This is a genomic window from Devosia aquimaris, assembly GCF_020169335.1.
Taxonomy (GTDB): Bacteria; Pseudomonadota; Alphaproteobacteria; order Rhizobiales; family Devosiaceae; genus Devosia; species Devosia aquimaris.
This window is the reverse complement of record NZ_JAIEZN010000001.1, coordinates 279,892-327,325: the sequence shown is the minus strand read 5'-3', so window position 1 is coordinate 327,325 and position 47,434 is coordinate 279,892. Positions and strand designations below refer to the sequence as shown.

The following is a 47,434-nucleotide window of genomic DNA, read 5'->3' as shown; positions in this document are numbered from 1 at the left end:
CGGGAGCAGGGGGTCGAGTGTTCGAATCACTCTACTCCGACCAATCAACCCCGGCGTCTTCGGACGTCGGGGTTTTTCGTGGCAGAAGCATTGCCCGGCGGGTTCGATGATCGGGCAGTCAGGCTGTCCACGACGCTGGCCAATATCAGGCCATGATCCGCGCCTTTGCCCGCACCCTGCTTGTCTGGCGCCGCACAAAACCCAGGGCGCTCATCGCCTCGCGGCGTCGCTGGCCGCGAACGCGGCCCCTGTCGCGCGCCCTATAAACGTCCACGGCGCAAGTTAATCAGTCCTTCAAGCCTCCACCGATAGGATCGGGCTCGTCCCGGGAGGATGCAAATGCCAAAGTTTGTTTCCCTGCTCATCGATCGCGCTCACGAACGCTATCTTGGCTTTGCCTTGTGGTCGGCAACGCTGATCCTCGTTCTCCTCGCCGGCGGCGCCCTGTGTACCGAATTTGTCGCCCACACCATGCGCGCCGAGGCAGAGCGCCTGCTCGAGCCACGGGCCCGCCTGCAGCACAATATTGTCACCACGCAGGCCGCAATGGCGGCGCAGCTGGTGGACGAGCCCTGCTCACCGGAATTTCACACGGCCCTGCGGGACATTGCCTTCCTGCCTGATGGTCTGAACGAATTTCTCTATGTTCCGAACGGCGTGGTCAAATGCTCCGTTTCGAGCAACCTGCGGCCCTTTGATCTGGGCGTGCCTGATGCGCGTGACGACCGGACCGGCGCCGCGATCTGGTATGATCGCCCCCTGGGGTTTCTGGGGCGGCATGCCGCCCAGGGCACGATCATTGCCATTGACGATTTCGGCCTGGTGGTCCCGGCACAACCGGCAGAGACCCCGATGCGGGATTGGGTGCAGTTTGAAGCGGTGGATCGGGCTGGCGCGTCGGCGTTCCATCATCGCGATGGCCAGGCGGGGCTCTATGCCGCTGGCGGCACTCTGGGGATCCTGGGCAGCTACCTGCCGCTGCACGACGGCGCATTTTTTGCGACAAGCTGCCTGCCCGACGGCGAGGCTTGCGTGACAACGCGCGTCGCCCTTGCCGATTTCGTCGCGGCACACCTCCAGGTGCTGCTGCTCGGCGTCCTGGTCTGCGGCATGCTGGCGCTGGGAATCAGCGGGCAATTGCACAATCTGTTGCGGCGGTTCTGGAGCTTTGAGGCGCGCTTCCTGCGCAATTTCAACGCGCGGAACATCATCTGCACCTATCAGCCGGTGCTGTCGCTGGTGACAGGCAGCATTCACGGCTGCGAGGTGCTGGTGCGCTGGCGCGATGTCGATGGCTCGATCGTCTATCCCGACCAGTTCCTGCCCATTGTCGAAGCCCGCGGACTGGGCCGCCAGTTGACGCGCTTTGTCGCGAGCCGCGCCTATGACGAGCTCTCCAGCAGCGTGCCGGTCCAAATCAGGCTGCAGGTCAACTTCAACATCTTTCCCAGCGATCTCGATGCCGCCTGGATCCGCGACACGTTCAAGATGTTCGAGGCCTCCGAGTGCCGCTTCGATGCCGTTGTCGAGATCGTCGAAACCGACCAGCTGGAAATCGAACACGCCCGCCGCGAAATCGAGGCCCTGCGCCGGCACGGCATCAAGACGCATCTGGACGATTTCGGGACCGGCTATTCCAACATCGAGAACCTGGCCCGACTGCCCGTCGATGGCGTCAAGCTGGACCGTTCCTTTGCCATGGCTGCTGACGGCAGCCTCATGTTCCGGATGCTGGGCAATGCCATCGAGATGATCCACGCCGCCGGGCACAAGGTGACCGTGGAAGGGGTGGAAACCGAAGCGCGGCTGGCCATGATCAAGGCGACCGGACAGGTCGAGCTCGTGCAGGGCTATCTGATTTCGCGGCCAGTCGAGATTGCCCGCTTTGTGCAACTGCTGGTGACCCCCGCCAGAGCGGAGCAGAGACGGCCCTATCTGGTCGCCTAGGGGTCGGCGTCGGGCATTGCCCGGCTGAGCGACCGGGGATTATCCTGCAGTGCCAGCCGACCGGGGCTTGCTGGCCAGCCAGATGTGGTGGCGTTCGCCGCCCTTGCTGCCGCGAGAGCGCACGCGTTCTTCTTCCACCTTGAAGCCGGCGGCAACCAGCCGCTTGGTGAAGGGGGCGCTCGTGTGGGAGGACCAGACGGCGAGCACGCCCCCGGCGCGCAGTGCCCGCAGGGCGCGGCGCAGGCCGCGGGCGGTGTAGAGCCCGTCGTTGGAATCGCGCGTCAGCCCCTCGGGACCGTTGTCGACATCGAGAAGGATCGCGTCATAGCGATTCTCGTCATCGAGCAGACGTCCGACATCGGCTTCGCGGATAGTCAGGCGCGGGTCGCTGAGGCTCTCGCCGTGCACTTCGGCCATGGGACCACGCGCCCAGGCGACCACGGCCGGCACCAGTTCGGCCACGGTGATGCGGGCGTCAGGCGGCAGGATGGCCTGGGCGGCGCGGAGGGTAAAACCCATGCCCAGGCCGCCAATCAGCATATGCGGGCGCGGCTGGCTGGCGATGCGCGCCCAGCTCAGCGTGGCCAGGGCCTCTTCCGAGCCGCTCATGCGGGAGTTCATCAGCGAGGTGCTGCCCGCCATAATGGAATATTCGCTGCCGCGGCGCAGCAGGCGCAGATCGCCCTCGCCGCCGGGGACCTTGGCCGTATCGAGCAGGATCCAGGGATTGACCGCCATGATGCCTCGCAAAAAAGAAAGCCGGCCAGATGGCCGGCTTTCGCAATCGGATGAAAGCGCCGATCAGCGCTTGGAGATCAGCTTCCAGGCGCCGGTGACGGTCACGGCGGCCAGGGCCATCTTGAGAATGTCCCAGACGATGAAGGGCTGCACGGCCTTGGCGAAAGCGGAGCCCAGTACATTGGTCTGGTCGATCCAGCCGGCCTGGCCAGCCATCAGCGCGAGCCAGGCAAAGCCGAGCACGAACATCAGCGCATCGCCCACCAGCATGGCGGCGAACAGGGCCAGAGGCTTGCCCGAGGCGCCGCGGTCAGCGGCAAAGCCGGTGACGGCCGCCAGGACCAGGAAGCCGAGGAGGAAGCCGCCGGTCGGGCCGACGAGATAGGCAAGGCCGCCACCGGTGGCGAACACGGGCAGGCCCAGCGCGCCTTCAACCAGGTAGAGCGCGACAGTGGCAACGCCGATGCGCATGCCGAAGGCTGCGGCCAGGGCGGCAATGGCAAAGCCCTGCATGGTCACCGGAACGGGCCAGACGGGGACGTTGATCTTGGCGCACAGGGTAATCAGCAGCGTGCCGAGCACGACCGTTGCGATGTTGGACGCCAACTTGGCAACCGTGCCCTTGGGCTGGTAGAGGCCAAGAAGCGTGTTCGGCGTGGTCAAAGTCACAGCCATTTCATACCTTCCATGCTTAGGGGCGAACCGGTATCCCCGAGCGGAACACGGCGCAGTTCGCGTCTCAGCCTTCTTAATCCGCCGCCCAAGTGAGTGCAATGGCCGCAAGCCTCGCCTTCGACAGCCAATTTGATCCTCAGACCGGCCAGGCCGTCGCGGTGGCCGACGGCCTGGTGCGCATTACGGCGCCCAATGCCAGCGCCTATACCTTTACCGGAACGAACAGCTTTCTGATCGGACACGAGCGTCTGGCGCTGGTCGATCCAGGGCCGGTATCGGCCAGCCATATGGCCGCGCTGAGCCAGGCCATTGCCGGGCGTCCGGTCACGGCGATTCTGCTCACCCACACCCATCGCGACCATAGCGCTTCGGCGCGCCAGACCGCCGCGCTGTTCAATGCGCCAGTGTGGTTCGGCGGGCCGCACCGATTGTCACGTCCCCTGCGGCGCTTCGAGCGCAACCCGCTGGTGCGCTCCTGCGACTGGGATCTGGTGCCCGACCGGACGTTGGTCGATGGTGAAACCATCATGGCGGGCGATCTCGCCGTCACCGTTCATGCCACGCCGGGTCACTGCGCCAATCACCTGGCCTTTGCGCTGGGTGATGACCTGTTGAGCGGGGACCACGTCATGGGCTGGAACTCAACGCTGGTGGCGCCACCGGACGGCAGCATGGCCGATTATTTCGCCTCGCTCGACAAGGTCATCGCCCTGCCCCAGACCCGCTATGTGCCGGCCCATGGCGGGCCCATAGCCGATGGCCCGGCCTATGCCCGCGCCCTGCGCAAACACCGCCAGCTGCGCAATGAACAGGTGCTCGCCGCGGTACGGGGCGGCGCACGCACCCTTTCGGCCATCTTGGCGCAGATCTACCCGCCACAGAACCTGCTGGTGCGACGGGCCGCGATGATGACGATCTCGGCGCATGTGGAATATCTGGCCGCGCTTGGCCAGCTGTCCGTACAGCGGCGACTCTGGGGCACGCGCATCAGCCTTTAGGTCGCAGCAGGTTCGCTCGAATCGGTTGAGACCGGTGGCGCCTCATCGTCGCCCTCGTCGTCTTCGGCGGCGGGCGGGGCGATGCCGGCCGCATCGCGCAGTGCATTGGTCACCGCTTCGTCCAGCCCACGCAGGAAGCTTTCGATGCGCAGGCCATTGCTGCCAAAATCATGGGGCGCATTGAGCGATACCGAGCGCATGTCCACCGTGGCGCTGTCGTCATTGCCGCTTATGGCCAGCACGATCTCCTCGCGCCAGCCGGGCCAGGTCATGGTCTGGGCATTGATGCGGCCGGGCTGGCCGCTGCCACCCGGTGGCGTCATGCGCCGAATGGTCCAGCCATTGTCCTCGACCAGCTTCTGGGCGATCTCGAAAATCTGGGTCTGGCTCAGCCGATAGGTGCGGCTGACGACATTGGGGAAAATCACCTCGATCTGCCCGGCGGTCAGCAGGCGCGGCGGCGGCATGTCGGCCGTGCCGGCCTCAAAGATCAGCGGCAGGGCGTCGCGTCCTGTCGTGGCGATGTCGGTGGCCGGCGGATAATGCAGCGCCAGTTGCGCATACCAGAGATAGGGCGCCAGGCAGATCAGGCCCAGCACCAGCCCGATCAGGGCGCGGCTCCAGCCCTGGTCGCCGGTCTGCCACAGCCGGGCCAGCGCCATGATGGCCACGATGACGGCCAGCAGGGCCACGGCGCCGCCCAGGCCGATAATCACCAGGAAACGTTCGCCGCCGACCAGGCCAAAGCGATGCAGCAGGACCGAGATGACGACCAGAGGCACGGCGATGCCGCCAAGGCGGCGCGCCCAGATAGCCCATCGCGATGTCCGGATCAGTATGCGCACTCTGCCGCCGCCGCTGCCTTGGCCCCATATGATAGTGGCAAGGTATTGATTGAATTTGAAGATCGGAGACGTCCGATCACCCTGCCCATCACACTCCGGAACTGCCGCACATGGTGCGGATGGCCATCCATTCCTCCGGACTGAATGGCGGCGGCAGGTCCCGCGGCCGGTCGGCAGCCAGGGCGTCCAGGGCCGCCTTGCGTTCTTCGGTCAGCGGATGGGTGCTGAACAGGGCGAGCGCGCGGCTCAACGCATCGTCACCGCCGACGCGATCGAGCAGATTGGCTAGGCCGACCGGGTCAAAGCCCTGATGATAGGAGGCCTGGGCCGCAAACGCATCCGCCTGGCGTTCTGCCTCGCGGGAGAAGCGCGAATCGATCACCGTCGAGCCCAGGCCTGCGGCCACGGACACGCCGGTCATGTCGCCCAGGATGAAGCCGATCAGGGCGCCGGTGCCGGCCGAGGCCAGCAGCTGCTCCATGCCGTGGCGATAGGCGATATGGCCCACCTCATGGGCCAGCACGCCGGCAAACTCGTCCTGGCTCTCGGCCTGTTCGAGCAGGGCGGAAAAGACATAGATGCGCCCCCCGGGCATGGCGAAGGCATTGGCCACCGGGGCGTGGATAACGCGGATGTCGAGCGTGAAGGGGCTGTTGCTGCCTTCGAGCACTTTGGCGCCAAACCGGGCGAGTGCCATATTGGCGGTGCTCTCGGGCGCCGGATCGCACAGCGTGATGGGCGCGCCAAGGCTGGCCTCCATCTGCGTGGCGACCGTGCCTCCCAGGCCGCGCTCCCAATCGGGCGGCACCAGGGTGACGATGCGGCCGGCGAGCAGCGGCACGCCGTAGAGATAGGCCAGGATCACCGCCGCCAGCGCAGCAGTGGCCAGGGCGGCCAGGCCAATCTGCTGGCGCGTTTCGCGGCGCTGCCGCCGCTCCAGCACCGGCAGCCCGGCCTTCATGCGGGCAATGGCCGCCGTACCGCGCACCACCAGGCGTGCGCCCTCGGGCAGGCCCCTGCCCCGCAGGCGCAATTCGTCCGGTCGGCTGGACACCATGGTCAGCGCCTTGACCGGCCAGCGCGTGACCGGCACGCGGGCTTCGCCCTCCACCACCAGCAAATAGGAGACATCGCCTTCGGTCTCGTAGAGCAGGCCGACCTGGCGGACGCGTGCGGTGACACCATCGTAGTAGCGGGCGGGAATGGGCATCAATAGGCCCCCACATTGAGCGCGTCGGCCAGGCCTTCGCCGCCGAGCGATTTGTCCTCGGCGCGCGCGCCCACGGTATCGAGGCTGTCGATGTCGGTGATGCGGGCGCCATTGGCCACCAGCTTCCAGAATGCCAGACCCAGGAACAGTTCGCGGGACAGGTTGAGCCCGCCCAGGATCAGCAAATAGCCCAGCACGATCGCGATCAGCGTTTCCACACTGCCCTGCATGTGCTGGAGGAACAGCTGCAGGTTGAAGTCGCCATTGGCGAAGGCTTCGGGCGCGATGAAGCTGAGGACTACAAAGCCACCGGTGGCGAGCACGGTGCCGGCCACGATCAGCGCCAGGCCATAGCGCAGATACTGGTGCAGCAGGGAGCGGGCGCGGATGGTCACCGTCAGCGCGGCACTGCCCAGGCGGACGCAGGAGAACATGCGGCTCAGCTCCCGCGCCTGATAGCGCAATATCACAATGCCGATGAGCAGTAGCGCGATGCCGATGGGCAGATAGGCCCAAGGATTGGCGACGCCCGAAGGTGGAAAGGCCCCCATGGCGGCCCCGATGCCGGCGCCGATACCCGCGATCACCACGCCCAGCACATAGCTGATGTAGTATTGTCCGGCCAGCAGGCGCCAGGAGCCGGTGAAGCCGAATCGGCGGGTGCCGAACCAGCTGTGCACATAGCGGTAGCGCCACAGGCTCACCGCCATGAAGGGATAGGCCAGCCCGGCCGTTGCCAGCATCAGCAGCGACCAGCCGAAACGGCGCAACGCATAGGCCCAGGGATTGCCGGTCTGGTCACAGCGGATGCCGCGCCAGAGGGTCCGCGACAGGCGGAAATCGCGGGCGCGATAGATGGCGTAGCCGATCAGGAACCAGATGCCGACGGCCACCAGGCTATAGCCGACGATGGCCGCGTCGCTGGACTGGGTGGAGAGGTAGAAAAACAGACCATAGAGCGGGATGAACACCGCCAGCGCCATGAGGAAGCCGACCAGCAGCTGACTGGCCTGACCGGTATATTCCAGCGTATCGCCATCGATGACGGTGTTGGACCAGTAGAAGCGGCGCGTCCAGGTGGTCAGCCAGAAGCGGTAGAGCCCGATGGTGGGCAGCAGCAGCAGATAGCCGCGCAGCAGCAAGCCCACCAGTTCGCGCCGCGAACCGGTAAACACAACCGGTACCGGCCGCTCCGGCCCCCGCTGCATCACCATGCTGATATTCTCCCAAGCCTCAGTCGTTTTAGGCGAGGCAGGCAGGCTTGGGAAGCTGGGGGCCGATCAAACCTTTGGTCGGGCCTCAGGGATAAAGGCGCGCGCTGGTCCAGGGCTGGCCGGGTGTGGCGCGGGTGAAGCGCACGCGGTCATGCAGGCGGAACTCGCCATCCTTCCAGAACTCGATGCTGGCCGGCACGATGCGGAAGCCGGACCAATGCGCCGGCCGCGTCATCTCGCCATCACCCACCTTGGCGGTGAGCTCGGCCACTTCATCGATCAGCGTCTGGCGGCTGGCCAGCGGGCTCGACTGCTGGCTGGCGGCCGAGGCGATCTGGCTGCCCTTGGGGCGGCTGCCGAAGTATTTGTCGGCTTCGGCCGCGGTCAGCACCTCGACATCGCCGCGCATGCGCACCTGGCGGCGGAGCGACTTCCAGTGCATCACCATGGCAGCCTTGGGGTGGGCCAGAAGCTGGGCGCCCTTGTCACTGTTGAAATTGGTGAAGAAGCAGAAGCCCCTGGCATCGCGGGCATTGAGCAGCACCATGCGCACATCGGGCATGCCGTCGGCATCCACGCTGGCCAGCGCCATGGCGTGCGGATCATTCGATTCGGCTTCCTTGGCGAGCGCGAACCATTCCTCGAAGACGGCGAAGGGATCGAGTTCGGTCCTGTCGCTGTCGTCAAACAGGCGTTCTGTCAGGGTCTGCAGCATAGTGGTGACATCCCAATCGTCGCGAAAACTGGACAAGCCGGGGGGGCGTGGCCATATAGGACGGGAAACCGGGGCGAAGCAACGCCCGCATCAATGAATGGACCAAATGCGCGATCCCTATACCGTGCTTGGGGTGCCACGATCAGCCAGCGAGAAGGACATCAAGTCCGCCTATCGCAAACTGGCCAAGAAGTATCACCCTGACCAGAACCCAGAAGACCCGGCGGCGCACAGCAAGTTTGCTGAGGCGACGAACGCCTATGATCTGCTCAATGACGGGGCCAAGCGGGCCCAGTTCGACCGCGGCGAAATCGACGCCGACGGCAATCCCAAGTTTGCCGGCTTCCATCCGGGTGCCGGCGGACAGCGTGGCGGGCGCAGTACGCAGGGCGGCTTCACGGCCGAGGATATCCTGAAAGAATTCATGAGCGGCTTTGGCGGCCAACCGCGTGGCGGCGCCGGTCGCGCTGGTGCAGGCGGCCCGCAATGGGACCCCTTCACCGGCTCGGCCAGTGCGGGCGGTGGCGCGCGTGCGATGAAGGGCGAGGACGTGGTGGTCAATGCCACGGTGTCGCTCGAGGATGCGCACAAGGCCGCGTCCGTTCCCGTGCGCATGCCCAATGGCAAGGTGCTCTCGGTCAAGCTGCCCGAAAAGGTCGAGGAGGGTCAGCAGATCCGCCTCAAGGGCCAGGGATCGCCCGGCATGGGCGAGCCCGGCGACGCCCTGGTGACCGTGCGCTTCGAAAAGTCCAAGCAGTTCCGCCGCGACGGCGCCGATCTGCGCACCGATGTGCCGATCACGCTCTATGAGGCGGTGCTGGGCGCCAAGGTGCGCGTCCCGACGCTGGATGGTTCGGTCGAGCTCAACCTGCCGCCGGGGATCGACACCGGCAAGGCGCTGCGCCTCAAGGGCAAGGGTCTTTATGGCGATGGCGATCTCTACGCCAATCTCAAGGTCATCCTCCCGCCCGGCGGCGACGCCGACCTCGAGGCCCTGGCCCGCTTCATGCGCGACCAGAAGCCCTACAAGGTGCGCGACTAGCTAGCCGCGCGGCGCGGCGGCGCGCTCAAGGCGATCGTTGATGGCTTCGCCCAGCCCGTGTTCGGGCACGGGCGCCACGGCGATGGTCTTGCAGCCCGCCGCGTCGAGCTGGTGCAGCATGGCAAACAGGTTCCGCGCCGCCTCGCGCAGATCCCCGCTCGGCGACAGATTGGCCATGGGCCCGTCGAAGGCTTTGGCTTGGCCAAAGGCCAGATAGGCCTCGCCGGGGTGGGGCGTCGTGTTGAGGCGGATCTGCGCATCGGGCGCATAATGGCTCAGCAGCATGCCCGGCGCGGCAATGGCGGCGCCCTCTTCCACCACATCAATCGGCAGGCCGAGGCGTGCGGAAATCTCTTCCCGCGCCATGGCGCCGGCACGCAATTGCACGAGGCCATTGTCGGTCACGCGCAGGATGGTGGATTCCACGCCCGAATTGCAGGGCCCGCCATCGAGCACCGGCACGCGCCCGCCAAAGCCGGCAATCACCTGCTGGGCGGTGGTGGGCGAGAGCTTGCCCGAGGGATTAGCCGACGGGGCCGCCAGCGGGCGGCCGGCGGCACGGATCAGCGCCAGGGCCAGCGGATGATCGGGAATGCGGATGGCGACGCTGTCGAGCCCGGCCGTCGCCACATCGGCCAGCCCATTGCCGGGTCGGGCCGGCAGCACCAGGGTCAGCGGCGCCGGCCACAGCGCGGCGACGCGGCGCGCCAGCGGCGAAAACAGCGCCAGCGTCTCGGCCATGGCGAGATCGGCGCAATGGATGATCAGCGGATTGAAGCGCGGCCGGCCCTTGGTTTCATAGATCGAGAGCACGGCATCGGCATTGGTGGCGTCGGCCCCCAGGCCATAGACTGTCTCGGTGGCAAAGGCGCACAGATGGCCGGCGCGCAGCAGGGCGGCGGCGGCTTCCACCGAAATCGGTTCAGAACGGGTCTCGGAACTGGCCATGGGGTCCTTCTTGCGCATGGCGTTGTTTGACAACCTCCCCCCGGCGCGTCAAGACGAAGGGGCCGAGCCAATGGAGATCATGCCCGCGTGACCACACTGCTCATCAGCCAGCAGAACTATGCCGACCATGCCACGCCGCACGGGCATCCCGAGCGCGCCGACCGCATTGCGGCCGTGCTCGAGGCGCTGAGCCGGCCACGCTTTGATCGCCTGCTGCGCCGCGACGCCATCTCGGGCGATCTGACGCTGGCCGAGCTGGTGCATGGCCCCGGCTATCTCGGCCAGTTGCGCGATGCCCGACCGGCCGAGGGCATCGGCCAGCTCGACGCCGACACCTTCGTCTCGGCCAATTCCATGGCTGCGGCCGCCACCGGGCTGGGCGGCGCGCTCGACGCGCTCGATGCCGTGCTGCTGGGCGCGGCCGACAATGCCTTCTGCGCCATCCGTCCGCCGGGCCATCATGCCGAAGCCGCCACGCCCATGGGCTTTTGCCTGATCAACACCGTGGCCATCGTGGCGCGCGAAGCGCAGCGCAAATATGGCGCCGAGCGCGTCGCCATCATCGATTTCGACGTCCATCACGGCAATGGCACGCAGGATATATTCCAGGCCGACCCGAGCGTGTTCTATGCCTCGACCCACCAGATGCCGCTCTATCCCGGCACAGGCAAGGCCAGCGAAACCGGCGTGGGCAATATCAACAATACTCCGCTCGACCCCAATAGCGATGGCCAGTCCATGCGCGAGGCCTATCTGACGCGGGTGCTGCCGGCGCTGGTGGATTTCTCGCCCGACCTGATCCTGATCTCGGCCGGCTTTGACGCGCATGAGCGCGATCCCCTGGCGCAATTGCGCTGGCAATCATCGGACTATGGCTGGCTCACGGGGAAGTTGATGGATGTTGCGGACCGTTGCTGCGGCAACCGCATTGTCTCGCTGCTCGAAGGTGGCTATGACCTCAAGGGCCTGGCCGGGGGTGTTTCGCACCATGTGGCCATGCTGATGGACGGCGCCATCGGGCGCCTCGACGAATAGGAAATCTGCCATGGCCGAGATGGATGACGTCAAGACACTGAGCTTTGAGGCCGCGCTGCAGCAGCTCGAAGAAATCGTCGGCAAGCTGGAATCGGGCCGCGCCCCGCTGGCGGAATCGATCGCCATCTATGAGCGCGGCGAGGCCCTGAAGGCCCATTGCGAGTCCCTGCTCAAGGCCGCCGAAGCCCGCATCGAAAAGATCACCCTGTCGCGCGATGGCAAGGCCACCGGCACCGAGCCGCTGGACGCCTAGACCAGGTCATGGCTACGCCCAAATCGCTGCGCACCTTCCGCATTGTGCTCTGGACGCTGGTCGCCATCGTGGCCCTCGGCGCCACCGCGCTCTACCTGTTCCGCCCGCCGGCCCGGCCCCTGGGCATCACGGGCCAGGAATTCGCGCTCAACTCCACCAAGGGTGGCGCCTTCACGCAGGATGATCTGCGCGGCGTGCCGAGCCTGATCTTCTTCGGCTTCACCTATTGCCCCGATGTCTGCCCGACGACGCTGGCCGAGACCACGGCCATTCGCTCCGAACTGGGCCTGACGCCGGACCAGCTGCGCATCATCTTCGTCTCGGTCGACCCCGAGCGGGATACGCTCGACATGGTCAGGAGCTATGTCGAGGGCTTTGACCCCAGCATCATTGGCCTGGTCGGCAGCAGCCTTGAACAGACCGAAAATGCCAAGGCGGCCTTTGGTGTATTCTCCGAAAAGGTCGGCGACCCCGGCGATCCCTATTACACGGTCAACCACACGGCCCTGACGTTCCTGGTCAAGGCCGACGGCACCTTCCAGGGCACCATTTCCTATGAAGAGCCGATGGAGACCGCCCTCGCCAAGGTCAAGCGCCTGGTGCAGGGGTGAGCGAACGCATCAGGCTCGATCTGGCGCTGGAACAGCGCGGCCTCGCGCCCAGCCGTGCCCGGGCGCGCGACGCCATCCTGCGCGGCACAGTGACCGTCAATGGCACCGTCGCGCACAAGCAGAACCAGATGGTGGGCAAGGATGACGTGCTGGCGCTGAGCGATCCGGCCGCCAACTATGTCTCGCGTGCCGCGCTCAAGCTCGTCGCCGGGCTCGACGCCGCCGGCATCGACCCAGTGGGGCTGACCTGCATCGACGTCGGCGCCTCCACCGGGGGCTTTACCCAGGTGCTGATGGAGCGCGGCGCCCGCCGCATCTATGCCGTCGATGTGGGCCACGACCAGTTGCACCAGCGCCTCAAGGGCAGCGACCGCGTGGTCAGCATGGAAGGGGTCAATGCCCGCGACCTCACGCCTGAGATGATCCCCGAGCCGATTGACCTGCTCGTCTCCGACGTCAGCTTTGTCTCGGTCACCAAGGTGCTTGCGGCGCCGCTGGCGCTCTGCACCCCCTCCGCCCGGGCGGTGGTCTTGTTCAAGCCGCAGTTCGAGGTTGGCCGCAGCAATGTCGGCAAGGGCGGCATCGTCAGCAGCCCGGAGGCCATTGCCGTGGCGCTGGACGAGGTCATCGCCTTCATGGCCGCGCAGGGCTTTGCCCATCGGCTCTCGGTGACCTCGCCGATCGCCGGTGGCGACGGCAATGTGGAAACTGTTCTGGTGTTTGCCCGCGCCGCCTGAGCGCCAAGGCATTTGTGTTCTGCGTCCCAAAGGGCTAGCACGAGCACAGCGCGCCCGATATCCCGGCGCGACCAACCCCGGATTGATGATGACTGACGGCAATGACGACTATGTTTATGACGAAGCCACTGGCGAATGGCGTCCGGCTTCCGAGGTCACTGCCGCTGCCGAACCCTCTGTCGTCGTAGTCGATTCCGCCGGCACACCGCTCGCCGACGGCGACCAGGTGGTGCTGATCAAGGATCTCAAGGTCAAGGGCGCCGGCCAGACCATCAAGCAGGGCACGGTGATCAAGTCGATCCGCCTGACCGACAATCCCGAAGAAATCGACTGCCGCCACGACGCCATCAAGGGCCTGGTGCTGCGCACCGAATTCGTCCGCAAGCGCTAGCGCCTTCACCTCTCCCCCCGGGGGAGAGGTCGACCGTCCCCGGTCGGGCGAGGGGGCCCTACGCCTATCGGCGAGGCTACCCCCCAGATCGCTTCAAGTTCAGATCGACGCAGTTCTATCGCCCCCTCCCCCTTGAGGGGAGGGTTGGGGTGGGGGTGGTTCTGAGGGCCACCGACAGCCCCCCTCCCTCGGTCCCTCCCCTCAAACGGGAGGGAAGCAAAGGAACCGCAAATCCGCTGAACAGTGAAACGATCTAGTTCCGCTCAAAACCCACAGCGCCGTCGCGTCCGGTCTGGCCGCGATGGCGCAGGAAGTGATCGGCCAGCACCAGCGCCATCATGGCCTCGCCCACCGGCACGGCGCGAATGCCGACGCAGGGGTCGTGCCGGCCCTTGGTGATGATGTCGGCATCCTCGTTCGCCGTGGTCACCGTCTGGCGCGGCGTCAGGATCGACGAGGTCGGCTTGACCGCGAAGCGGCAGACAATGGGGTCGCCATTGGAAATGCCGCCCAGAATGCCGCCGGCATGGTTGGAGAGGAAATAGGGCTTGTCCGCCCCTGCCCGCATCTGGTCGGCATTCTCGACGCCGGTGAGGCTCGCCGATTCAAAGCCGGCGCCGATCTCCACCGCCTTGACGGCATTGATGCTCATCATCGCCGAGGCCAGGTCAGCGCTGAGCTTGCCATAGATCGGCGCGCCCCAGCCGGCGGGCACGCCTTCGGCCACCACCTCGATCACCGCACCCACCGAATTGCCATCCTTGCGGATGCCGTCCAGATAATCGGCCCAGAGCGCAGCCGCCGTGGCGTCGGCGCAGAAGAACGGGTTCTCACCCACCTGGTCCCAATCAAAATTGGCGTAGTCGATCTTGTGCGGACCGACCTGCACGAGGCTCGCCCGAATGGTGATGCCGGCCAGCACCTGGCGGGCCACGGCGCCGGCGGCGACGCGGGCAGCGGTTTCGCGCGCCGAGGTGCGCCCGCCGCCGCGATAGTCGCGGATGCCGTATTTCTGGTCATAGGTATAGTCGGCGTGGCCCGGACGGTACTTGTCGCGGATCTCCGAATAGTCCTTGGAGCGCTGGTCGGTGTTCTCGATCAACAGCGAAATGGGCGTGCCCGTGGTGCGCGGCCCATCGGTGCGCTCGTCCTCGAAGACGCCGGAGAGGATCTTGACCTCATCGGCTTCGCGGCGCTGCGTGGTATATTTGGACTGGCCCGGCTTGCGGCGATCGAGATCGCGCTGGATCATTTCAGGGATCAGCGTCAGTCCGGGCGGGCAGCCATCCACCACCACGCCCAGCGCCGGCCCATGGCTTTCGCCCCAGGTGGTGAAGCGAAACAGATGTCCAAATGTGTTGAATGACATGGCAGACCCCGGATGTTGCCGCCGTTCTAGGGGGCCATGCCGATGGGGTCAATCAATGTCGGCACACTCAATCATTGTCCCAGGTGCGGGTGGCTGAATACAGGCTCATGCGGTTGCCAACGAAATGGGCGATCGCGCCTTGCGGCGGCGGCCAGTTGAGCACTTCGGCGCGCCCCGTGCCCTCCACCAGATGCCGCAACACGCGCAGCACGCCGCCATGGGCCACCACCACCGTGTGCTGGGTCAGTTCCTGGGCGAAGTCGAGCAGGCGCTGGGCCACGTCCTCATAATTCTCGCCGCCTTCGGGGCGGAAATGCCAATAGCTGGCGTCGCGCTCGCCGGGGGCCAGCGCCATTTCGCGGTTGATCTCGGCATGCAGCCGGCCTTCGAGCTTGCCGAAGGAAATCTCGATCAGGCGCTTGTCATGGATTACCGGGGGCAGCGCCACATCGAATGCTGCGCGCATGCGGTCCATGGTCTCGGCCGCGCGACTGAGCGGGGAAGCAAACCAGCGCAGGCTGGTGGGGTCGACACCGTCGCGCTCGAGCAGTTCGCGCAGCAGCACGCCATTGGCATCGGCCTGGAGCTGGCCCGTGCGGTTGAGCGGAATATCCTTGCTGCCCTGGTAGCGCTGTTCGCGATTCCAGTCCGTTTCGCCATGTCGGGCGAAGTAGAAGTCCGGCCATTGCACGCTGGTCATAGTCTGTCCCGCTCTCCTGCGGCGCCCCTTATCCGTGCTCCGGTTGAAGGACCGCCGCGAAATAATCCCTGTCCGCCAGTCCTTTGGCTTTCACCCTGGCTGACGACACCGCCCGACCTGCAGCCTAGCGAATCCCTGCGGCTATAGTATCGGCGTGTGCGGCTGGCTGCTATGTAGCGCACGCAGGAAAGCGGTCAATGTCGCGCCTTGTCGCTGCTGGCCGGGGCCTGGCCCGCCCTTGCCTGTCGTCCGCCAACTGGCCATTGTCGCGTGCCGGAGTCGCCGGCCCCATTTTGACGTCCGGAACCGGTTCTGCCATGTCGCTGCCCGCCGCCACAATTGTTGCCCAGCTCTCCAGCCTGATTGGCGAGACCGCCGTGATCGGCGCGCCCGAGCAGATGGGCAATTACCTCAAGGAGCCGCGCAAGCGCTTCCACACGGGCGCCGCCGCCGTGGCCCTCCCCAACTCGGTGGCGCAGGTGCAGGCCATTCTCGCCTGGGCGCACGAGCATCGCGTCGGCATTATTCCCCAGGGCGGCAATACGGGTCTCGTCGGTGCGCAGGTGCCGCTGCGCGGGGACGAAGTGATCGTCAGCCTGGCGCGACTTGACCGCATCCGCGCCATCGACACCGCCGCCGGCACCATGACCGCCGAGGCGGGCGTGATCCTCGAAAACGCCCACAAGGCCGCCGAGGCCGAGAACACCATCTTCCCGCTCTGGCTGGCCTCGCAGGGCTCGGCCCGCATCGGCGGCCTGCTCTCGTCCAATGCCGGCGGCGTCAATGTGCTGGCCTATGGCAATGCGCGCGAGTTGACCATGGGCGTTGAGGCCGTGCTGGCCGATGGGCGGCTTTACCAGGGGCTCAATTCCCTGAAGAAAGACAATACCGGCTATGACCTCCGCGACCTGTTGGTCGGCGCCGAGGGGACGCTGGGCATCATCACGGCGGCGACGCTGAAACTCTTCCCGAAGCCGGAAGACTATGAGACCTGCCTGGTCAATATCAGCGGGCCGGATGCGGCCCTGCCGCTGTTCGAGCTGCTGCGCGCCCGCATCGGCGCGCGCCTCAATGCCTTCGAGATCGTGCCGCACATCGGGCTCGACATGCAGTTGCGCCATGGCATGCTGGATCGCGACCCCACCGCTGGCCCCTACCCCTGGTATGGATTGATCGAAGTCTCGCGCATGGCCGGCGGCGCGCCGGGCGTGCTGCAGGCGGCCATCGAGGCAGCCTTTGCCCAGGGCCTGCTCGACAATGCCGTCTTTGCCGAGTCGCTGGCCGACCGCACGCGCATGTGGGCCTTCCGCGAGCAGATGAGCGAGGTGCAATCGAAAGAAGGCGCCTCGGTCAAGCATGACGTCTCGGTGCCAATCGCGGCGGTCCCGGCGCTGATCGCGCGCGGCACGGCGGCGGCCGAACGGCTGGTGCCCGGCATTCGCGCGGTGCCCTTCGGCCATATGGGCGATGGCAATATTCACTTCAATTTCAGCCAGCCCATCGGCGCCGAGCCCAAGGCCTTCATGGCCGAGAACGACGAAAAGCTGCATGAGGCCATCTACGAGATCGTGCTCGATCTCGGCGGCTCCGTCTCGGCCGAGCATGGCATCGGCCAGCTCAAGCGCGAGCTGCTGGTGCAGGTCAAGGATCCGGTGGCCATCGACATGATGCGGGCCATCAAGACCGCGCTCGATCCGCGCGGCATTCTCAACCCGGGCAAGATGCTGGCCTGAACCGACCCGTAGGGTCAATCCGCTCCGGTGGAGCGGATTGAGGAGAGAAGGCCATGAGCGCTACGCTCGAATGGCGACCAGCCAGTTACATTTTGGTGCCGTCTTGTCGGGGACGGCATGGCGCGCCATGTGTGGGCCATGTTGCTCAATATTGCTTTTCTCGACGACGCCACCCGCCCCAAGCCGCCGCGCCTGGAGGGCCTGACCCCGGCCCAGAAGGCGCCCGGCCAGCATCTGCGCATGATCCATGATCACCTGCGCCACAATATGCAGACCCTGGCCACGCTGATCCAGCGCGCCGCCGATGGCGAGGCGAGCCCCGCCGATGTCGCTGCCGAAACCGGCGACCTGGCCATGGTCGCCAACTATCGCCGCTTCGGCAATCTGTGCGGTCGCTATTGCCAGGTGGTCCATACCCACCACTCGATTGAAGACCAGGCGATCTTTCCGGCGCTGGCCGCGCAGAGCCCGGCCTATAGAGCCATCGCCGAGCGCCTGGTGGCCGAGCATGAGGTGGTGCACGAACTCCTGGTGCGGCTGATCGATGCGCTCAATGACCTCGCCGCCGAGCCGACCCAATCGCGCTTTGAGGACACCAAAACCGTCTATCACGCGCTCGAACGCGTGCTGCTGTCGCACCTGGGCTATGAGGAAGAGGCCATCGGCGACGCGCTGGGCTATTTCGAGATCGGCGTCTAGAACAGATCCAGCTGCCCGCCGCCGCCGGCCACCTTCCTGGGCTTGGGCGGCGCGGGCTTGTCCAGCGTCACCGGCTCGATCAGCCCGGGATCGTCGTCGCGGGCGGAATTGACCCGGGTCGAGACCGGATGGAACTTCAGTGCGCCATCGGCCAGTGGCAGCGCCAGTTGCGCCGCGTCGGCGGCCCGCACATCGCGCACATTGAGCCAATCGTCGATCGCCTGACCATCCAGAATCGCCGGCATGCGGTCGTGAATGGGCGAGAGCTGGCCATTGGCCGGCACGGTGATGGTGGCGACGCTGTCGACCAGCTCGCCCTCCGGCCCCTCCCAGGTGGCATAGAGCCCGGCCAGCGCCATGGGCCGGTCATCGGCCAGGGTGATGTAATAGGGCTGCTTAGTCTTGTCCGGATTGGTGTGCCACTCGTAGTAGCCGCTGGCCGGAATGATGCAGCGGCCATGCTTGAGCGCATCGCGGAAGGTCGGCTTCTCCGCCATGGTCTCGACGCGGGCATTGATCACCAGCGGAAATTCGCGCGGATCCTTGACCCAGCGCGGCACCAGGCCCCAGCGGGCAAAATGGCCCTCGCGGCGGCCGCCCTCTTCCCAGATGGCTGCCACCGGCTGGGTCGGCGCGATATTGTAGCGCGGCACCAGCTCGATATGGTTGAGCAGGTGGTACAGCGCTTCCATCATCTCGGGCGGCAGCGTCGACGCGTAGCGTCCGCACATGTTCGGTGTCTCCCAATTGGCCAACTACAGGTAGTGTGTAGGTCTCCGAATCGCAATTGGACTGCCCGTCGTGACCGATGCCCCGCCCAATGCCGCCAGCGTCGCCCTTGTGCGTGGCGGCAAGGTGCTGCTGATCAAGCGCGCCTATGCCCCCTATCAGCATCTGTGGACCTTGCCCGGCGGCCGCATCGAGCCGGGGGAGAGCATCGAGCAATGCGCCGCGCGCGAGGTGTTCGAGGAGCTCGCCATCACCATCCGCAATCCGCGCCCGGTGATGGTGCAGGCGCTGGGGCGCGACCTCGAGTTCCGCCTGGCGGTGTTTGTCACGACCGACTTCTCCGGTGTGCTGCGCGCCTCCGACGAGGTGGCCGATCACAAATGGGTCGATCCCACCGCGCTCATCGCCTTCCGCACCACCAGCCGGCTCGATGACGTGCTTGCGAGGGCCTTCGCAGTGCTGGCGCAAAGCTGATAGAGGTGCACATCACCATGTGGACCCGCGCCGTGACATCGCTTCGCATCCTGATTACCGCCCTTGCGCTGACGCTTGGCGCCGGGCCGGCGCTGGCCATTGATCCGCTCTATCAGCAGCAGATGGAGCGCCTTTCCCAGATCATGGGCAGCCTCTATTTCCTGCAGCCGCTGTGCAAGGCCGGCGCCACCGACTGGCGCGCCGAGGCCGCCGAGCTGATCGCGCTCGACCAGCCCGACGAGGATCGCCGCCAGCGACTGAGCGGTGCCTTCAACGATGGCTACACCGCCTATGCCCGCTTCCACCGCAGTTGCACGCCCACGGCCCAGGCCGCCCTGCAGCGCCTCCTGGCCGAAGCCGAGCGCACCGCGCGCGATATTCACACCCGCTTTGCCGAGTAGGCCGCCCGCCACCTCGATACAAACGCCCACGTCTTGTTAACCTTCGGGTTACTTCTGGCGCGCACCGCTCGAAGCAGCATGCTAGTCGAGGGGCATGTCGATCAATAAGTCCATATTTGCGCCCGCGTCGGGGCTTGGTGTGTTCGATCGGGACCAGGGCGAGCGCCAGATTGCGCTCGAATATCTGGCCGATGCCTGGAATGACGCCGAGGAAGATGGGGTGCAGAGCGCCTCGCTGGCCCATGCGTCCCTGTTCGCGGCCCTGGCCACCTTCTGCAAGATGCACGGCGACGAAGCCGCGGCTGACCTCATCGCCATGCTCCCCGACCGCATTCGCTCGGGCGAATACAACCTCGACAAAATCCTGCAGTAGGCGCCCTGCAGGCCGGGTCTTGGGCGCGGCCATTTGGTGGGCACTGAGCCCATCAAAGTTGGTCCCCGTCCGCTACCTACTACTCAGAGCCTCCCAAAAACTGCCCTTTCCGGCGTAGACCTGACCGCGCCTCCTGCCCCTATGCCACACTGGCAAGGATCGGCTAGACATAAGGTCAGAGGGCGCGACTTTGGAAATTCATGCACTTTTCGACGGCTTGGCGTGGCTCACCAGCGCATACCTTGTCGTTCTGCTGCGAAAATACTTTGCCGACGCGTTTCCGTCCTCCGCCGGGGCACGGACTAAGGGTTACCTAATCGCCCTGATAGTTGGCGCGGGTGTGGGCGCCTATGGGCTCGGCACGGCCAACCTTTGGCTCGCAGGCGTCGCCGGCATTGCCAGATCAATCGAGGGCGCGCTGGCGGGCGCAATTTTGGGGGTCGAGCTCTACAAATGGCGAACCGGCATGGCGGGCCGCACTGCTGCCTTGTTTGTGCTCCCGATTGCAATGGGGATCGCTGTTGGCCGCATTGGTTGCTATCTCGCGGGCCTCGAAGACTTCACCTATGGCGTGCCCACGACACTGCCTTGGGGGCACGATTTCGGCGATGGCATCAGCCGGCATCCTGTGCAGCTTTACGAAGCAGCGGCACTGACCCTTTTTGCGGCTGCCTATAGCATTGCCCTGTTCCGCCGCGATCAATGGCCACTCGGCAATGGCTTTGCACTATTTGTGCTGTTCTATGCAGCACAGCGGTTCGGGCTGGAGTACCTCAAACCCTATCCGGACCTGCTTTGGGGCATGACCATATTCCAGGTTGTCTGTGTCGGAATGGTGCTCTACGCCTTGGTACTATTGCGCCCAGAGAGATTTTTTCATGCTCAACGCACCTGAAGATTCTGCGTCGCCTCGCAAGATTAAGCCCTACATTTTCTACGGCGAAACCACCTCGCTCTGCGACGAGTGCCTGGCACTGATCCCTGCAAAGATTGAGTTCTCGGACGGCAAGGTCTGGTACGAGAAACGCTGCTACGCCCACGGCGTCCAGAAGGTCCTGATTTCGACCGACATTGAGTTCTTCAAATGGCAGAAGGACTTTCTGAAGCCGGGTGACCGGCCGCTGGAGCTGCAAACCACCACTGAGTACGGCTGCCCCTATGACTGCGGTCTCTGCCCGGACCATGAGCAGCATTCGTGCCTCGCGGTGATCGAAATCAACCAGCACTGCAATCTGACCTGCCCAGTCTGCTTTGCCGGCTCGTCGCCCCAGCATACCGAACACCGGCCGCTGGCCACTATCGAGCGCATGATGGATGCGCTGGTGCGCAGCGAAGGTGAGCCCGATCTTCTGCAGATTTCGGGCGGTGAGCCCACGCTCCATCCCGATATCCTGGCTGTCATCGATGCGGCCAAGGCCCGCCCCATTCGCCATTTGATGATCAACACCAATGGCCTGCGTATCGCGCAGGATGCCAGTTTCGTCCAGGCGCTGGCGGATCGGAAGACGGGCCTTGAGATCTACCTGCAGTTTGACAGTCTTGAGCGGGACGCGCTGCTTGACTTGCGAGGTGCCGATCTCCGGCGCATTCGCCAGGAAGCGCTCGAAGCGCTGGAGAAACACAACATCTCGACGACGCTGGTGTGCACCTTGAAGAAGGGTGTCAACGATCACGAGGTGGCGGCGATCATCGACCATGCGCTTGGCTTTGCCTGCGTAAGGGGTGTGACGTTCCAGCCTGTGCAGGATGTCGGGCGGAACCGGGCATTTGACGCCCGCACCAATCGGCTGACACTGTCAGAAGTCCGCCGCCGCATTATCGACGACCACGGACTGTTCGGCGAAGCCGACATGATACCGCTCCCCTGCAATCCCGATGCGATCACCATCGGCTATGGCCTGCGCAATGGCCGCACGGTGGCACCAGTGACGTCGATGATCCCCCGCCAGATGCTGCTCGACAGCGTGCCAAACTCGGTGGCCTTCGAGCGATATCCTGAATTGAAGCGACGCATCTTCGAGCTGTTTTCGCTGTCGGTGGGCGAATCCACCATTAGCGACAAGATGACGGCGCTCTTGTGCTGCCTGCCTGAAGTGCCTGTACCCGAAGGGCTCGATTACAGTTCGATCTTCCGTGTCGCGGTGATCAACTTCATGGATCGTCACAATTTCTCCGTGCCGGCGGCCAAACGAAGCTGCATTCACTTCGTTACGCCCAATGGTCAGATCATCCCCTTCGAGACCTATAATCTGTTCTACCGCAACGGTGAAATAGGCCCAATCCGTGCCCGCCTCGAGCGCCAGCGGGGCATCGCCTGATGCGGGCCCTCGCAATTCTGTTTGGCGTCTTGTTGCTGCTTCCTGGCCTTTGCTGCCTGGGATTTGGGCTGATTTTTGCTTCTGGCGGACAAGGGGGGACGGCCTTCGGATTGATAGAAATGGTCGTGGGCGGACTGATCACCTGGGGGGCCGTCGCGCTCATCAAGGGACCACGCTAATCTGCGTCCGCCTCGCCTGTGGGCCGGTTGGCCCGATAGACGCGGCGACTGCGTGGCCCGCCCCTGCGGGCCGCCGTCCCTCACACCACCCGCAGCACCTGCCCGCGGTCGCTCAGCGCCACCGCCCCGACCAGCACGGCCCAGAGCATCACGCAGATCGTCGCCGTCGCGGCGGCGCTGGCCGACAGGCCGCCGCCCGAGGCCAGGTTGAACAGCGTGTGCCAGAGAGCCACGGCGATCACGCTGCCGCCGGCGAGATGGGCCACATGGGCCAGCACCAGCGTGCCGGCGAGCAGGCCCAGGCTCCAGCCAAAGGCGGCGGTGGCAAAATCCATCGCCTGGAAATCGGCGACACAGGCAAACAGCGGAAGATGCCAGCCCAGCCAGATCGGCCAGACCAGCAACGTGCCGATGGTGGGGCCAAAGCGCAATTGCAGCTGCGGCAGCAGGAAGCCGCGCCAGCCGATCTCCTCGCCCAGGCCATTGACCAGCAGCGCGATCAGCAAGACCGGCACCACGCCCAGTTGCGGCAGGCCCGAATAGAGCCCTAGCGCCGACAGCGGCGGCAGGTGGCCGGTGATGGCGAATTCGGCAATCAACGCCGCCGCGATGATCAGTAGTGGCGAGAGCGTCGCCAGCCAGGCTATTTGCCCGCGCGGCAGCCGCGTCACCCGCCGCCGAAGATCAGCCCAGCTGGCGCCGCCCGTGCGCCAGGCCATCCAGATTGCGGCAATGGCCGGGCCCAGCAGGCCGGGGAGATGGGTGGGCCAGCCGACACCGGTCATCACAGACCCACCCGTGAGCAGGATCGGCAACCAGGCCAGCCACGACAGGGCATAGGCAAGCGCAACAAAAACCAGAACCGACGGCATCGACAGATCCTGCGCACCGGGGACCGCTCCCCTCACGCGCGCGATGCTGCCGGACAAATCCCGCCGCCACCTTGACGCCTATCAAGCCGCCGTGGCGCCTTTGCCTTGGTTCAGGCAGGCGGGAGGGTTTCCAGAAAGCGCATGGGCTGGCCGGTGCAGGACCGATAAAAGGCGGTAACTTTACTGGCGACATTGGTATTATGGAGGCAGCAGCTGACATCACTTCTCGAGTTCCTCAGAAAGGACCCCGCTGCGCATCCCTCGATAAATGACCTGAGACCTAACTACGGCTTGTTCCGCATTCTCCCATTGACATCTGGAACGGGCATTTTTCCAGGTTTAATAGCGACCATACGTCCGTCCGACCCTTGTACCCCTCTGTGGCCGGCCTGAACCTCAACTATTCGACCGTCGCTTCCCTCCACGCCACGAGCGCCCGGTCTTATCGCCACCATGTGGCCATCGCTACCCTGCACACCTCGCCACCCATCAGGAATGGTGACTGCTCAGCCATCTCTACTTGAACATTTCCTCGGCAAAATCGTCTCCAAGAGAAGAGAGCGGCCATCGGCCGCTCTCTTCTGCCCTATTGGTCAGCTTGCCTTTTTCTTCGGCGGCAAGAGCTTCTGCAGATAGGTCAGTGCCTTGGGATCGCGTGTTTTGATATAGTCCTCAAAGCACTCTGGCCACCAAACTGTCTCGACATACTCGCGAAAAAGACCCAGCATGGAGTTGGGGTACTGGCGGGCTTCACCTTCCCACTCGTCGGTCTTGTGTTGGTACATCTTGTAGTTGCCGCACAGCTTCGGGTGGTAAGCATCCAACCACTTCGCGAAGCGGATCCCCACGCTCACGTCAGGACGGTTCTGCCTTCCGTCCGGCGCCTTGTCGGCCATAATGTGGCCCTCGCGCTCCATGCGTCCCCAAACGATCACCGCCAGCTCGTTTATTACCGAGAAATAGCCCTGATCCACGCGGCTCCAATTCTCGTTGGCCCGCTTGATGAAAGCCGGGACGCCGCCTCGGTAACCACCAGTCTTCCGAATGGCGGGTAGCACCTCAGACGTGACCCACTTCCTAAAGGTCTTTGCTTCGGGTTTGTTGGAGCGGAGGATGGCGTTGTAGAGGCCGGACTCATTGATGATCGTCATCTTTTGGGTGCGACCGATGGCATCGGAAACTCCGATGGCATCTTTTTCATCGTCATCCAAACGGCTGGCAACATCACCAGGGTTGGCAAGCCCCAGCTTCTTGCACACCTCGTTCAGGACGAACCATGGGTCGCCATCCTTGTCGATCACACGAAACTGGTCGTGATCGTTGTCTTCAAACAGTTGCAGTACATACTGTGCCATAGGGCATTCGTTCCTTCAGGTTCACATTGTAGGTAGTTCGCATCACGATCTCCTATTTGAGTGCCGAAGGGCCTTGACCGACCTGTCATCGTGTGATGAAACAAGCCAAGAACTGATCCGCCCCTTCGGCGGTTATGACCTGCAGCTTCGGGCAAAGAAGCGCGCAGGTCTTTCTATGTGCGCAGAAATCCCGACTTTAGCCAGCGCTAATTAACTCGTGCTTAACGAATTTTCGGGCTTGACTCTAGTTTAGTCGATTCCGCACACCTATATATATCGCAGTACGCCCAGTTTTGTGAGCGGGCGTGGCGAATTTACCTCTCTGCTGCATGACCACGTCGGTCCCGCCTTCGGCGACCGACCAATGCCTGCCTTATCCGGGAGACGCTGCTAAAGCGAGCAGACCGATTCCTACGCCGAAGCTGCCAAACTTCCCGCCCCTACCCCACCTGCGGCAGCGCCTCCAGAAACCGCATGGGCTGTCCCGTCGATGGCGTCACCAGTTCGCCCTGCCACATCACCGTCTTGCCGCGCACGATGGTGCCGACGGGCCAGCCGGTGACCGTCACGCCGTCATAGGGCGTCCAGCCGGCGCGGCTTTTCACGTCCTCATTGCGGATGGTTTCGCGGCGCTTGAGGTCGACGATGGTGAGGTCCGCGTCATAGCCCACGGCGATGCGGCCCTTGCCGGCGATGCCGAACAGGCGATTGGGGCCGTGGCTGGTCATGTCGACAAAGCGCTCAAGGCTCAGCCGCCCGGCGTTGACATGGTCGAGCATGGTGGGGACCAGGGTCTGCACGCCCGTCATGCCCGAGTGGCTGGCGGGATAGGCATGGTCCTTTTCCTCGCGCGTGTGCGGCGCATGGTCGGAGCCCAGGATATCGGCGACGCCATTGGCGACGCCCGCCCAGATGCCTTCGCGATGCGCCTTGTCGCGCACCGGCGGGTTCATCTGGGCGTAGGTGCCCAGGCGGGTGTAGGCGGTTTCGTCCAGCGTCAAATGGTGCGGCGTCACTTCGACCGAGGCCACGTCCTTGTGGTCGGCCAGATAGACCATTTCCTCGGCGGTCGAGATATGCAGCACATGAATGCGCTTGCCGGTCTTGCGGGCCAGGCCCACCAGGCGCTTGGTGGAATTGAGCGCCACCTCGGGCGAGCGCCACACCGGGTGGCTCGATGGGTCGCCCGCCACGCGCAGATGCTTGCGTTCCTCGAGCATATATTCGTCCTCGGAGTGGAAGGCGGCGCGGCGGGAAATGGCGCGCAGGATGGCTTCGACACCATCATCGTCGGGCACCAGCAGCGAGCCGGTGGACGAGCCCATGAACACCTTGACGCCGGCGCAGCCAGGGAGCTTTTCCAGCACCGGCAGCTCGCCGACGTTCTCATGCGTGCCGCCGATATAGAAGGCGAAGTCGCAATGCATGCGGTTGGTGCCAGCGGCGATCTTGGCCTCGAAGGTCTCGCGGCTAGTAGTCAGCGGATTGGTATTGGGCATTTCGAACACGCCCGTCACCCCGCCCATGACGGCCGAGAGCGAACCCGATTCGAGGTCTTCCTTGTGCGTCAGGCCCGGCTCGCGGAAATGCACCTGGGTGTCGATGACGCCTGGTAGGATATGGAGGCCCGCGCAGTCGACAATTTCGGTCGCCGCGGCATGGCCGAGGTTGCCGATGGCGGCAATACGGCCATTGCGCACCGCCACATCGGCGAGGCGCTGGCCATCATGGTTGACCAGCGTGGCGTTCTTGAAAATGGTGTCGTACTGCGCCATGTCTGTGGTCCCCGCGATGCCTGGTTCCCTGCCGGTTTAGCGGAGGCAGCGACCATGAGGCAAGCGACCATGACCATCCATCTGCGTGCCGACCGTGCCCTCTTCCGCTTTTCGGGCCCGGACGCGCACAAGCTGCTCAACGATGTGGTGACCGGTCATATTCCGGCGGCCGGCGATGGCGCGGGCGAAGCCGCGGCTGCCTGGGCGCTGCTGTCGCCGCAGGGCAAGATCCTCGCCGAGGGCCTGGCTGGCCATGCGCCGGACGGCATCTGGCTTGATGTCCACCAGTCGGTCGCCGACGATTTTTTCAAGCGCATGAAGATGTATCGCCTGCGCGCCCAGGTGGTGATCGACGATCTGCGCGAAACCCATCGCGTCGGCTTTGCGCCGGACGCGACGCCTGGCCTGATCCATCACAGCGATCGCCTGGGTCCGCAGGCGATCGGCTTCCGCGTCATCGCCCCGGTCGAGGCCACGGCGGACTGGGTGCAGTCCGACGCCGCCTACCAGTCCGCGCGCATCGCCGCCGGCATCGCGCATCAAGGCAATGATTTCCCCGCCAATGACGCCTTCGCGCATGATATCGGCCTCGATATTCTCGATGGCATCGACTTCGCCAAGGGCTGCTATGTCGGCCAGGAGGTCGTCAGCCGGATGAAACATCGTGGCACCGCGCGGCGTCGTCCGGTGGTGGTGCGTGGCGTCACTGCCCCCGCCGGCACACCCGTTCTGGCCGGCGAGCGTGAAGCCGGCACCATTGGCCAGGTCGTCGATGGCATGGCGGTGGCCATCGTCCGGCTTGACCGCATCACCGATCCCTCCGCCGTCACGGTCGGCGGTCAGCCTGTCGCGATCAACCTGCCCACCTGGGCCAGCTATGCTTTTGGCGAGGCCAGCGCCGAGGATTGAGCGCGCCTGTCGAATCGCGTGACGAAGCGCTACGGTTCGGGTGATCACAACGACAGCACTTTGGGGCAAAATGGCACGCCAGAACGACAGGGCATGGCAACGCATGTTGTCGGGCCGCAGGCTTGATATTCTGGACCCCTCCCCGCTCGATGTGGAACTGCCCGATATCGCCCATGGCCTTGCCCGCGTGGCCCGCTGGAATGGCCAAACCTTTGGCGATTATCCCTTTTCCGTCGCGCAGCATTCGGTTTTGGTGCTCGAACTGTTCCGTGCCGCCAACCCCGATGCCACGCCGGTGGCGCAATTGCAGGCGCTGCTGCATGACGCGCCCGAATATGTGATGGGCGACATTATCTCCCCCTTCAAGGCGGCCATGGGCGGCAATTACAAGGACGTGGAAAATCGTCTTCTGTCAGCGATTTACCTGCGCTTTTCCCTGCCCGCCAGCATGCCGGCAGCGCTGGCCAAGCTGGTCAAGAAGGCCGACCGCGAAGCGGCCTTCTTCGAAGCTATCCACCTGGCCGGATTCGAGGACAGCGAGGCCCGGAAATTCTTCGGCGCCCCCAGTCTGCCGGCCTTTGACGTCGATGCCTTCGACCGGCTGATCCGTCCCTGGCCGACACGCGAGGCGCATGACCGCTTCGTGGCCGCTTTCACGGAAATCTCTGTTTAGCGACAGTCCTTTGGCCTGTTCAAATTAACCTTACCGAATGATGAACTTTGCGCTGCGCGCTGGCATATGGTTTCTGAAACCTTAATGCCAACCAGCGACACCGCTTCATTTCGGGACGGACATCATGGGCCTGCCAGACCGCCGCATTCTGCTTGGGATGTTCCTGGGCGCCATCAGCGCCACAGCTCTCGCCGCGACCGGTCCGGGTGCGGTGCTGGAAGTGTTTGCCGACGAGGCGCCGCAGGTCGTTGCACCGGGCTTTGACACGTCCAAGCTGGTCCGGTTCGAGGGTCGCACCTATGCGGTGACGGCAGATGCCGGCGTCTCGCAGGAACCGCTAACTACCCAGACGGTCAAGAAAATCGAGGGCGGCCGGGTGAGCTATGTGACCATCACCACCACGGCCACCGGCACCTATTCGAGCGACGCGATGTTCTCGCCCAATGTGCAGTATCCCGGCATCGACGTGGAAGAGTTATCCCCCTTCTGGTTCAGCAATGTATTCTATAGCTGGAACGGCAGGGGCTGGTCGTCCTTCTCCAGCCGCCAGGGGAACTCGTACATGTCCTATCGCCAGGGCAATACGCGCGTCAGCACCTATGGCGGCACGACCTGTATCTCCGGCCCCGGCTATTTCGTCTGCTGATCAGCCAAACAGCCAGCCGCGCTTGAACTTGTAGAAGACGTGCAGCCCGATCTGGGTGACCTTGGTCATGCGCGGCGCCCAGTCCGGCCGGACATAAGTGGCGTGGTAGTGCGTCGCGTCGCCCACTTCGGTCAGGTAGAGCTGGCCATCGGTGAAGCGCTTGGCAATATCCTGCGCCTGCGCCCAGGCCGTGCTGTCGTTGACATATTCGGGGATGCCGTCGCAGGCAAAGGAGAACTGGCAGGCGTTGCGCTTGTTCTGGTTCTGGAACACCACGCCGCAAATCGTGCCGGGGTAGCGGCGATCCTTGACCCGGTTCTGCACCACCTGGGCCACGGCAACCTGGCCGCGATAGCTTTCGCCGCGCGCCTCGAAATAGATCGCGGTGGCGAGGCACCAGAGTTCCTTTTCCGACGTCTCGATGGCCTGGCCCGTGGCAAATCCGCCAGTGACGGGCGCGGTTTCGCGAGCATAGGCCAGCTGGGCCGATGCCATTACCGGAACGGGCGTGACGGCCTCGGGCGCGATGCCGGCGATGGCGTCGAGCGCTGCGGCCGAGCCGGCGCCGAGCGCCGAGGGGTCGATGGCGGCCAGCGACATGCGCGGACCGATTTCGACGTCGCCGGTGGCCGGGATGTCGACGTCGGCGATGCGGGTCTGGTCGAGGCCGGATGTTTCGCCTGGTCCCTGGCGCAGCGAGGCCAGGCGCACGCGCACTTCCTCAAAGCTGCGCGAGATGGCCAGCGCGTCGACCGGGCGGCGATGGCGGTCGGTCTTTTCGGCCCGATTTGGGCCGGTGAACATGGCGGTGTTGAACAATTGGCCAACAGAGCCGGTGATGACGGGATCAACACCGGAGAACGACAGGCTGGCGCTGACGAGTTGGGTCTGGGGTGGCAGCACTTCGGCCAGCTCGGACGCCGGGCCAAAGGCGCCGCCGGTCAATGCGCCGTAGCTGAGCGCGCCCATGATGATCACGCCACAGGCCCGGGTAAAGGCATGACCACCGCGAGCCGCTCTGGCCGGGCGCTTGCGCGCCGCCGGCAGGGGGGAAAAGACCATCAACGCTACTCAACACAACGCAACAAAACTACTGATCGGCGAAAGTGACGCTAAAATGCCGACGTTCGGAATGATGTCTTATTAGGGTTAGCAGCGGGTAAACGGGGTTTGCGGCCAGCCCATGGACGAAGCATGGCGCAGGCTGGGCGGGCGATGGACTCACCGCATTGTGAAAGGTCAGCGGTCGCAGGCAGCCCGAATGCGCGCGATTTCGGGCAGGAAGCTGTCGACGCGGAAGCGAACCGACAGGGAGCGTGAATTGGCCGGGGTCACGCGGGCGGTGAGATTGGTGACCCCCGCCAGCCCGTCCAGAAACGTCGCGGCATCGCGGCTGTTGTCGATCACCACGGCCGTGTTGTCGGCATTGACCGAGAGGGTGCGGCTCCGGGCGGCCTGAAGGTCATTCTGCAGCGTGATGCCCGCATCCCGGCCCAGGGCGGACATGGTGTTGTTGGCAAAGCCGAAGGCCACCGTCAGCGTGTCTGCCGCGCAGGTGACGGTCATTGTGGCGGGGGCCCGCCCGCTGGGCCGCGCCGGAATGAGCTGCTCGGACTGCAGCACGGCCGAAACGCCTTCTGTGGCCATGGTTTCGCTGCGGAACAGGCCGTCGTAGCAGGCCAGCCGTTCGGCATCGGCAGCAATGGCCGTGCATTGGGACACAGGAGACTGGGCAAAGGCGAGCGGGGCAGGCGCAGCGAACAGCGGCAACATGGCCAGAACCGGCAGGAACTTCACGTCAGTATTGTCCTCTCCCTCGCGTCGGCGTGGCCGACTGTTGAACAACATATAGGGAGTGTGACGGCAATAGTTAAGCCGAGGCCTGTGCCAGTGTCAGCCGCGCCACCGGCACGCGATAGGGCGAGCAGCTGACATAGTCGACGCCGAGACCCGAGAAGAACTTGAGCGAGGCGGGGTCGCCCGCATGTTCGCCGCAGATGCCGATCTTGAGGCGGGGATTGGCCGCCCTACCCCGCTGGATGGCAATGGAAATCAGCTCGCCAACGCCCTTTTCGTCAATTGTGACGAAGGGATCGCGCTCGTAGATGCCCTTGCGCTGATAGGCGGCCAGGAATGTCGGCGCATCGTCGCGCGAGATGCCGAAGGTGGTCTGGGTCAGGTCGTTCGTCCCGAAGGAGAAGAAGTCGACCATATTGGCGATATCCCCGGCCCGCAGACAGGCGCGGGGCAGCTCGATCATGGTGCCGAAGGCCAGCTTGACCTTTTCGGAACGCAAGAGCCCCGAATTGGCGGCGATGGTGTTCATGCGCTCGCGCACAAAGGCCACTTCGCTGGCGGTGGAGACAAACGGCACCATGACCTCGACCGCCACGGGCTCGTCCTGTCGCTCGCTGGCCGCGCGCACGCCGGCCATGATGGCCTGCATCTGCATGGACAGAATTTCGGGATAGGTGATGGCGAGGCGGACGCCGCGGTGCCCCAGCATGGGATTGACCTCGGCAATGCGGTCGAGCCGCTGGCGCAGCGCGCGTACGGCCAGGCCCAGCGACGCGGCGGTCTCCTCGATATCCTCGTCGGTGCGCGGCAGGAATTCGTGCAACGGCGGGTCGAACAGGCGCACCGTGACCGGCAGCCCCTTCATGGCCGAGAACAGCGCCGAATAATCCCCGGTCTGGAAATCGACCAGACCATCGACGGCGCGGCTGCGGTCGTCCTCGTCTTCCGACAGGATCATGCGGCGCAGCGCCACCATGCGTTCGGGCGAAAAGAACATGTGTTCGCTGCGTGCCAGGCCAATGCCCTCGGCGCCAAAGCTGAGCGCCGTATTGGCCGATTCCACCGTCTCGGCATTGGTGCGGACGGCGATCTTGCGCGTGGCGTCGGACCAGCCCAGCAGCGTGCCGATGGCCCCGCCGATATGGGGCTGCGCCAAGGGGAGCGTGCCGGCATAGACGCGACCGTCAGTGCCGTCGATCGTCATGCGGTCGCCGGTGCGGAACTCGCGATCGCCAATGCGACACACCATTTCGGCGCTATCGACCGATAGGGTGCGCACGCCGGCCACGCAGGGCTTGCCGGTGATGCGGGCAATGACGCCGGCGTGGCTGGACATGCCGCCACGGGCAGTCAGGATGCCGGTAGCCGCCTTCATGCCCTCCATGTCGGCGGGGCCGGTTTCGTTGACGACGAGAATGCAGTGCTTGCCACGCGCGCGCATGCGTGCCGCGTCCTCAGGGTTGAAGACGATAATGCCGCTGGCTGCGCCGGGCGAAACGCCCAGGCCGGTGGCGATGGGGGCGTTGCCCTCTGTGGATTTGAGCCGGGGATGCAGCAGTTGCGCCAGCCGGGAGGGGTCGACGCGGGTGACGGCATTGTGCGCCGACCACACCTTGCGATTGACGCGATCGACAGCCGCCTCAAGCTCGGCGGCAGGCGAGGCCTGATAGGGGCGCGCGGAGAGAAACTGCACCTGTCCGCGCCGCACGGCCACCGAACAGGCCATGTGCTGGCCGGCCTTGGCATCGACCAGGGTCACCAGTGCGGCAATGGACTCCGGCAGCGCCGGCAGAGGGCTGCTGCCCATGGGGGCCGGACCCATGCTGCCCGTCGTGCCATTGCGGGTGAGAAACTGCTCGATCTCGCCCTCGGCCTGGGCCTGCACCAGCACGATCTGCTTGCCGCGATCCTCGTCCTGCCGGCCGGTCCAGCCCTGGCCGAAGCCATAGCTGTCAAAGGCATTCTTGATCGCCTTGGCGAGCGGCCGGCTGGGGTCGACCGAATCTTCGGGATTGGCGGGGGCAGAAATGCCCAGCTTGGCCGGCATCAACCCGCCATTGTGCATAGCCGCCGAGGTTCGCACCACCAGCGGGGGCGGCACGCCATCCTTGCCGACGAGCTTGAACAGGCAGGCCACCCAATGGGTGCGCAGGCGGATTTCCCTGCGGCTGCGCTCACCCTGCAGCTCGTCCCAGGCGGCGCGGGTCAACACGATGGTGGGAACGGTGGGAAATCCGGCATCGCCGACACGGAAGATCCAGCGCGCCTTGCCGCTGAGCAGCTTGAGCTGGCTGGCGGACAGGTTCGCCTTCCCCATGGCCGGGGCAATCGCGAACATTTCCTGCGCCACACTCACACTTTGTCCCTGTCTGCTGCTTGAAGCCTTGTCCCTTGGCCGCATAATGCCCGTGCGGCATGGCGGCTGCAACAAGACTTGACTTGCCGGGCTGTCGAAAGCATCTGATCTGCTATGGAAAAGCGGCCACACCTAGACATTCTGCTCTGTGCCCCACGCGGATTTTGCGCGGGGGTCGACCGAGCCATCCAGATCGTCGAGCTGGCGCTCGAAAAATACGGGGCGCCGGTCTATGTGCGTCACGCCATCGTGCACAACAAATATGTGGTCGATGGCCTGCGCGAGAAGGGCGCGGTGTTCGTCGAGGAGCTCAGCGAGATCCCCGAGACGGACGCGCCGGTGGTGTTCTCCGCCCATGGCGTGCCCAAATCGGTGCCGGCCGATGCCAAGAGCCGCAACATGTTCTTCCTCGATGCCACCTGCCCGCTGGTCAGCAAGGTGCATGTCGAGGCGCAGCGGCATTTTGCCGAAGGTCACGAAATCGTGCTGATCGGCCACAAGGGCCATCCCGAAGTGGTGGGCACCATGGGCCAGTTGCCGGCCGGTGCCATCACCCTGATCGAGACCGTGGCCGATGCCGAGCGCTTCGAGCCGAAGGATCCGCAGACCCTGGCCTTCGTCACCCAGACAACGCTCTCGGTCGACGATACCCGCGAGATCGTTGCCGCGCTCAAGGCGCGCTTTCCGGCCATCAATGGCCCGCACAAGGAAGACATCTGCTACGCCACCACCAATCGGCAGGAGGCCATCAAGGCCGTCGCGCCGGAGGTGGATGCCATGATTGTCGTGGGTTCGCCCAATTCGTCCAACTCGCTGCGCCTCGTCGAAGTCGCGGAGCGTGCCGGCTGCAAGGTCTCTATGCTCGTGGACCGCGCGTCCGAGATCGACTGGTCGCGGTTCGAGGGCATTCGCAGCCTGGGCGTGTCGGCTGGCGCGTCCGCGCCCGAGCAGCTGGTGGACGAGGTCATCGAGGCCTTTGCCCAGCGCTATGACATCAAGGTCGAGGCCCGGGTTACGGCCAAGGAAAATATCGCCTTCAACATTCCGCGCGAATTGCGGACCATTGAAGCTGCGGTTTCCCGGTGAGCGACCCGATCATCCTGGAGACCGAGCGCCTGGCGCTGATACCCTGGCGCGCCGACCAGCTCGACGATCTGGTTGCCCTGCAATCGGACGCCAAGGTGGCCCGCTTCTACGACATTGCCGGCGTTCCCTGGTCCCGCGAGAAATGCGAGATCCGGCTGGCCAACTGGGCTGAGGAATGGGGCCAGCATGGCCTGGGCAAGCACCGGCTGGTGCGGCGCAGCGACGGACGCTTTGTCGGTCGCGCCGGATTCAGCCTTCATGCCCGCACCGGAGAGCCCGAACTGGGCTATGGGCTGGCTTCGGAGTTCTGGGGGCTGGGCTATGCCACCGAGATCGCTGCGGGCCTGCGTGACTGGTATTTTGCCACCCGGCCGGACGACCACTTCATCGCCTTTGCCCATCGCGACAATTCGGCCTCGCGCCATGTGCTGGAAAAGATCGGCATGACGCCGACCTATGCCATGATGTTCGCGGACATGCCGCACCAGTTCCATGCGCTGGACCGGACTGCGTCATGAGTGACCTGACCCTGCTTGAAACGGACCGCCTCGTGCTGTCTGGCTGGACCATCGATCAGGTCGGCGACCTCGTGCGGTTGCACGGCAATCCCAACGTCTCCCGTTACCTCACGCTCAGTGGCGAACCCTGGACCGAGGAGCAGGCGCGCCGCGCCGTTGAGCACTGGATGGACCTGTTCGCCACTCGCCGCCTGGGCAAACTGCGGCTCACGCTCAAGTCCGATAACACGTTCATCGGCCGCGCGGGCTATGGCATCTATGCGCCCACGGGTGAACCCGAACTGGGCTTTGCCCTGTTCGAGGAGCATCACGGCCAGGGCTATGCAACCGAGGCCGCGATCGCCCTGCGCGACTGGATTTTCCGGGAGACGGACGCGAGCCAGTTCATCGGATTTGCCGACACGCGCAACGCGCCATCCCTGGCCGTGCTGCGCAAGATCGGCATGGTCCCCACAACGGTAGAGGTCGAGCCGAACGGTCTGCTCTGCCAGTTCCACATCTATGAGCGGCCCGAAAACCATGACTGACACCGTCATCATCCACACCGACGGCGCCTGCTCGGGCAATCCGGGGCCCGGCGGCTGGGGCGCCATCCTCGAATATGGCGGGCACACCAAGGAGCTCAAGGGCGGCGAAGCACTGACCACCAACAACAAGATGGAGCTGACCGCGGCCATCGAGGCGCTCAATGCGCTGAAACGCCCCTGCACGGTCGAGCTGCACACCGACAGCCAATATGTCAAAAATGGCGTGCAGAGCTGGATGCACGGCTGGAAGCGCAACGGCTGGAAGACCGCCGACAAGAAGCCGGTGAAGAATCTCGAACTTTGGCAGGCGCTGGACGAGGCCACCAAGCGCCACACCATCGACTGGAAATGGGTCAAGGGCCATGCCGGCCACGAACTCAACGAGCGGGCCGACCAACTGGCCAATGAGGGCATGGCGCCCTACAAGGCGCAGCGCTAGGGCCAGCCAATCCCCACTGGCAGGACGGGCGCGCTAGGCGCGCTTGGGCAGGAGATGCTTGAGCGCCCTGAAGGCTGGCGCCAGCACGAGGCCGACGACGGGGATCAGGATGGCGCCCAGCATGATCCCGAAGACGAAGTCAACGGCCGCCGTCGCCAGCCAGCCGGTGACCCCGGCGATGGCGGGAACGGAAGCCTCCGCCCAATGCGCAGCGGCCTCGACAATATGCTCGGGCCAGTCGATGCCGAACTCATAGAGTCCGTGCACGATAATGCTGCCGCCCACCCAGGTCATGGCGGCGGTGCCGACGACGCCCAGGATTTGCAGAAAGACCGGCATGGACACCACGATGCCGCGACCAAAGGCCCGCCCGAATTCGGTGCGCGCGCTGCGAGCGGTCCACAGGCCGAAATCGTCCGCCTTGACGATCAGCGCCACCGCGCCATAGACCGCCACGGTGATGCCGACGCCGGCCAGGGCCAGCGCAGCGGCGCGGAACCAGAAGTTGTCGACATGGATGGCCGAGAGCACGATGGTCATGATCTCGGCCGAGAGAATGAAGTCAGTCTGGATGGCGCCCGCGACCTTGCGGTCCTCAAGCGTTTCGGCCGATATCGCCACCGGCTCCAAGCCGGCCTCATGCACTTCGGCATCATGGGGCCGCAGCGCGTGGAAAATCTTCTCGGCGCCCTCGTAACAAAGATAGCCACCGCCGATCATCAGCAGCGGGGTGATCAGCCAGGGGGCAAAGACACTGAGCAGCAGTGCCGCCGGCAGCAGGAACAGCAATTTGTTGCGGATCGAGCCCCAGGCGATCTTGCCAATGATGGGCAGTTCGCGGTCGGCCGTGAAACCGGTGACATAGTTGGGCGTCACGGCAGCATCATCGATCAATGCACCGGCGGCCTTGGCGCTGGCCTTGGCGGCCTGACCCGCCACGTCGTCAAGCGAGGCCGCGGCCACCTTGACCAGGCCGGCAACATCATCAAGTAGCGCTAGAAGACCGACACTCATGGCAAATTCCCGCTGAACCGGGTCAGACCTTTACAGCACCCTAGGCTGCGCGCAACTGGTCGGCGGCTTCATTGTCCACCCATTGTTCGCCGCCCATGGCCTCGATCATGGCAGGCAGCCACTCGCGGTAGCCCACAAAGCGGCCAACGGAGTCGGTGTTGATCTTCTGGCGCACCTGCCACTGGCTGGCGGTATGGATCTGGCGCCGATCCAGCTCGGGGGTAAGGCAGGCATCGTCCCAATCGAGCCCGGCAAAAGCCACCAGCCGTCGGGACTGTCCCTCGGGATCGGCCACCAGGGCCTCGTAGCTGAGATCGAGCATGCGCAGCGGCACGCTGACTTTCCAGGCGGCCATGACATCGGCAGTCTGGCGGATGCGCTCGCCCAGATCGGTCTGGCGGAAAGCAAAGCCCTGGCCGGTGGTGAAGCGGGTGAACAGGTTTGACAGGCCGCAATCAAGCGGGTGGCGACGCATGTGAACAATGCGGGCGTTGGGGAACAGCGCCGCTATCAGGCTGATCCGAAAGGCGTTGTCGGGTGTCTTGTCGACCAGAAGCCGCGTTGTTTCCGGGGCGTTGGCCGCCATGGCGCGGATGGAGTGGACGGCACGACTAGCCAACTGCGCCCTGTCCAGCCCGGCGAGCCGAACGGGGTCACCGCCACTCAGGGCATGCTCGACCTGCCCCATCAACGGGGTTTCGCCCAGCGCGTGAACCTGGGGGTGGCGAGCGAGGATGGCTTCGGCCAGCGTGGTGCCGGAGCGCGGCATGCCGACGATGAACAGCGGCGCCGGTCCCGGCGGCGCAGGTGCCGTCGGCGGCAGGGAAGTGCTCCTGGCCGTTTCAATAAGAGACTGAACGCGCTTGCGTTCCCGGTCGCGATCATAGGGGCGATCGGCCAGCCAATTGGCCTCGATGCAGAAATGCATGGCGCGGGCGCGATTACCCATATCGGCATAAACCTTGGCCAGGCCAAAACAGAGGAATTCCAGCGCAGTCCGGCCGAGCATGCCCGAGCCATAGAGCGCCAGCATGTCTTCGACCAGGGTATCGGGCTGGCGAAACCGGTGGTTTTGCGTGAGGGCATAGAAGGCCACGGTGTCGTCGGGACGCAGGCGCAAAGCAGCCGCGAAACTCGCGTAGGCGCCAGCCATGTCCCCCATGGACGCCTGCAGAGTGCCCAGATTGTGCCGGTATGCGCCGGCGTGTGGCGCAAGGGCCACCGCGCGCTCAACCAGGGCGACGCAGGCTTCTACCGGATAGCCCAGTTCCCACTCAGCCATGCCGGCGCAGACCAGGGCGGAGGCATTTTCGGGATGGCGGAGAAGCGTTTGCCGCGCCAGGCGCGCGGCGTCATCGAACCGGCGGGCGGCAAGCAATTGCCACGCCGCCTCAACAGAGGTCGGAGATATCTGCAAAACAAGAACTCTAGCGGACGCGACGCCGGGGCCGACAAGCAATGGGATCAGACTGGGCGGCGCCTGGAAAATCTGCAAGTTACGTTATATGACAAATCTGTAACTTTCGTCGGCGCACGAATAGCCGCTGTGGACGCCAAGCAGCCATGCAGCGATCACGTGACTATGACTTGCAAGACGATGCGAGCAGAGGCTGATATCGCGGCCATGAAACGTCTCGCCCTGCCTGTCCTGTGCCTGCTTGCCCTGGCATCACCGGCTCTTGCCCAGTTTCCGCCGCCTGGCATCTATGCCTGCCTGGATGCGACCGGAAAGCTGTTCGGGACGCTCAGCCTGTTCGTGGCCGGAGACTACGATTTTTCCTCGGACTCCATTGAGCGCGGCCAGGGACAGCTCGCCTCAGCCGGCCCGAGCGTGGATGCGCTCAGCGGACCGCTGGCCGACATCCACCTCAAGGGCAGTTTCGTCACGGACGAATATGGCGAGACGACCTTCAGCTTCACCACCGACAAGGGCGCATTGACCTGCGCCCTGCCCAAGCGGTCCTAGCCGGCGACCTTTGAGAAGTCAGCGACCAGATGCATGGTGTCGCGCAGGCGGGCCAGCAGGTTGAGCCGGTTGGCGCGAATGGCGGCATTGTCGTCATTGACCAGCACCGCGGTAAAGAACGCATCCACGGGCGCGCGCAGCGACGCCAGTTCGGCCATGGCGCCCTGATACTCGTCAGCCGCGACATGCTTGGTCACTGCGGCATTAACGGCATCGACGGCAAAGGCCAGCGCCGTCTCTTCGGGCAACACCAGGGCACCTTGGGCCACGGCACCATCATAAGTGCGGCCATCCTTCTTTTCCTCGGCGGCGAGGATATTGGCAGCGCGCTTGTAACCGGCCAGGAGGTTCTTGCCATCTTCTGACGACAGCAGGGCCGAGAGAGCCTCGGCGCGCTGGCTGATCTGCAGCATGTCGTTGCTGTCGGCCGCAATCACGGCATCCACCAGGTCGTGGCGGGCGCCGGCATCGCGCAGCATCACCTTGAGGCGATCATGGAAGAAGGCCAGCAGGTCTGCCTCGACCTTGAGCGGCATGCGAATGCCATTGTCGATCAGGATGCGGATCACGCCCAGCGCGGCCCGGCGCAGTGCGAAGGGATCGCGCGAGCCGGTCGGCTTTTCATCGATCGCCCAGAAGCCGGTGAGCAGGTCGAGCTTGTCGGCCAGAGCCACGGCGATGGACACCGGCTCGGTGGGCACCTTGTCGGTGGGGCCGAGCGGCTTATAGTGCATTTCCATTGATGTCGCGATATCGGCCGGCTCACCCTGCGCACTGGCATAATAGCGGCCCATCAGGCCCTGCAGCTCGGGGAACTCACCCACCATGCCGGTGGTGAGATCGGCTTTGGCCAGCATGGCGGCGCGCTTGGCCCGCTCGGGATCAGCACCCACGACCAAGGCGATCTCCCCGGCCAGCTTGACCAGGCGTTCGACGCGGGCAAACTGGCTGCCCAGCTTGGCGTGGAACACGGTGTCTTCCAGCTTGGGCAGACCATGCTCAAGCGGCAGCGACAGATCGCCATCGTAGAAGAACACGGCATCGCTGAGTCGCGCACGGATCACGCGTTCATTGCCGGCAGTGATCACCGCGCCACCATCGGTGGCGATGGTATTGGCGGTGATGATGAATTTTGGTGCCAGCTTGCCCTCGGCATCGCGCAGGCAGAAGCATTTCTGGTTGGCCCGGATGGTGGCGATGATCACCTCTTCGGGCAGGCGCAGGAAGGATGGATCAAAGCTACCCATCATGACGACGGGCCATTCAACGAGCCCGGCGACCTCTTCGAGCAGGCCTTCGTCGGCGATGACGGTCAGGCCCTGGGCGAAGGCCAGGTTTTCCGCGTCGACGCGGATGATGTCCTTGCGGCGGTCGATATCGAGCACGACCTTGGCGCGTTCGAGGGCGCTGACATAGTCGTCGAAGCGGCGCACGGTGATGGCTTCAGGCGCCAGGAACCGGTGGCCGAATGTGGTCTGGCCCGAGGTCACTTCGTTGGACTGGAACGGGATGACCACGGGGTCTTCGTTCTCGCTGCCGAAGGTGGCGGTGATGGCGCGCAGTGGCCGCACCCAGGCAAAGCTGCCGCTGCCCCAACGCATGGATTTGGCCCAGGGAAATTCGGTCAGCATCTTGGGCAGGATCGTCGACAGCAGGCTCACGGCGTCAGCGCCGGGCTTGTCGATCTGGGCGACGTAGAAATCGCCCTTCTTGGGGTCGGATTCGATCTTGGCCTGATCGAGCGAGGTCAGCCCGGCCGCGCGCAGGAAGCCGTCGATAGCCTGCTGCGGGGCGCCGACCTTGGGGCCCTTCTTTTCTTCGCGCGTGTCGGGCGAGCGGGCCGGCAGGCCGGTCACTGTCAGCGCCAGGCGGCGCGGCGTGACAAAAGCCTTGGCGCCTTCATAGACCAGCCCGGCATCCACCAACGCATTGGTGACCGCCTTCTTGAGGTCTTCGGCCGCGCGCCGCTGCAGGCGGGCGGGGATTTCCTCGGAAAACAGTTCGAGCAGCAGTTCGGGCATAGCGGATACCAGGGTTAGAAAGCGCAGTTTTGCTTAGCTTGCGTGGGCAGCGATGTCCATAAGCCGATTACCAGCCGCCACCGCCGCCGCCGCCACCGCCGCCGCCGGAGAAGCCTCCCCCGCCCCCGCCACTGGAGAAGCCGGAGGAGCTGGCCTGCACGGGCTGGGAGGCGACCATGGCGGCCGTCATGCTGGCGGCTGCGGCGCTGACCGCATTGGTCATGCCTGAGCCGGCGCTGCCAAAGCCGCGGGAGCCGCCATAGTACCATCCCGGCGCATAGGTGCCCGAAGCATCGCTGACGGCATTGCGCGCCAGCTCGGCCTCGAAGTGCTCGGTCCAGGGCTTCTCCACGCCCAGCGCGATGGCAAAGGGCAGCAGACGCTCGAAATAGGAAATCGTCATCGGGGGCGCCCCCGCGATGTTCATGCGATCCTTTTCAGCGGTCTCCATATACATCTTGAGGCCGTCGATCTGGTCCATGGCGCGGCGTCCCTGCAGCGTGGGCGCGCGCATCAGGAAGGCGAAGATGACCGTGACCAGCACGATAGAGACAGCGGCCACTGAGGCGACATTGATCGAAATTGTGGTGAAGCTGTCGAGCGCAAAGCCGACGACGTTGAAGGCAACGATGGCCAGCCAGATCATGGTGAAGCCGCGCGCGAAAATGCCGCCATTGAGCCCGCGACCGGCCAGCCCGCCCAGCGAGGCGAGGAGAATGCCCACGACCACCGAGCCCAGTAGCCACACCGGATCGAGAATATCGGCAAAGACCATGCCGCCCAGCAACAGCACGGCCAGGGCATAGCCCAACACGGAAAAGCCGGTGTTGTTCTTGAACCAGGCGTGGCGGTTTTCCGATTCGATGGCCGAGACAAGGGCGGCACGCCGTTTCTCGAGTTCAGTGCCGTTGGTCTTGTCGACAGAGACTGTGCCCCTGGACTGCACATAGGCAAAAATCACTTCCTCGCCGGGCGGCAGGGCCTCGTCGGGCTTTTTGCCGGTGAGCTTGATGCGCAGGGTGTCGGTGCTGTTGTCGATGGTCACCAGGCCTTTGACGCCCAGGCTGAAGATCGCAGCGGTCAACGCCGTCCAGCCGGATTTCGTGAATCCCCATTTCTGAACATAGTGCACCAGCGCGGGCGAGAAGCCCTTGGGTGGATGGAACAGGGGGATGATGGTGCCCTTGGCCGGATCGCGCCCGACACGGAACCAGGCAAAGGCATTGTAGGCCAGCGCCAGTAGCGCCGCGAGCACGGGCACGATGGTGTCGCGCAGATCGCCAATTGATTGCAGCAGGGCGGCCATGCCGGTGGGATAGTCGATGACACCTTTGTTGAAGGCCACGGCAACAGTCAGCCCCTCGCCTGCGCCCAGCTGGCGCGTGGCGCGGAACAGGGCCTTGCCATCGGCCAGGCGCTTGCTGGCAACGGCCTGTTCGGTGGAGCCGGCAGCGCCGGTATAGCCGGCCAGCTGGGTGATCACAGCGCCATTGGGCAGGGTCACCTGGGCTTCGGCGGAGAGGATGGGGAATATCCAGTAATTGCCGGTGACGTTCCAATAGAGCTCGTCGTGATCCTCGAAGCTGCGCGCCATGCGCGTCATGGTGTAGGTGATGGTGTAGCTGTGCGGGCCATAGTCGAGCAGCACATCGGGATTGCCGATCCAGATGCGCTCGAAATTGCCCATCCGCTCGACACGGTATTGTTCATCGCGACCATCGCGGGTGACCGCGAGCACATCGAGATCGGGCCGCACCTTGCCACCATCGCTGGCCAGCATGACGACGGGAATATCGCGATAGATGCCGCGCCGGATCTCGTTGCCCTCGGCATTGACGACGATCGTCTCGACAACGGTCACCATGCCGTCGCGGGCCAGGCTTATGTCGCTGTCATAGGAGCGGATCTCTTCGCGCGCGGCCGCGGGCAAAGCCAGCAGCAGCGCGAAAAGCAGCGCGAGAAACGGACGAACCAGGCGGACCATTGCCGTCAGTTGAACTTGACGTTCGGCACGGCGCGGTCGGCCGGGTTTTCGAGCTCGAAATACTCCGCCTTCTGGAAACCGAAGGGGCCGGCGATGAAATTGGACGGCACCGATTCCACCATGACGTTGAGGTTGCGCACGGCGCCGTTGTAGTAGCGGCGGGAGAGCTGGATCTCTTCTTCCACGGTCTGCAGCGCCGACTGGAATTCGAGGAAGGTGGTATTGGCCTTGAGGTCGGGATAGGCCTCGGCGGTGGCAATCAGCCGCCCCAGGGCGCCCGAGAGCTGGCCTTCGGCCGCAGCGCGCTGTTCGGGCGTGCCATTGGCGGCGCTGGTGGCGGCGGCGCGGGCATTGGTCACCGCTTCGAGCGTTTCGCGCTCATGGCCCATGTAGCCCTTGACCGTCTCGAGCAGGTTGGGAATGAGGTCGGTGCGGCGCTTGAGCTGCACGTCGATGCCCGACCAGCCCTCGGCAACCATCTGCCGGTTCTTGACCAGACCATTGTAGATGCTGACAGCATAGATGGCCGCGACCACCAGTAGACCCAGGACAATCCAACCGAACACGATAGAGGCTCCCTCAAGCGCTTTTGCGTGGAGGGACATTGGCATCGCCCAGTGGCGTGCGCAATGGTCCCACTTGACTTGGTGGCCTCCCTTACTAGGTTATCTGCATGACTGGGACCGCTGCACTTTGGCTGGAACATCCCCTCGCGGGATCACGACCCTAAGCATGCCCGCTGCGCCGGCGCCTGCTTAGGGTAGGCTTGCGGCATCCTGCGCGCACACTGGCGCATCATTTTCCATTTTTCCTGGCCGGACCGGCGCGCGTGCAGCGCGACGGCGGCCGCATATTGCAAAGACACTGACCATGACCCCGATCGCATCCGTCAACGACCTCAGCCCCGACATCGTGCTGAGCGCCGCGGACCATCACCAGCTCAATATCCTGGCCATAGCCGGCCTGGACCATACGCCGGAGCAGGCCGACAATCTGCTTTATGAACTCGAACGCGCCCGCGTGGTGGATGACGACGCCGTGCCGGACGACATCGTACGCATGGGCTCCAAGGTCAGCTATCGCACCGATGGCGGACAGCACCCCACGGTCACGCTGGTCTATCCGGTGGATGCCGATATCGAGCGCGGGCGTATTTCGGTGATGACGCCGGTGGGCACGGCCCTGATCGGCCTGCGCAAGGGCCAGTCGATCACCTGGCGCGGCCGCGACAACCGCAAGCACATGCTGACCGTGCTGAATGTGGCGGCGCCCTGAGGGCGCCGCAGAGGGTTATTCCGCGCCGCCACCGGCGGTGTGCAGCCAGGCCTCGCCACAGCTCTTGGCCAGCTCGCGGATGCGCAGGATATAGCTCTGGCGCTCGGTCACCGAGATCACGCCGCGCGCATCAAGCAGGTTGAAGTTGTGCGCGGCCTTGAGCACCTGCTCATAGGCGGGAATGGCCATGGTCTGGCGATTGCCCTCGGCTCCCTTGGCCAGCACGGCCCGGCATTCCTTTTCCGCATCGGCAAAGTGGCGGAACAGCATGTCGGTGTCGGCGGCCTCGAAGTTGTACTTGGAGGATTCCTGCTCGTTCTGCAGGAACACGTCGGCATAGGTCACCTTGGCATCGCCCACGCCACCGTTGAAGTTGAGCTCCATGATGGAGTCCACATTCTGCAGGTAGCAGGCCAGGCGCTCCAGACCATAGGTCAATTCGCCCGCCACCGGATTGCACTCAAAGCCGGCGACCTGCTGGAAATAGGTGAACTGGCTGACTTCCATGCCATCGCACCAGACTTCCCAGCCCAGGCCCCAGGCGCCCAGGGTCGGGTTTTCCCAGTCGTCCTCGACGAAGCGCAGATCATGCACCGCCGGGTCAATACCGATGGCATAGAGCGACTTGAGATAGAGCTCCTGGATGTCAGCCGGCGACGGCTTGAGGATCACCTGGAACTGGTAATAGTGCTGCAGGCGATTGGGGTTTTCGCCATAGCGGCCATCCTTGGGGCGGCGCGAAGGCTGCGCATAGGCAGCGTTCCAGGGCTTGGGGCCCAGCGCGCGCAGCACGGTCGCTGTGTGGGAGGTACCGGCACCCATCGGCATGTCATAGGGCTGCAGGATCACGCAACCCTGCTCCGCCCAGAATTGCTGCAGCGTCAGGATCAGACCCTGGAACGAATTCTTGGGGTCCATATGGGATGGGCGGTTGGTCATTTGGCAGTCCCTGCTAACTGGCACAAACCTCTAGTTTGCGCGCCCCGCAGGGTCAACGGCGTTTGTCGTCATCGCCAGGGCGATAGGTGCCGTCCTTGTCGCGCTTGAGGTCGATGACCCCGGGCTGGTCGCGTTCGCGCAGGTCGCGCTCGCGGCGCAGGCGGCGGGCCTCCTCGGCCTCGGCATCGAACTTGCCGGTCCAGTCGCGCCAGATGCGGCGCACGCCCAGATAGACCATCAGGCCCAGGATGACAAAGATGATGACGCGGAGCAGCAGGGCAGTCATGGGCAAAGTGTCCGGGGGCTAGAGTCCAAGCCGCGCCCAGATGGCGCGATCTTCGAGCGTGGCGGCCAGATCGGCCGAGAGACCGGCAGCAAGGCCGATGCGGGGCAGTTGCAGCCAGCCGCGTTTTGGCTCGATGAGCTTGAGATGAACGTCGGGGCCGTAGCGGCTGGTCAGCGTCTCATGCAGGTCGCCGATGGCGTCGACCAGGCCCAGTTCGAGCCCGCGCAGGCCTGTCCACCACTGGCCGTTGAACAGCTCCTCGTCGCTGCCCTTGAGGCGCCCGGCCCGGCCCGCCTTGACGTGGTCGATGAATACCTGGTGGATGTCGCCCTCAAAGCGGGTGATCCGCTCAACGTCGTCTGCCTTTTCGGGCAGGAAGGGATCGAGCGTGGACTTGCTGTTGCCCGCGGTATGGACGCGGCGCTCGATGCCGAGCTTTTCGATCGCCCCGACAAAGCCGAAGCCGGCCATGATGACGCCGATCGAACCGACGATGGAGGAGGGATCGGCAAAGATCTCGTCGCCGGCGACGGCGATGAAATAGCCACCCGAAGCCGCAGCATCTTCGACAAACACCAGCACGGGCTTGCTGTTCAGCCTGGCCAGGTCGCGGATGCGCTTGGAGATCAGCCGGCTCTGCACGGGCGAGCCGCCGGGCGAATTGATGATGATGGCAACAGCGGGCGCCTGGCGCATGGCGAAGGCGCGCTTGAGCAGCGGTTCGACGCTGGCGATGTTCAGGCGTCCGGGGCGCTGCTCGGCCGCGATCACCCCATGCAGGCGCACCACGGGGATGGTGACCTTGCCGCGCCGCAACACGCGCTGCAGCCAGGTCCGCTTCGGCACTGCCGGATCATTCATGCTGGGTCCTCATCCGCCGGAGCCTGAGATTTAGGACGCCCGTGGCGCGATTACCAGTCAAGCCGGGCCGACCCACGAAAGATTGCGTCGAATTCGGGCGCGAAATCCCGTCCGTCCTCGCCATGCAGCGCGCGATTGGCCAGAAGCACCAGCGGCGCCCGCGACCCCTTGATGCCGCGGATGAGCACGCGCGACGCCGCGGCGCCGGGCCGCGGGCTGAGGGGCAGGATGGTCAGCGCGCCAAAGCGCTGCTCGAAGCCGGCCAGCAGGGGCGACAGGCTCGTGGTGGGATAGACAAAGATCACCTCACCCCCCGGCGCCGCGCATCCGGCCGCTGTCTTGATCCACAGATCGAGCGCTGCGGCGTCCATGTGGCGTGACCCGGCGCGGCCGGCATCATCGGCCAGCGTACCGTCGCTGAAGAAGGGTGGATTGGCGATCACGACGTCATGGCCATTGTCCCCCAAGCCGGCCGCATGGCGCAGGCTGCCCTTGGCAGTAACGTCGACGTTCAGGATGTGTCCGCGATCGGACAGGCCATTGTCCGCGAGATTGGCGGCCGCCAGCGCCAGCATCTCGGCATTTTGATCGACCAGCGTCGCACGCAATTGGGGGTTGTGACAGAGCGCCACCAGCCCTGCCGTGCCCACGCCGCAGCCCAGATCGAGCAGGGTTTGCCGGCCCGCCGACACCGCTGCGCCCAACAGCACACTGTCCAGCCCGGCCCGGAATCCGTTGCGCGGCTGCGACACAGTCAGCCTGCCCCCCAAAAAGGCATCGCGTGTTACCGATTGGTGTTTTACAAAGGCAGGCGGCTGGTCTAGGGACATCGCACCCGTAAAGGTCGGTTTTGCGCGAGATTACAAGCGCAAATGAGGCAGACTCAACCAAATTTGCCGGTATCGGCGCGCAGGGACGTAAACAGGTGTCAGTGCTGACGCAGATCAAAGAGGCGCCGGTCGCCACCCCGATAGACCGGCTGCTGGCCGCAACCGCCGCCGACATGGCTCAGGTCAACGCGCTGATTCTCAGCCGCGCCGACTCCCATGTCGAGATGGTGCCCGAACTTGCCCGCTACCTCATCGAGAGCGGCGGCAAGCGCCTGCGCCCCATGTTGACTGTGGCGGCGGCCCAACTCTTCGGCAAGGGCACCGGCAGCGCGATCAACTTCGCCGCTGCCGTCGAGTTCATGCACAATGCCACCCTGCTGCACGATGATGTGGTGGACGAGAGCGATATGCGCCGCGGCAAGCCGGCGGCCCGCATGGTATGGGGCAACAAGGCCTCGATCCTGGTTGGCGACTTCCTGCTCGGCCAGGCCTTCATGATGATGGTGGAAACCCGCGACATCGACTCCCTGGGCGTGCTGTCTGCGGCTTCCGCCGTGATGGCCGAAGGCGAAGTGTTCCAACTTGCCAAGACGGGCGATCTCACCACCACCGCCGCAGACTATGCCGAAGTGATCCGCGCCAAGACGGCCGTATTGTTCGAGGCCGCCTGCGAAGTGGGCGCCATGGCTGGTGGCGCCGATGCGGCTGGCCGCAAGGCGCTGGCGCGCTACGGACTTGAGCTGGGCAACGCCTTCCAGCTGGTCGACGATGCGCTCGACTATGGTGGGCAGGCCGGCACGCTGGGCAAGAACACGGGCGACGATCTGCGCGAAGGCAAGATGACCCTCCCGGTGATCCTGGCGCTGGCCGACGGCACCCAGGACGAAAAGGCCGCCATCGCCGGCGCGCTGGGCGATGCCAATGCCAGCGACGAGCAGGTTGCTGCCGTAGTCGCCATCATGGAACGCTAC

General features: G+C 64.8%; 49 protein-coding genes and 1 pseudogene (1 of these 50 cut by a window edge). 25 read left to right on the top strand and 25 right to left on the bottom strand.

Features of this window, described 5'->3' with window-relative positions:
- The first annotated feature begins 339 nt into the window (after positions 1-339).
- Positions 340-1,947, top strand: a complete 1,608-nt coding sequence (locus K1177_RS01635) for an EAL domain-containing protein (protein ID WP_224701580.1) — start codon at positions 340-342, stop codon at positions 1,945-1,947.
- Positions 1,948-1,986: 39 nt separating this feature from the next.
- On the opposite strand, the gene K1177_RS01630 is transcribed toward K1177_RS01635, so the two are convergent.
- Together K1177_RS01630 and K1177_RS01625 are read right to left on the bottom strand one after the other, a co-directional pair.
- Positions 1,987-2,685, bottom strand: coding sequence for a spermidine synthase family protein (locus K1177_RS01630; protein WP_224701579.1), 699 nt, complete (start codon positions 2,683-2,685; stop codon positions 1,987-1,989).
- Positions 2,686-2,748: 63 nt separating this feature from the next.
- The gene (locus tag K1177_RS01625) at positions 2,749-3,360 is read right to left on the bottom strand and encodes a biotin transporter BioY (protein ID WP_224701578.1); all 612 of its coding nucleotides are present in this window, start codon (positions 3,358-3,360) and stop codon (positions 2,749-2,751) included.
- A gap of 98 nt (positions 3,361-3,458) precedes the next feature.
- Between K1177_RS01625 and K1177_RS01620 the strand changes: the two genes are divergently transcribed.
- On the top strand, positions 3,459-4,358 hold the full coding sequence (locus tag K1177_RS01620) for an MBL fold metallo-hydrolase (RefSeq protein WP_224701577.1): 900 nt from the start codon (positions 3,459-3,461) through the stop codon (positions 4,356-4,358).
- Here K1177_RS01620 and K1177_RS01615 read toward each other — a convergent pair.
- The 4 genes from K1177_RS01615 to pdxH form a co-directional block, all read right to left on the bottom strand.
- On the bottom strand, positions 4,355-5,203 hold the full coding sequence (locus tag K1177_RS01615) for a DUF1499 domain-containing protein (RefSeq protein WP_224701576.1): 849 nt from the start codon (positions 5,201-5,203) through the stop codon (positions 4,355-4,357). The genes K1177_RS01620 and K1177_RS01615 overlap by 4 nt on opposite strands.
- Positions 5,204-5,291: 88 nt before the next feature.
- Positions 5,292-6,413, bottom strand: a complete 1,122-nt coding sequence (locus tag K1177_RS01610) for a M48 family metallopeptidase (protein ID WP_224701575.1) — start codon at positions 6,411-6,413, stop codon at positions 5,292-5,294.
- Positions 6,413-7,627: a DUF898 domain-containing protein gene (locus K1177_RS01605; protein WP_224701574.1), complete on the bottom strand. Its 1,215-nt coding sequence runs from the start codon at positions 7,625-7,627 to the stop codon at positions 6,413-6,415. Before K1177_RS01605 ends, K1177_RS01610 begins: the two co-directional genes overlap by 1 nt.
- Before the next feature lie 85 nt (positions 7,628-7,712).
- The gene (gene pdxH / locus K1177_RS01600) at positions 7,713-8,342 is read right to left on the bottom strand and encodes a pyridoxamine 5'-phosphate oxidase (RefSeq protein WP_224701573.1); all 630 of its coding nucleotides are present in this window, start codon (positions 8,340-8,342) and stop codon (positions 7,713-7,715) included.
- A 106-nt stretch (positions 8,343-8,448) separates the two neighbouring features.
- On the opposite strand from pdxH, the gene K1177_RS01595 reads away from it, so the two are divergent.
- Complete coding sequence (locus K1177_RS01595; RefSeq protein ID WP_224701572.1) at positions 8,449-9,384, top strand: DnaJ C-terminal domain-containing protein; 936 nt, start codon at positions 8,449-8,451, stop codon at positions 9,382-9,384.
- On the opposite strand, the gene K1177_RS01590 is transcribed toward K1177_RS01595, so the two are convergent.
- Positions 9,385-10,332, bottom strand: coding sequence for an L-threonylcarbamoyladenylate synthase (locus tag K1177_RS01590; protein ID WP_224701571.1), 948 nt, complete (start codon positions 10,330-10,332; stop codon positions 9,385-9,387).
- An 87-nt stretch (positions 10,333-10,419) separates the two neighbouring features.
- On the opposite strand from K1177_RS01590, the gene K1177_RS01585 reads away from it, so the two are divergent.
- From K1177_RS01585 to K1177_RS01565, 5 genes are all read left to right on the top strand, one after another.
- Entirely contained in the window at positions 10,420-11,367 is a 948-nt protein-coding gene (locus K1177_RS01585) for a histone deacetylase family protein (protein ID WP_224701570.1), read from the top strand.
- A gap of 10 nt (positions 11,368-11,377) precedes the next feature.
- The gene (locus tag K1177_RS01580; RefSeq protein ID WP_224701569.1) at positions 11,378-11,620 is read left to right on the top strand and encodes an exodeoxyribonuclease VII small subunit; all 243 of its coding nucleotides are present in this window, start codon (positions 11,378-11,380) and stop codon (positions 11,618-11,620) included.
- A gap of 8 nt (positions 11,621-11,628) precedes the next feature.
- A complete protein-coding gene (locus K1177_RS01575; RefSeq protein WP_224701568.1) occupies positions 11,629-12,231 on the top strand; it encodes an SCO family protein in 603 nt (200 codons plus the stop codon).
- Complete coding sequence (locus tag K1177_RS01570) at positions 12,228-12,968, top strand: TlyA family RNA methyltransferase (protein WP_224701567.1); 741 nt, start codon at positions 12,228-12,230, stop codon at positions 12,966-12,968. The genes K1177_RS01575 and K1177_RS01570 overlap by 4 nt, the downstream gene beginning before the upstream one ends.
- An 88-nt stretch (positions 12,969-13,056) precedes the next feature.
- Entirely contained in the window at positions 13,057-13,359 is a 303-nt protein-coding gene (locus tag K1177_RS01565; RefSeq protein WP_224701566.1) for an alkylphosphonate utilization protein, read from the top strand.
- A gap of 253 nt (positions 13,360-13,612) precedes the next feature.
- Here the strand turns inward: K1177_RS01565 and aroC are convergent, their stop codons facing one another.
- Together aroC and K1177_RS01555 are read right to left on the bottom strand one after the other, a co-directional pair.
- On the bottom strand, positions 13,613-14,728 hold the full coding sequence (gene aroC / locus K1177_RS01560) for a chorismate synthase (protein ID WP_224701565.1): 1,116 nt from the start codon (positions 14,726-14,728) through the stop codon (positions 13,613-13,615).
- A gap of 67 nt (positions 14,729-14,795) precedes the next feature.
- Positions 14,796-15,428, bottom strand: a complete 633-nt coding sequence (locus K1177_RS01555) for a histidine phosphatase family protein (protein ID WP_224701564.1) — start codon at positions 15,426-15,428, stop codon at positions 14,796-14,798.
- Between the two features lie 317 nt (positions 15,429-15,745).
- Between K1177_RS01555 and K1177_RS01550 the strand changes: the two genes are divergently transcribed.
- Positions 15,746-17,161: an FAD-binding oxidoreductase gene (locus tag K1177_RS01550; protein WP_224701563.1), complete on the top strand. Its 1,416-nt coding sequence runs from the start codon at positions 15,746-15,748 to the stop codon at positions 17,159-17,161.
- Between the two features lie 117 nt (positions 17,162-17,278).
- Positions 17,279-17,860, top strand: a complete 582-nt coding sequence (locus K1177_RS01545; RefSeq protein ID WP_224701562.1) for a hemerythrin domain-containing protein — start codon at positions 17,279-17,281, stop codon at positions 17,858-17,860.
- Here the strand turns inward: K1177_RS01545 and K1177_RS01540 are convergent.
- A complete protein-coding gene (locus K1177_RS01540; protein ID WP_224701561.1) occupies positions 17,857-18,591 on the bottom strand; it encodes an SOS response-associated peptidase in 735 nt (244 codons plus the stop codon). The genes K1177_RS01545 and K1177_RS01540 overlap by 4 nt on opposite strands.
- 70 nt (positions 18,592-18,661) lie before the next feature.
- Here K1177_RS01540 and K1177_RS01535 point away from each other — a divergent pair, with 70 nt between their 5' ends.
- The 5 genes from K1177_RS01535 to K1177_RS01515 all read left to right on the top strand — a co-directional run bounded on the left by K1177_RS01535 (position 18,662) and on the right by K1177_RS01515 (position 22,155).
- Positions 18,662-19,063: an NUDIX hydrolase gene (locus K1177_RS01535; RefSeq protein ID WP_224701560.1), complete on the top strand. Its 402-nt coding sequence runs from the start codon at positions 18,662-18,664 to the stop codon at positions 19,061-19,063.
- A 32-nt stretch (positions 19,064-19,095) separates the two neighbouring features.
- Entirely contained in the window at positions 19,096-19,464 is a 369-nt protein-coding gene (locus K1177_RS01530; RefSeq protein ID WP_224701559.1) for a TIGR02301 family protein, read from the top strand.
- A gap of 94 nt (positions 19,465-19,558) precedes the next feature.
- A complete protein-coding gene (locus K1177_RS01525; RefSeq protein WP_224701558.1) occupies positions 19,559-19,837 on the top strand; it encodes a hypothetical protein in 279 nt (92 codons plus the stop codon).
- A gap of 190 nt (positions 19,838-20,027) precedes the next feature.
- Positions 20,028-20,732: a prolipoprotein diacylglyceryl transferase gene (locus tag K1177_RS01520; RefSeq protein ID WP_224701557.1), complete on the top strand. Its 705-nt coding sequence runs from the start codon at positions 20,028-20,030 to the stop codon at positions 20,730-20,732.
- The gene (locus K1177_RS01515) at positions 20,716-22,155 is read left to right on the top strand and encodes a radical SAM protein (protein WP_224703670.1); all 1,440 of its coding nucleotides are present in this window, start codon (positions 20,716-20,718) and stop codon (positions 22,153-22,155) included. The genes K1177_RS01520 and K1177_RS01515 overlap by 17 nt, the downstream gene beginning before the upstream one ends.
- Positions 22,156-22,414: 259 nt before the next feature.
- Here K1177_RS01515 and K1177_RS01510 read toward each other — a convergent pair whose 3' ends face one another.
- From K1177_RS01510 to K1177_RS01500, 3 genes are all read right to left on the bottom strand, one after another.
- Positions 22,415-23,206 (bottom strand): CPBP family intramembrane glutamic endopeptidase, encoded by a 792-nt coding sequence (locus K1177_RS01510; protein ID WP_224701556.1) that lies wholly within the window; start codon positions 23,204-23,206, stop codon positions 22,415-22,417.
- Between the two features lie 593 nt (positions 23,207-23,799).
- Positions 23,800-24,561, bottom strand: a complete 762-nt coding sequence (locus K1177_RS01505) for a BRO-N domain-containing protein (protein ID WP_224701555.1) — start codon at positions 24,559-24,561, stop codon at positions 23,800-23,802.
- Positions 24,562-25,001: 440 nt separating this feature from the next.
- Entirely contained in the window at positions 25,002-26,336 is a 1,335-nt protein-coding gene (locus K1177_RS01500) for a dihydroorotase (RefSeq protein WP_224701554.1), read from the bottom strand.
- A gap of 54 nt (positions 26,337-26,390) precedes the next feature.
- Between K1177_RS01500 and ygfZ the strand changes: the two genes are divergently transcribed.
- The 3 genes from ygfZ to K1177_RS01485 all read left to right on the top strand — a co-directional run bounded on the left by ygfZ (position 26,391) and on the right by K1177_RS01485 (position 28,564).
- A complete protein-coding gene (gene ygfZ, locus K1177_RS01495; RefSeq protein WP_224701553.1) occupies positions 26,391-27,245 on the top strand; it encodes a CAF17-like 4Fe-4S cluster assembly/insertion protein YgfZ in 855 nt (284 codons plus the stop codon).
- A 103-nt stretch (positions 27,246-27,348) separates the two neighbouring features.
- A complete protein-coding gene (locus K1177_RS01490; RefSeq protein ID WP_224701552.1) occupies positions 27,349-27,918 on the top strand; it encodes a YfbR-like 5'-deoxynucleotidase in 570 nt (189 codons plus the stop codon).
- A gap of 124 nt (positions 27,919-28,042) precedes the next feature.
- A complete protein-coding gene (locus K1177_RS01485; protein ID WP_224701551.1) occupies positions 28,043-28,564 on the top strand; it encodes a hypothetical protein in 522 nt (173 codons plus the stop codon).
- Here the strand turns inward: K1177_RS01485 and K1177_RS01480 are convergent.
- The 3 genes and pseudogenes from K1177_RS01480 to K1177_RS01470 all read right to left on the bottom strand — a co-directional run.
- A pseudogene (locus K1177_RS01480) lies at positions 28,565-28,978 on the bottom strand (cell wall hydrolase); the annotation flags it as partial. It abuts the gene before it with no gap.
- 825 nt (positions 28,979-29,803) lie between these two features.
- Positions 29,804-30,361 (bottom strand): hypothetical protein, encoded by a 558-nt coding sequence (locus K1177_RS01475; protein WP_224701550.1) that lies wholly within the window; start codon positions 30,359-30,361, stop codon positions 29,804-29,806.
- A 73-nt stretch (positions 30,362-30,434) separates the two neighbouring features.
- Positions 30,435-32,699, bottom strand: coding sequence for a putative PEP-binding protein (locus K1177_RS01470; protein WP_224701549.1), 2,265 nt, complete (start codon positions 32,697-32,699; stop codon positions 30,435-30,437).
- 132 nt (positions 32,700-32,831) lie between these two features.
- Here K1177_RS01470 and ispH point away from each other — a divergent pair, with 132 nt between their 5' ends.
- Genes ispH through rnhA form a run of 4 tightly spaced genes read left to right on the top strand, consistent with a single transcriptional unit; the run spans position 32,832 to position 35,287 of the window.
- Positions 32,832-33,803, top strand: coding sequence for a 4-hydroxy-3-methylbut-2-enyl diphosphate reductase (gene ispH, locus K1177_RS01465; protein WP_224701548.1), 972 nt, complete (start codon positions 32,832-32,834; stop codon positions 33,801-33,803).
- A complete protein-coding gene (locus K1177_RS01460; RefSeq protein ID WP_224701547.1) occupies positions 33,800-34,321 on the top strand; it encodes a GNAT family N-acetyltransferase in 522 nt (173 codons plus the stop codon). The genes ispH and K1177_RS01460 overlap by 4 nt, the downstream gene beginning before the upstream one ends.
- Positions 34,318-34,848, top strand: coding sequence for a GNAT family N-acetyltransferase (locus tag K1177_RS01455; RefSeq protein WP_224701546.1), 531 nt, complete (start codon positions 34,318-34,320; stop codon positions 34,846-34,848). The genes K1177_RS01460 and K1177_RS01455 overlap by 4 nt, the downstream gene beginning before the upstream one ends.
- Entirely contained in the window at positions 34,841-35,287 is a 447-nt protein-coding gene (gene rnhA / locus K1177_RS01450; protein WP_224701545.1) for a ribonuclease HI, read from the top strand. Before K1177_RS01455 ends, rnhA begins: the two co-directional genes overlap by 8 nt.
- A gap of 33 nt (positions 35,288-35,320) precedes the next feature.
- Here the strand turns inward: rnhA and K1177_RS01445 are convergent, their stop codons facing one another.
- Both K1177_RS01445 and K1177_RS01440 read right to left on the bottom strand, forming a co-directional pair.
- The gene (locus K1177_RS01445; protein WP_224701544.1) at positions 35,321-36,301 is read right to left on the bottom strand and encodes a DUF808 domain-containing protein; all 981 of its coding nucleotides are present in this window, start codon (positions 36,299-36,301) and stop codon (positions 35,321-35,323) included.
- A gap of 40 nt (positions 36,302-36,341) precedes the next feature.
- Positions 36,342-37,679: a tetratricopeptide repeat-containing sulfotransferase family protein gene (locus K1177_RS01440; protein ID WP_224701540.1), complete on the bottom strand. Its 1,338-nt coding sequence runs from the start codon at positions 37,677-37,679 to the stop codon at positions 36,342-36,344.
- A 246-nt stretch (positions 37,680-37,925) separates the two neighbouring features.
- Here K1177_RS01440 and K1177_RS01435 point away from each other — a divergent pair, with 246 nt between their 5' ends.
- Entirely contained in the window at positions 37,926-38,267 is a 342-nt protein-coding gene (locus K1177_RS01435) for a hypothetical protein (protein ID WP_224701535.1), read from the top strand.
- Here the strand turns inward: K1177_RS01435 and glyS are convergent.
- The 3 genes from glyS to K1177_RS01420 all read right to left on the bottom strand — a co-directional run bounded on the left by glyS (position 38,264) and on the right by K1177_RS01420 (position 42,838).
- Entirely contained in the window at positions 38,264-40,288 is a 2,025-nt protein-coding gene (gene glyS / locus K1177_RS01430; RefSeq protein WP_224701532.1) for a glycine--tRNA ligase subunit beta, read from the bottom strand. The two genes, K1177_RS01435 and glyS, sit on opposite strands and share 4 nt — an antisense overlap.
- A gap of 67 nt (positions 40,289-40,355) precedes the next feature.
- On the bottom strand, positions 40,356-42,272 hold the full coding sequence (locus K1177_RS01425; protein WP_224701527.1) for a DUF2207 domain-containing protein: 1,917 nt from the start codon (positions 42,270-42,272) through the stop codon (positions 40,356-40,358).
- 5 nt (positions 42,273-42,277) lie between these two features.
- Positions 42,278-42,838: a LemA family protein gene (locus K1177_RS01420; RefSeq protein ID WP_224701523.1), complete on the bottom strand. Its 561-nt coding sequence runs from the start codon at positions 42,836-42,838 to the stop codon at positions 42,278-42,280.
- A gap of 304 nt (positions 42,839-43,142) precedes the next feature.
- On the opposite strand from K1177_RS01420, the gene rnk reads away from it, so the two are divergent.
- Positions 43,143-43,547 carry a nucleoside diphosphate kinase regulator gene (rnk, locus tag K1177_RS01415; protein WP_224701519.1) on the top strand — a complete coding sequence of 135 codons (405 nt, stop codon included), beginning with the start codon at positions 43,143-43,145 and terminating at the stop codon, positions 43,545-43,547.
- A gap of 15 nt (positions 43,548-43,562) precedes the next feature.
- Here the strand turns inward: rnk and K1177_RS01410 are convergent, their stop codons facing one another.
- From K1177_RS01410 to K1177_RS01395, 4 genes are read right to left on the bottom strand one after another with little or no spacing between them, the layout of a single operon-like run.
- The gene (locus tag K1177_RS01410; protein WP_224701517.1) at positions 43,563-44,486 is read right to left on the bottom strand and encodes a glycine--tRNA ligase subunit alpha; all 924 of its coding nucleotides are present in this window, start codon (positions 44,484-44,486) and stop codon (positions 43,563-43,565) included.
- Between the two features lie 52 nt (positions 44,487-44,538).
- Entirely contained in the window at positions 44,539-44,772 is a 234-nt protein-coding gene (locus K1177_RS01405) for a hypothetical protein (RefSeq protein ID WP_224701515.1), read from the bottom strand.
- A gap of 18 nt (positions 44,773-44,790) precedes the next feature.
- Positions 44,791-45,633 (bottom strand): S49 family peptidase, encoded by an 843-nt coding sequence (locus K1177_RS01400; protein ID WP_224701513.1) that lies wholly within the window; start codon positions 45,631-45,633, stop codon positions 44,791-44,793.
- A 50-nt stretch (positions 45,634-45,683) separates the two neighbouring features.
- The gene (locus K1177_RS01395; RefSeq protein WP_224701511.1) at positions 45,684-46,385 is read right to left on the bottom strand and encodes a tRNA1(Val) (adenine(37)-N6)-methyltransferase; all 702 of its coding nucleotides are present in this window, start codon (positions 46,383-46,385) and stop codon (positions 45,684-45,686) included.
- A 251-nt stretch (positions 46,386-46,636) separates the two neighbouring features.
- Between K1177_RS01395 and K1177_RS01390 the strand changes: the two genes are divergently transcribed.
- Positions 46,637-47,434 carry the 5' portion of a polyprenyl synthetase family protein gene (locus K1177_RS01390; protein ID WP_224703669.1) on the top strand. The gene runs 138 nt beyond the window's last position, so 798 of the gene's 936 nt are visible here — the first part of the coding sequence; its start codon is at positions 46,637-46,639; its stop codon lies beyond the right edge, outside the window.

Excerpts from the sequence above, each read along its gene's own strand:
- K1177_RS01635 (WP_224701580.1), top strand. The coding sequence starts at position 340 with ATGCCAAAGTTTGTTTCCCTGCTCATCGATCGCGCTCACGAACGCTAT.
- K1177_RS01630 (WP_224701579.1), bottom strand. The coding sequence starts at position 2,685 with ATGGCGGTCAATCCCTGGATCCTGCTCGATACGGCCAAGGTCCCCGGC.
- K1177_RS01625 (WP_224701578.1), bottom strand. The coding sequence starts at position 3,360 with ATGGCTGTGACTTTGACCACGCCGAACACGCTTCTTGGCCTCTACCAG.
- K1177_RS01620 (WP_224701577.1), top strand. The coding sequence starts at position 3,459 with ATGGCCGCAAGCCTCGCCTTCGACAGCCAATTTGATCCTCAGACCGGC.
- K1177_RS01610 (WP_224701575.1), bottom strand. The coding sequence starts at position 6,413 with ATGCCCATTCCCGCCCGCTACTACGATGGTGTCACCGCACGCGTCCGC.
- K1177_RS01605 (WP_224701574.1), bottom strand. The coding sequence starts at position 7,627 with ATGGTGATGCAGCGGGGGCCGGAGCGGCCGGTACCGGTTGTGTTTACC.
- pdxH (WP_224701573.1), bottom strand. The coding sequence starts at position 8,342 with ATGCTGCAGACCCTGACAGAACGCCTGTTTGACGACAGCGACAGGACC.
- K1177_RS01595 (WP_224701572.1), top strand. The coding sequence starts at position 8,449 with ATGCGCGATCCCTATACCGTGCTTGGGGTGCCACGATCAGCCAGCGAG.
- K1177_RS01590 (WP_224701571.1), bottom strand. The coding sequence starts at position 10,332 with ATGGCCAGTTCCGAGACCCGTTCTGAACCGATTTCGGTGGAAGCCGCC.
- K1177_RS01580 (WP_224701569.1), top strand. The coding sequence starts at position 11,378 with ATGGCCGAGATGGATGACGTCAAGACACTGAGCTTTGAGGCCGCGCTG.
- K1177_RS01575 (WP_224701568.1), top strand. The coding sequence starts at position 11,629 with ATGGCTACGCCCAAATCGCTGCGCACCTTCCGCATTGTGCTCTGGACG.
- K1177_RS01565 (WP_224701566.1), top strand. The coding sequence starts at position 13,057 with ATGACTGACGGCAATGACGACTATGTTTATGACGAAGCCACTGGCGAA.
- aroC (WP_224701565.1), bottom strand. The coding sequence starts at position 14,728 with ATGTCATTCAACACATTTGGACATCTGTTTCGCTTCACCACCTGGGGC.
- K1177_RS01555 (WP_224701564.1), bottom strand. The coding sequence starts at position 15,428 with ATGACCAGCGTGCAATGGCCGGACTTCTACTTCGCCCGACATGGCGAA.
- K1177_RS01550 (WP_224701563.1), top strand. The coding sequence starts at position 15,746 with ATGTCGCTGCCCGCCGCCACAATTGTTGCCCAGCTCTCCAGCCTGATT.
- K1177_RS01545 (WP_224701562.1), top strand. The coding sequence starts at position 17,279 with ATGGCGCGCCATGTGTGGGCCATGTTGCTCAATATTGCTTTTCTCGAC.
- K1177_RS01540 (WP_224701561.1), bottom strand. The coding sequence starts at position 18,591 with ATGTGCGGACGCTACGCGTCGACGCTGCCGCCCGAGATGATGGAAGCG.
- K1177_RS01525 (WP_224701558.1), top strand. The coding sequence starts at position 19,559 with ATGTCGATCAATAAGTCCATATTTGCGCCCGCGTCGGGGCTTGGTGTG.
- K1177_RS01515 (WP_224703670.1), top strand. The coding sequence starts at position 20,716 with ATGCTCAACGCACCTGAAGATTCTGCGTCGCCTCGCAAGATTAAGCCC.
- K1177_RS01510 (WP_224701556.1), bottom strand. The coding sequence starts at position 23,206 with ATGCCGTCGGTTCTGGTTTTTGTTGCGCTTGCCTATGCCCTGTCGTGG.
- K1177_RS01505 (WP_224701555.1), bottom strand. The coding sequence starts at position 24,561 with ATGGCACAGTATGTACTGCAACTGTTTGAAGACAACGATCACGACCAG.
- K1177_RS01500 (WP_224701554.1), bottom strand. The coding sequence starts at position 26,336 with ATGGCGCAGTACGACACCATTTTCAAGAACGCCACGCTGGTCAACCAT.
- ygfZ (WP_224701553.1), top strand. The coding sequence starts at position 26,391 with ATGAGGCAAGCGACCATGACCATCCATCTGCGTGCCGACCGTGCCCTC.
- K1177_RS01490 (WP_224701552.1), top strand. The coding sequence starts at position 27,349 with ATGTTGTCGGGCCGCAGGCTTGATATTCTGGACCCCTCCCCGCTCGAT.
- K1177_RS01485 (WP_224701551.1), top strand. The coding sequence starts at position 28,043 with ATGGGCCTGCCAGACCGCCGCATTCTGCTTGGGATGTTCCTGGGCGCC.
- K1177_RS01470 (WP_224701549.1), bottom strand. The coding sequence starts at position 32,699 with ATGTTCGCGATTGCCCCGGCCATGGGGAAGGCGAACCTGTCCGCCAGC.
- ispH (WP_224701548.1), top strand. The coding sequence starts at position 32,832 with ATGGAAAAGCGGCCACACCTAGACATTCTGCTCTGTGCCCCACGCGGA.
- K1177_RS01455 (WP_224701546.1), top strand. The coding sequence starts at position 34,318 with ATGAGTGACCTGACCCTGCTTGAAACGGACCGCCTCGTGCTGTCTGGC.
- rnhA (WP_224701545.1), top strand. The coding sequence starts at position 34,841 with ATGACTGACACCGTCATCATCCACACCGACGGCGCCTGCTCGGGCAAT.
- K1177_RS01445 (WP_224701544.1), bottom strand. The coding sequence starts at position 36,301 with ATGAGTGTCGGTCTTCTAGCGCTACTTGATGATGTTGCCGGCCTGGTC.
- K1177_RS01435 (WP_224701535.1), top strand. The coding sequence starts at position 37,926 with ATGAAACGTCTCGCCCTGCCTGTCCTGTGCCTGCTTGCCCTGGCATCA.
- glyS (WP_224701532.1), bottom strand. The coding sequence starts at position 40,288 with ATGCCCGAACTGCTGCTCGAACTGTTTTCCGAGGAAATCCCCGCCCGC.
- K1177_RS01425 (WP_224701527.1), bottom strand. The coding sequence starts at position 42,272 with ATGGTCCGCCTGGTTCGTCCGTTTCTCGCGCTGCTTTTCGCGCTGCTG.
- rnk (WP_224701519.1), top strand. The coding sequence starts at position 43,143 with ATGACCCCGATCGCATCCGTCAACGACCTCAGCCCCGACATCGTGCTG.
- K1177_RS01410 (WP_224701517.1), bottom strand. The coding sequence starts at position 44,486 with ATGACCAACCGCCCATCCCATATGGACCCCAAGAATTCGTTCCAGGGT.
- K1177_RS01405 (WP_224701515.1), bottom strand. The coding sequence starts at position 44,772 with ATGACTGCCCTGCTGCTCCGCGTCATCATCTTTGTCATCCTGGGCCTG.
- K1177_RS01400 (WP_224701513.1), bottom strand. The coding sequence starts at position 45,633 with ATGAATGATCCGGCAGTGCCGAAGCGGACCTGGCTGCAGCGCGTGTTG.